At 45.8% G+C, this 45,477-nt stretch carries 35 protein-coding genes (1 of these 35 cut by a window edge); 8 read left to right on the top strand and 27 right to left on the bottom strand.

Annotated elements, in window-relative coordinates:
- Positions 1-221: 221 nt before the first annotated feature.
- The 3 genes from BLQ13_RS25085 to BLQ13_RS25075 form a co-directional block, all read right to left on the bottom strand.
- Positions 222-911, bottom strand: coding sequence for a helix-turn-helix domain-containing protein (locus tag BLQ13_RS25085; RefSeq protein WP_167375842.1), 690 nt, complete (start codon positions 909-911; stop codon positions 222-224).
- Positions 912-1,083: 172 nt separating this feature from the next.
- Complete coding sequence (locus BLQ13_RS25080; RefSeq protein ID WP_244159456.1) at positions 1,084-1,704, bottom strand: TraX family protein; 621 nt, start codon at positions 1,702-1,704, stop codon at positions 1,084-1,086.
- A 53-nt stretch (positions 1,705-1,757) separates the two neighbouring features.
- Complete coding sequence (locus BLQ13_RS25075; RefSeq protein WP_090924440.1) at positions 1,758-2,249, bottom strand: GNAT family N-acetyltransferase; 492 nt, start codon at positions 2,247-2,249, stop codon at positions 1,758-1,760.
- A 267-nt stretch (positions 2,250-2,516) separates the two neighbouring features.
- Between BLQ13_RS25075 and BLQ13_RS25070 the strand changes: the two genes are divergently transcribed.
- The 4 genes from BLQ13_RS25070 to BLQ13_RS25055 are packed head-to-tail and all read left to right on the top strand — an operon-like array spanning position 2,517 to position 6,525.
- Positions 2,517-3,962 (top strand): spore germination protein, encoded by a 1,446-nt coding sequence (locus tag BLQ13_RS25070; RefSeq protein WP_090924430.1) that lies wholly within the window; start codon positions 2,517-2,519, stop codon positions 3,960-3,962.
- The gene (locus BLQ13_RS25065) at positions 3,959-5,134 is read left to right on the top strand and encodes a Ger(x)C family spore germination protein (RefSeq protein ID WP_090924429.1); all 1,176 of its coding nucleotides are present in this window, start codon (positions 3,959-3,961) and stop codon (positions 5,132-5,134) included. Before BLQ13_RS25070 ends, BLQ13_RS25065 begins: the two co-directional genes overlap by 4 nt.
- A gap of 48 nt (positions 5,135-5,182) precedes the next feature.
- A complete protein-coding gene (locus BLQ13_RS25060; protein WP_090924428.1) occupies positions 5,183-5,389 on the top strand; it encodes a hypothetical protein in 207 nt (68 codons plus the stop codon).
- 17 nt (positions 5,390-5,406) lie between these two features.
- Positions 5,407-6,525 carry a GerAB/ArcD/ProY family transporter gene (locus tag BLQ13_RS25055; protein ID WP_090924427.1) on the top strand — a complete coding sequence of 373 codons (1,119 nt, stop codon included), beginning with the start codon at positions 5,407-5,409 and terminating at the stop codon, positions 6,523-6,525.
- Positions 6,526-6,535: 10 nt separating this feature from the next.
- Here the strand turns inward: BLQ13_RS25055 and BLQ13_RS25050 are convergent, their stop codons facing one another.
- Positions 6,536-7,009: an RbsD/FucU family protein gene (locus tag BLQ13_RS25050; protein WP_090924426.1), complete on the bottom strand. Its 474-nt coding sequence runs from the start codon at positions 7,007-7,009 to the stop codon at positions 6,536-6,538.
- Between the two features lie 210 nt (positions 7,010-7,219).
- Here BLQ13_RS25050 and BLQ13_RS25045 point away from each other — a divergent pair, with 210 nt between their 5' ends.
- Together BLQ13_RS25045 and BLQ13_RS25040 are read left to right on the top strand one after the other, a co-directional pair.
- The gene (locus BLQ13_RS25045) at positions 7,220-7,642 is read left to right on the top strand and encodes a MarR family winged helix-turn-helix transcriptional regulator (protein ID WP_090924425.1); all 423 of its coding nucleotides are present in this window, start codon (positions 7,220-7,222) and stop codon (positions 7,640-7,642) included.
- A 29-nt stretch (positions 7,643-7,671) separates the two neighbouring features.
- Complete coding sequence (locus BLQ13_RS25040; protein WP_090924424.1) at positions 7,672-9,018, top strand: MFS transporter; 1,347 nt, start codon at positions 7,672-7,674, stop codon at positions 9,016-9,018.
- A gap of 215 nt (positions 9,019-9,233) precedes the next feature.
- Here BLQ13_RS25040 and BLQ13_RS25035 read toward each other — a convergent pair whose 3' ends face one another.
- The 3 genes from BLQ13_RS25035 to yicI form a co-directional block, all read right to left on the bottom strand.
- Positions 9,234-10,613, bottom strand: a complete 1,380-nt coding sequence (locus BLQ13_RS25035; protein ID WP_090924423.1) for a bacillibactin exporter BcbE — start codon at positions 10,611-10,613, stop codon at positions 9,234-9,236.
- Positions 10,614-10,708: 95 nt separating this feature from the next.
- Positions 10,709-11,809 (bottom strand): phosphotransferase family protein, encoded by a 1,101-nt coding sequence (locus BLQ13_RS25030; protein WP_167375841.1) that lies wholly within the window; start codon positions 11,807-11,809, stop codon positions 10,709-10,711.
- A 117-nt stretch (positions 11,810-11,926) separates the two neighbouring features.
- Positions 11,927-14,245 carry an alpha-xylosidase gene (yicI, locus tag BLQ13_RS25025; protein ID WP_090924421.1) on the bottom strand — a complete coding sequence of 773 codons (2,319 nt, stop codon included), beginning with the start codon at positions 14,243-14,245 and terminating at the stop codon, positions 11,927-11,929.
- Between the two features lie 169 nt (positions 14,246-14,414).
- On the opposite strand from yicI, the gene BLQ13_RS25020 reads away from it, so the two are divergent.
- Positions 14,415-15,350: a helix-turn-helix domain-containing protein gene (locus tag BLQ13_RS25020; RefSeq protein ID WP_338060895.1), complete on the top strand. Its 936-nt coding sequence runs from the start codon at positions 14,415-14,417 to the stop codon at positions 15,348-15,350.
- A gap of 143 nt (positions 15,351-15,493) precedes the next feature.
- On the opposite strand, the gene BLQ13_RS25015 is transcribed toward BLQ13_RS25020, so the two are convergent.
- From BLQ13_RS25015 to BLQ13_RS24995, 5 genes are all read right to left on the bottom strand, one after another.
- Positions 15,494-16,423, bottom strand: a complete 930-nt coding sequence (locus BLQ13_RS25015; RefSeq protein WP_090924419.1) for a hypothetical protein — start codon at positions 16,421-16,423, stop codon at positions 15,494-15,496.
- 413 nt (positions 16,424-16,836) lie between these two features.
- A complete protein-coding gene (locus tag BLQ13_RS25010; protein ID WP_090924439.1) occupies positions 16,837-18,639 on the bottom strand; it encodes an adenine deaminase in 1,803 nt (600 codons plus the stop codon).
- Between the two features lie 386 nt (positions 18,640-19,025).
- Positions 19,026-21,401 (bottom strand): RNA polymerase recycling motor HelD, encoded by a 2,376-nt coding sequence (gene helD / locus BLQ13_RS25005; RefSeq protein WP_090924418.1) that lies wholly within the window; start codon positions 21,399-21,401, stop codon positions 19,026-19,028.
- Positions 21,402-21,672: 271 nt separating this feature from the next.
- Entirely contained in the window at positions 21,673-22,134 is a 462-nt protein-coding gene (locus BLQ13_RS25000; RefSeq protein ID WP_090924417.1) for a hypothetical protein, read from the bottom strand.
- Positions 22,135-22,281: 147 nt separating this feature from the next.
- Positions 22,282-23,349, bottom strand: a complete 1,068-nt coding sequence (locus BLQ13_RS24995; protein ID WP_090924416.1) for an FUSC family protein — start codon at positions 23,347-23,349, stop codon at positions 22,282-22,284.
- 422 nt (positions 23,350-23,771) lie between these two features.
- Between BLQ13_RS24995 and BLQ13_RS24990 the strand changes: the two genes are divergently transcribed.
- A complete protein-coding gene (locus tag BLQ13_RS24990) occupies positions 23,772-24,644 on the top strand; it encodes a hypothetical protein (RefSeq protein ID WP_090924415.1) in 873 nt (290 codons plus the stop codon).
- Positions 24,645-24,702: 58 nt separating this feature from the next.
- Here the strand turns inward: BLQ13_RS24990 and BLQ13_RS24985 are convergent, their stop codons facing one another.
- From BLQ13_RS24985 to BLQ13_RS24915, 15 genes are all read right to left on the bottom strand, one after another.
- On the bottom strand, positions 24,703-25,371 hold the full coding sequence (locus BLQ13_RS24985) for an HD domain-containing protein (RefSeq protein WP_090924414.1): 669 nt from the start codon (positions 25,369-25,371) through the stop codon (positions 24,703-24,705).
- On the bottom strand, positions 25,371-26,810 hold the full coding sequence (locus BLQ13_RS24980) for an NAD-dependent malic enzyme (protein ID WP_090924413.1): 1,440 nt from the start codon (positions 26,808-26,810) through the stop codon (positions 25,371-25,373). Before BLQ13_RS24980 ends, BLQ13_RS24985 begins: the two co-directional genes overlap by 1 nt.
- A gap of 272 nt (positions 26,811-27,082) precedes the next feature.
- On the bottom strand, positions 27,083-29,155 hold the full coding sequence (locus BLQ13_RS24975) for a beta-galactosidase (RefSeq protein ID WP_090924412.1): 2,073 nt from the start codon (positions 29,153-29,155) through the stop codon (positions 27,083-27,085).
- A gap of 52 nt (positions 29,156-29,207) precedes the next feature.
- Complete coding sequence (locus tag BLQ13_RS24970; protein WP_090924411.1) at positions 29,208-30,293, bottom strand: glycoside hydrolase family 53 protein; 1,086 nt, start codon at positions 30,291-30,293, stop codon at positions 29,208-29,210.
- Between the two features lie 32 nt (positions 30,294-30,325).
- Positions 30,326-31,204: a carbohydrate ABC transporter permease gene (locus BLQ13_RS24965; protein ID WP_090924410.1), complete on the bottom strand. Its 879-nt coding sequence runs from the start codon at positions 31,202-31,204 to the stop codon at positions 30,326-30,328.
- Positions 31,205-31,233: 29 nt separating this feature from the next.
- A complete protein-coding gene (locus tag BLQ13_RS24960; protein WP_090924409.1) occupies positions 31,234-32,124 on the bottom strand; it encodes an ABC transporter permease in 891 nt (296 codons plus the stop codon).
- Positions 32,125-32,406: 282 nt separating this feature from the next.
- The gene (locus BLQ13_RS24955; protein WP_090924408.1) at positions 32,407-34,098 is read right to left on the bottom strand and encodes a type 2 periplasmic-binding domain-containing protein; all 1,692 of its coding nucleotides are present in this window, start codon (positions 34,096-34,098) and stop codon (positions 32,407-32,409) included.
- 124 nt (positions 34,099-34,222) lie between these two features.
- Positions 34,223-35,851 (bottom strand): response regulator, encoded by a 1,629-nt coding sequence (locus tag BLQ13_RS24950; RefSeq protein WP_090924407.1) that lies wholly within the window; start codon positions 35,849-35,851, stop codon positions 34,223-34,225.
- Positions 35,852-35,877: 26 nt separating this feature from the next.
- Complete coding sequence (locus tag BLQ13_RS24945) at positions 35,878-37,632, bottom strand: sensor histidine kinase (RefSeq protein WP_090924406.1); 1,755 nt, start codon at positions 37,630-37,632, stop codon at positions 35,878-35,880.
- A 551-nt stretch (positions 37,633-38,183) separates the two neighbouring features.
- Positions 38,184-38,882, bottom strand: coding sequence for a hypothetical protein (locus BLQ13_RS24940; protein ID WP_090924405.1), 699 nt, complete (start codon positions 38,880-38,882; stop codon positions 38,184-38,186).
- Positions 38,883-39,058: 176 nt separating this feature from the next.
- Positions 39,059-40,588 (bottom strand): ABC transporter substrate-binding protein, encoded by a 1,530-nt coding sequence (locus BLQ13_RS24935; RefSeq protein WP_090924404.1) that lies wholly within the window; start codon positions 40,586-40,588, stop codon positions 39,059-39,061.
- Positions 40,589-40,731: 143 nt separating this feature from the next.
- Positions 40,732-41,640 (bottom strand): carbohydrate ABC transporter permease, encoded by a 909-nt coding sequence (locus BLQ13_RS24930; RefSeq protein WP_090924403.1) that lies wholly within the window; start codon positions 41,638-41,640, stop codon positions 40,732-40,734.
- 17 nt (positions 41,641-41,657) lie between these two features.
- A complete protein-coding gene (locus BLQ13_RS24925; RefSeq protein WP_186809556.1) occupies positions 41,658-42,644 on the bottom strand; it encodes an ABC transporter permease in 987 nt (328 codons plus the stop codon).
- A 181-nt stretch (positions 42,645-42,825) separates the two neighbouring features.
- Positions 42,826-44,439 carry a response regulator transcription factor gene (locus BLQ13_RS24920; protein ID WP_090924402.1) on the bottom strand — a complete coding sequence of 538 codons (1,614 nt, stop codon included), beginning with the start codon at positions 44,437-44,439 and terminating at the stop codon, positions 42,826-42,828.
- Positions 44,414-45,477 carry the 3' portion of a sensor histidine kinase gene (locus BLQ13_RS24915; protein WP_090924401.1) on the bottom strand. 730 nt of this gene lie beyond the right edge of the window, so only the last 1,064 of its 1,794 coding nucleotides appear in the window; its start codon lies off the right edge, out of view; it ends in the stop codon at positions 44,414-44,416. Before BLQ13_RS24915 ends, BLQ13_RS24920 begins: the two co-directional genes overlap by 26 nt.

Genomic DNA, 45,477 nt, shown 5'->3' with positions numbered 1-45,477 from the left:
TTGACGATAGCCCAAAATTCCATCTCGCTTGTCATAACGACGCTTCACTTCTTTAGCCAGCATACGCACTTCACGTTCTCTGGCAGAAGGTATCCATTTTAACCATTTGTAATAGGAAGATCGTGCTACATCAGCTAACACACATAATGCCGCAATAGCGTATCCCTTTTCACGGTGTAGTTCTTGTATCGCTTGATACCGTTCTACATGCCTGACCAGGGTTAACGTGGTTTTCGTCGCCCGATCTCTGCCAACTTTTTTGCGAAGGCATTCTCCATCTCCAGGTATTCATTTCGGGCTTCCAGTTCCTTGATCCGCAGTTTAAGTTGTTCCTGCTCGCTCAGTTCTTCTACAGGCTTTTTACGCCCCCGACGATCTTGGAGAGCCTCTTCTTGACCTGCTTGATATTTCCGAACCCATGCATATACTTGCGAATAAGACACATCATACTTCTCAGTCGCTTTCTGATAGTCCAGTTCATGTGAGAGGATATATTTTACAATTTCGATTCGTTCCTCGAATGTGGTTTTACGTCCATTTTTCATGTGAGATCGTCCTTTACCTTGAAGGGTGTTTTTCCATACGATCTCCCCAGTATACTTGGAAATCCATCTCGATAAAACGCTTCGGCTTGAAATATGATAGGTTTGGATTGCCTTTTCTATGGAGGAACGTCCAGATAATACATCCTGCACGGCAGCTTGTTTAAGCTCGTTGGAGTATGCATGCTTTGTTCTTGATTCCACTAATCCGGACAAGCCCTCTTCTTTATATTTCCATATCCATTGCCTGATCGTATACGCACTACATCCTAATTGCTTGGCTTCCTGGTTTGGACTAGACCCCAACCCAAGGCACTGCTTCACTGCACGTAGTTTCGCTTCAAGGGACACCTGACTTCGTTTAGACATTAAAAAAACTCCCATCATAGTAGACGTAGAAAGTTTTGTTTTTTCTACTGTCTACTATGATGGGAGCATATCATTACGGCGATAAGTGGCTTTTTTGCATAAAGATGAGTCAAAAATGGCTAGCCCGTCATCATAACGTTCCCCTTTATACGCTATCTTTGCATCACAAAAACTATAGCCAGCGGATTATTGCAATGATCGCAAGATGAACCGGATAGAAATAACGCCAGATCCACCGGGGTCCTTTCAAACGGAAACCTGACTGGTAGTACTGTGCAATAGCAATCCCCATCGTTGCCAGTATGCTGTACATCTGCAGAAAACTATGGTGCAGCATCAGGTAAAGGGCATTTAATATAACATGTGCCATAAGCAGCACCGGCCCTTTGAAATAACGGAATAACAGCACGAGAAGCAGGCCATACATACCATAATCCATATGTGACCATTCCATTACCCATCCCGCCCCGATCGCAATCGGGATACTAATCAGCTTCGAAGGAAGCTTATCTAGGGCCAGCAGAACAAGCAGTGCCGACCACAGGGTCCAAACCACATTCAGTGAAAAATGATTAAACGCAGCCATAAACGGAACTTGGGAAATTACTGCAATCCAGAATAACCGCCATATGTATTTCTGAACATTACGTGTATGCTTGTAGCCGATAAATACGGCAAAGGCATAGATTGGAAAAGCAATACGACCGATGATTCTCAGTTCAACCACATGTGGAAAAAACACAGCTCCGATATGATCTATCAACATCGTAATCATCGCAATCCACTGCATCATATCTGGTTATCCCTCCTCATCCCGACAATACCAGATGATCTATAGCATTTTAATCAGGATTCATGTTCACGCTCGACGTTACATTCATAATACATGAAGCTCTGATCCTGTGTATATCCTTCGGATTCATATAATGCTTGTGCCTGCCGATTGCTGATCGCCGTAGAAAGTACAATACGAAGAATCTGCTGTTTCTTCGCTTGCTTCATCACGGCCTGCATCAGCTTTCGGGCTATCCCCTGCTGCCGATATGTTGAGTCCACGAACAGGTCGTTGAGAATCCAGATCGGTCCCATCGAGACGGAACTATAACTGGGATAAATCTGTACCAAACCCATGACTGTGTCTGCGACTGAACCTTCTTCTCTCCCTTCGTTACACTCAGCAACAAAAATCATTGATTCTTGCTTACTCATTCGTTCTTTAATGAAAAAGGTCGCTGCCTCTAGATCCGAATGTTGACCATAAAATATGCGGTACTCATTAAAAAGCCTCGATACTTCCGAAATATCATTTAAAGTCGCTTGTCTAATTTTAATTGTCATTCTCTTTGTATTTTCCACGTACTTTTTTCCCTTCTTTCACTTCATTCTTTACTCACAATACATCCCTCGAAACAAATCTTCCTTAAGTTCATTGTAAAAGGAATCCTGCCTTCCCCCCATTCATCAACAGGAGTAAAGTTTGCATTATTGTCCCCTTTCCCGAAACATGCCAGGCATAAAGTATATTTCTACCCAATTGTTGCACACTATAGTGATCGTTGTTCACTGACAGATGCTGTTTCATCTTGCAGTCAGGAGGAAAGCTCTATGAAAGAAAACATGCTCTTGCAAGTACAGTCCAGACTTATCGGTGTATCCGATATGGTGTACCAGCCACTTCAGATTGGGCCCGTTTCCTGTACCGTGCTCTACATTCAATCCATTATTGATAACCAGGTCCTACGGGAAGCGATTGTCAAACCATTGCTTGAAGCGGCTGTACGAACCGAGGTCGACTCCGACTTAATCGGCCAGATCGTAAGCGGGACTTTTTTTTCAATCGAAAATAGGCTCGCGGATACTGCGGAACTTGTTGTGAATGACCTTGTTTCCGGGAATGTTGCACTGTGGCTGGAAGGCATGTCAAGCATGCTTGTTTTTTCTATACCTAGCTATCAAAAACGTTCTGTTCCCGAATCCACCAATGAAGTCGTTGTCGTTGGCCCGCAAGAAGCTTTTATCGAAGATATCCAAGTAAACATGTCGCTGTTACGTCACAAGATCAAACATCCTGATCTCAAGATGATTCAATTCAGCATCGGAAAATATACAAAAACTGAAGTATATGTAATCTACATTCAAGGACTGTGCAAACCTGATATTTTGGAAAATGTATTGACGAGTCTAGGTGAAATCAACATGGATAGTAGTCTGGGCGTGAGTTACCTCTCTGAATTCCTTGAAGATCATCCGCTCTCTCCTTTTCCACAATATCAATATACGGAACGGCCCGACTCGGTTGCGGCCGCTTTGGTTGAAGGACGGATCGCTGTAATGCAGGATGGTACTCCATTCTCCCTGCTTATTCCGGTTACGTTCTTCTCTCTGATGCAATCATCCGAGGACTATTATCAGCGGTTTCATTCCGCTACGTTTATTCGGCTGATTCGTTTATTGTTTGCCATCGTCGCTTTCTTGCTACCCTCAGCCTATGTGGCGGTCACGACTTTTCATCCGGAGATCATCCCCACCAACTTGTTAATTACCATTGCATCGGCTAGAGAGAATATCCCGTTCCCGGCGCTGGTTGAAGCACTTCTGATGGAAATTACGTTTGAAGGGCTGCGGGAGGCCGGAATACGTATTCCAAAACCACTGGGGCAAACGGTGTCCATTATTGGCGGAATCGTGGTGGGACAGGCCGCTGTTCAGGCGGGCATTGTCTCTGCACCTCTAGTCATTATCGTTTCGATTACGGGCATCGCCTCGTTTATCATTCCGCATTTCGAGCTCGGGCTAGCTTTCAGGTTACTGCGTTTTCCAGTGTTGCTTATGGGCGGTACCCTTGGTTTGTTCGGGGTGGTCATCTCTGTCTACCTGATCTACTGGTACATGGTGAGTCTTCGCTCGTTCGGCGTTCCCTATATGCAGCCCTTTGCTCCTTTCGTCTTGCGAGATCTCAAAGATACATTTATTCGTGTCCCTTGGTTCGGCATGAAAAAAAGAACCCAGGCTTACACACCGGATAATGAACCACGGCAGGATACGACATGAGAAACATCAGGGCTGCGAAAGATACGAATATCCAGCAGTGGTCACTAAAACTTGGACTAATCTGCATGTTTTGCATCGTCTGCACCGGATGCTGGTCCAAAGTAGAAATTAATGAGCGCACCTTTATAACCACTCTTTTTGTTGATACCACAGACAATCCAGGGGAGATCGAGGTCACGCTAAGCATGCCCCTGCCCAATCGTCTATCTCCCGAAGGAAGCGGAACAGGTAAAGCTCCTTATGCATCGGTTTCCGCAACTGCGCCCACCATTGCTGATGCTATCGAGAAAATTCAGACAGATTTAACGCGGAAAATTTCATGGGGGCATACTCGTGTAATTGTCTTTGGACAAGATTATGCACGGGAGGGAATTGATGACACGATGGCCTGGATTTCACGCCAGCCACTCTTTCATCTAAGCAGTTACGCCATGGTTGCCCAAGGCAAAGCCAAAGACATCTCCGATTTGACACCTGTTTTTGAGGAAACCCCCAGCGATGTGTTACGGGAGTTTTCCACCGAGGAAAATTTGTTAAAGACACAGATGCTGAACATCCTTGCCGCTGACAAAATGAATCAAGGATTTGCCGCCTCCATGTTAGACTCCCGGATAAAACCTATGGCGAGCGAAGAAGGCGAAACTAAAAAGTGGGTCAGCCAGATTGGTGGCGCTGTTTTCAGGCAGATGCGAATGGTTGATACGCTGACAGAGCAAGAGGCTCGCGGGGTGGCCTGGGCTTCAGAGAAACTGGATACATTGACACTATCCGTGCGTACACGCAAACAAAAGGCTAGTATGTCACTGTTTGATATGAAGTCCAAGATACAAGCTGAGCTCCGGAATGGCGAGCCCTTTTTCACCATTCATCTTACAGGGAAGGCTGAATTGATCTCCGTGATTCCCGTATTAAAAGTAAAAGATGTCCTCAGTGTTAAGGATATCGAACAAGCCGTCAATGAACAGATCACTGCTTCTCTAACCTCTGCGCTGCATAAGGCGAAGCGTCATGGGGCGGATATCCTTTCGCTCGGATATCGGCTTGAATGGAGGCATCCTGCAACTTGGAAAAAACTTCGTCCTGTCTGGAACCAGTATGTTAAGAATGAACTGCAGTTTGATGTGCATACCGCTGTCGACATCCAGTTTGTCGGCTCAGAGTCCAGTTTCTAGAATCTAAAATGTACAGCTGTCTGGGCTCTTTCAAGGAGGTTTGATCTTGTGTTTGCTGTCTTGCTCTTCGCGGGCCTATATTTACTGGATTGGCCTGCTGTTAAAACGAGTAAAAAATCCATAAAACGATCCTATTTTGCCGTACTTACGCTGTTCCTCGCTTGGAACACACTGGCATTGATTTGGCCGACCTGGCCCAATCCCAATCAGGTACTGTTGCTGTTATTCGGATGGGTTGATCATCTCATGTTATAAAGAAAGGGGAAACAGCCGTGAATCACCTTACCTCCGGACAGGCATACCGTTTTATGTTTGTGTACCTGTACTCCGAGCCTGTGGCTTTTCTTCTGCAGCGATTGTTCAAAATGAGCGGATATCAAGGCTGGATTTCAACCATTGGTGGGTTCCTTATTAGTTTGATCCTCCTCATGTTCACGTATCGTTTGGGCTCACTCTACCCTGACCGAGCTTGGCTCTCCTATGGTGAAGAGGTGGTCGGCAAAATGATGCATCGTTTTTTTACCAGCTTAATCGCGCTGTTATGTCTGTATCTGCTCTCCATTGATGTGGAGAACTTCATCATCTTTTTGCAATCCATGTACTTGCCCCAGACACCGATCTGGCTAACGTCCTCCATCACTCTTCTATGTATTTGTTTGACAGCACGTTCAGGACTGGTTGCGATCGTTTTTATATCTGAGGGCATATTTCTGGTTCAGCTTCTCACCTCATCCTTGTTAATGCCCTCTGTGGGAGGCGGAGGTAACCCGGAAATCTTGATAGCTATGGCAACTCATCATGACTGGCCCGAAATTTTAATGGGCTCTATCTCCACTATGCCGTGGTTCTCTGAATGGATGCTATTTCTATTCCTCGCTCCTGCTGTCGCATTCAGGCGTCCCATGTTTACAAGCATGGTATGGGCAGGGTGCACTGTTGTCATCTTTATTCTGTTCTTCTGGGTCTTTATCCTGATGAATTTCGGTCCTTATGTGGCAGCGAGTCTAAGGTATCCTTTACTGGAATTGGTCCGTTTTGCACGATACGGTGATTTTCTGGACAACCTTGATCCTGTTCTGATCGCCATCTGGTCAACAACGATGTTTACACGCAGCTCCTTTCTGTTATACGTCTCCTCGGTCTGTCTATCCAGCATCAGCGGTGTACGGCAACACAAGTCCCTTACGTTTATTATTGCAGGGACGGCTGCCGTCATTGTGATGCAATATGCCAGAGATGCAGCTGCCTACGAGCTTGCAATCCGTTCCTACGCCATACCGGCTTTCACCCTGCTTGTGGAATCCATGCCCATTGTATATGTTGCCGTCTACTGGCTCCGATCAGGTAATCGTAAAAAAGCGACGAAAGCCTCGTCAGCTCCGTCGCCATAACGATATAATTTTAATAGATTTCTGAATTCATCCGCTCTTGAACATGTCCTGGTTCAGGGAAAATAACTCCCTTTTTTAAAATGAGGTTTGCATACTGAGCACGTTCACCCGTTGCAACAATGACATACGCTTTGGCAGCACGATCATAAAAATCAAAACGATCCTCGTATTCGAGTGCTTCGCTCATATCCTCGTATTCCTCGATTAACCGCCGATAATCTTCCCAGATGATCGGAATGACCGGGTCGCCTTTAACCACCTGCATGACAGCGGCTGGTCGCTCTACATAGGTGTCTAGCGGAAATAGCTGTAATATAGCTTCCAATAGCTGCACAGTGCCTATGCCATCACAGCGTACTAAACGTTCAGCATGACTGGCAGCAGGGAAGTTCGCATCCGTTAGCACAAGTTCATCCCCATGTCCCATTTCGGACATCAGTTTAAGCAACTCTGGCGGAAGGATCGCAGGAATATTTTTCAGCATGATTAAACGCTCCTTACATAACAAATTTTTTATTACTTTGGAAGCCGTTTCATCCCTATTCTAGCAGGAATTTTAACGTTTTGCATCGATGTGCTCCGCTCCTGCTTCACTACCATTTCCTTTGACAAAAATACTTGTTCCACATATAGTTGTTATAACAACTATATGAATTTTAGAGACATTTTCTACGGAAGCGAGGTTCATCAATTCATGGATTATTCTCTGGAGCAGTCCGTCGGATTTATGCTCGGACTCACCCACCGCAAAACATCTGCCCTTCTAGCGGCACAATTTAAACCCTACGATATTACCACAGAGCAATTTTCTGTGCTTTTTAATGTGGTACGTAAGGAAGGCGTTAATCAGAAAGAAATGGCAGGATTTGTGTTCAAAGACCAGCCCACCACCGCACGGATTATCGATTTACTGGAGAAAAAAGGCTGGGTCGAGCGCCGCACGAGCGACCAGGACCGTAGAGCCTATCTGCTGTATCCTACCAAAGATGGCAAAGCATTAATTGATGTGCTTGTTCCAATCGAAAGAGAAATGAATAAAAAACTTGCTGAAGGTATACCGGAAGACCAGATGGAAGCATTTAAACATACTCTTTCCCTCATTAATCACAATCTGTAACTATTACAACTCAGGGGGAATGTTTCACCATGAAAGAACAATCTGCACCTGTCCGATTATGGACGACCGATTTTATTTTGCTCATGCTGTGTAATTTTCTATTATTTCTGCAGCTACACATGATCGTTTCACCATTACCTTCCTATGTACAGGATCGATTCCATGCCAATGCATTTCAAGTCAGCCTTTTCACCTGCCTGTTTGCATTAAGTGCCATCGTAGCACGACTCTTTTCTGCGAAAGCGCTTGAGAAAGGTTTTCGTAATGCGATGATCTATATTGGCTTGTCTGTAGCCCTGCTTGCTACGCTTGGCTATTATTTTGCTGCGGGTATCGCTGTTCTGCTTCTGCTCCGCATGGTGTTTGGGGTTGGATTCGGACTAAGCAGCACTGCATTTCCAACCATGGCATCTGATATTGTACCCGTCAAACGAATGGGCGAAGGCATGGGTTACTTTGGATTGTCCACCAGTCTGGCGATGTCCATGGGGCCGATTATCGGTGTCACTTTGCTACAAGGAGCTGGGTTTGTCACCCTTATGCTCAGTACAGCCGGAGTGATTGCTGTGATCTATCCACTCAGTTACAGCCTGACACGTAAAAAAGTAGCCAAAAAAAAGACGCCGCAGGCTATTTCGATGCAACCGTCACATCAAGAGCAAGCTACTCGCGATGTTGCATCTGTTTCAGGAGCAAAACCGGGTTCTAAAGAAAAGGCTCCGTTTAATCGGAAACTGATCCTTCCAAGTGTGCTGAACGGTTTGCTGTCTATTACCTACGGCGGATTGGTTGGATTTATCGTTTTGTATGGCAAAGAAGCGCATCTCGCTAACCCAGCGCTGTTCTTCCTGTTTAATGCACTGGCTGTTCTAATCGTCAGACCGTTCGCAGGTCGAATTTACGATAGTAAGGGTCCTAAAGCTTTATTGATTCCTGGGGCAATATGCATCGCACTTGGACTTGTCACGCTTTCCTGGGCAACGACGATGCCCATCTTGTTTGTTGCTGCTTTTATCTATGGTATTGGATATGGCTCTATGCAGTCATCCATACAGACCTGGATGATTCAAGTCGTCGCCCCTGCTCAAAGGGGGATGGCGAACGGGATGTTTTTGAACACACTTGATTTTGGTATTGCTACGGGTGCACTTCTGCTTGGCGCTATCGCTTCCTTGACAAGTTATACGGAAATGTACCGCTACTCTGTTTTATTTATGGCATTGTTCCTGCTGATCTATCTGATTCAGGGTAAACGAAGTGGCAGTTTCCAGATCGAAACGCATCCGCTGTTATCCCATACACATATCACGGCAACGGATAGCGCTGCTTCACATGATACGAATGATGTGCAGGTAGCACCTGATAAAAGAAACTAATAGATAATTACGTTTTCCTTCATAATATGTATTTACTGAGGTCTTACCTTAACATGGGTGTTCATAAAAATATCCACACTGACAATATCACCTGTGACGTTGTCAGTACAAAAAACGCGTTTACATCTGGCAAGCAGCTACGCTGCTTTCTGAGACGTAAACGCGTTTTCAGGTTCAGGTTTCCCTTTAACGTAAGGGAGCATTCCATTCACCCATCAGTAAGGACTTTTTTTGCGGCGCAGTGGCGAAGGTCTGTATCCTTGGTCGGTTTCACTTTCTTGCACACGCCTTTTGCCTAGCTTGTCTTGACCGTCTTGCTTCTCTTTATAACCGTGCTTGTCTTCTTCGTCCTGCTTCTCCTGATCATCTTGCTTCTCATCACTGCCAGAAGTAGGCTCGCCTTTTTTCTCTGGTTTAACCGCCAGTAATGTGAGCAGACCTCCGACAGCACCTGACGCAGCCAGAATGCCAAAAAGCAAAAAATGGTGAGAACCAATCAACAAAGAAACAACGGGTGGACCGAGCGATACGCCGATAAAACGCATGCTACTGAACAGGGCCGTAATGGTACCACGTTGCTTTTTGTCTACACCTTCTGTAATCAACGTGTCGAGGCATGGCAGTGCAGCACCAATACCCGCACTCCCTAGGGTGAACAATCCCACCACAACGTAAATATTATCGAACATGCCGATGACCCCCAGCGATACCGTTACCAAAGCTAGTCCGGCAAAACCGAGCCATTTCATGCGTGATTTATTTTTACCAATCCACTTGCCTGCCAAAAACGAAGCCAGACATAACGATGCCAAAGGGATGGCCAAAACCAGTCCTTTGACTACACCTTTGAGCGCAAACTCACTCTCCAGCGTCTCAGAAAGATAATATAGGACGCCAAAAATAAGAAACATACAAATTCCACCGATCGCAAACAAAGCGTACAACCAGCGTCCCTTTACTTTGAGAACGTCACGGATAGAAGCAACAAATTCCGAAAATGTAGGCGGTTTTTCCTTCCTCTTCGGTGTTTTCACCAAAAATACTACGAGCACAAGTGAAATGAGGCATAGTACTGGAATCGCTAAAAACGGCGAATACCACAACCACACCGCCAGCGCAGCACCTAGAATCGGACTAAGCACTTTGCCAAAGGTGTTTGAAGTTTCAATAATACCCAGACTTTTGCTAACCTCATCTTCATTCTTGAACATATCTCCAACAAGAGGGATGACAATCGGAAATGCGCCTGCTGCACCCACTCCCTGCAAAAACCTTCCCCCAAGAATCGTCCAATAGGCGATATTACCGCTCATGAACCATGCGGCAATCCCGGCCACTGCACCTCCGGCTGCTGCAATGACAAGACTGGGAATAATCACGGCTTTCCTGCCGAATCGATCCGATAAATATCCTGCCAATGGAATGAGCAAGATGGCCACTACAGCATATACCGTTATTAGCATACTGACCTTGAATGAAGATACCTTCAATTCCCGTTCAATCTGTGGCAAAATCGGTATAAGCATGGAGTTCCCCAGTGTCATAATAACAGGGATGGAAGCAAGTGCGACAAGGTCCCACTTTTTATCAGACATACCCTAACCACCTTCGCAGATTCTACACACAACAGCGTTATTGTTGGTTAATCCGGGGGCGATTATTCAGCATATGTCAAAATGGATAGGTTCCATTAGCGGAATTGTTCGATCTTCCACTTTTCCAACAAATCCAACGTACGCTCCTCAAATATTCGGCCATCTTCCGGTTGGTCTACCTGATGCTGATGAACGTAGGCGTTAAAGTATGAGGACAATAGACGATACGCAAGCCGGCGTGCTTGCCCTTCTGGTGAGGATTCAAGGGAACGGCCGTAACCTGCGTGAAATGCGGCAGAATCCGTGTTGAGGATGGCCTCGTATTCCCGATCGGCGAACATCGAGCGATCTCCATCAATAACAGCGGCAATGCTCATTCCCCCTTGTTTACCGTGCACAAGCACATTTGCTGCCCATAGGTCATTATGGACAAGCACAGGTTGTTTAATTTGATCAAAAAGAGCTTTATTTTGCTTGAAGATTGCCGTAATCTTTTCGCCTATGCCAGGCATAAACCCTACTAGGGCCGCTTTTTTGCTTGTTTCATCAGCGATAGCTATCAACACCTCAGACCAGTGCTCCGATCCGCGAATCGTGCCATCCGCCTGAGGCCAACCGAATAATGCTCCTTCGATCCGATGCATGGTGGCTGTGTACAAGCCTAATTGGGTATACAAATGATTTTTGTCTTTCTCTTCGATAGACGCATCATCAAGCTGCACGCTTGGGATAAACGCCATAAACATATAGGTTCGCGGAACATCCTGAGCGCTGTCATCACAAGCCAGTACTTCCGGTGCAGGAATACCTGCCTTACGGTAATGCTCATAGACGACAGGTTCCGAGGCCATCATTGTGCGTTCAAATGAAAATAACGGATCACGCTCGGTTAGTTGCTCACCCTTTTCGTTTGCCAGTTGCAGTGGTTGTATACCCTCCGGTGCAAGGCGCAAAATGACGTCCGTAATCGCCGTATGCTCCAGTTGGATGCGATACGTCGTGTTAAACAAACCACCCTGCAGCAGTCCGAACTGTTTTACGACAACTTTATCTCCAAAATGTCGATGTACCAGTGCATGCAAAACTTCTGCTGATATTGGGCTATGTAAGCCCGAGTGTTGGTGTTGGTGTTGGTGTTGGTGTTGGTGTTGGTTCTGATTCGGATGCTGTTGGTTATCTGAGTGTTGGTGTGCCATATTGTATTGTCTCCCTCTTTCCGTTCTCTCCTTGAAGGAACTATCCATTTATTTCGTATAAATAAACAAACAGACGGCGCCTTCAGGCACCGTCCCTTTATGGTCTATTCTAACATGTTACAGCTCAATTGTAAGTTGGCTTGCACCTGCTGATGCCGTTACGATGATGCCTTGCTCGCCAGCTTCTTGTGATCCGCCATCCACGTTGGATACGGAATCAATGCCCCGAAGCACGATTTTCCATGGCTTGCCTGCACCTTCAGCACGAACTTCCAGCTTCGAACCTTTACGTGTGACGGTCACTTGCAACTCACGCTCAGCACTTTGATTTACAACAACCGCTTGCGCTGTCTGCCCGTCGGCAAGTTCAAACAAATGCAAAGATACGTTGTCCGCAAAATCATAATCCGGCTTGCTGTCTATCGCACCTACCGCGATCAAACTGTTCGGTCTGATCATCATTGGCAGTGTTTTGAAGTCATGATTTTCACTGATCCAGCGCCCACCTTGAACTTTTACCCCTGTCAGATAATTGGTCCATGTACCTTCTGGCAGGTAATAACGAACGTTACCTTCTTTGTTAAAGATCGGTGCAACCAGGATAGAATCTCCGAACATGTACTGTAAGTCAAGTGTCGCACAAGTCGGATCATCTGGATATTCCAGCACCATCGCCCGCATCATTGGCAATCCTTGTACAGAGGACTCTACCGCGGAATTAAACAGGTACGGCATCAGACTAAGCTTCAGCTTCGTAAAGTCACGCACAACATCGACAGCCTCTTCATCGAACAACCAAGGCACACGATACGATTCGTTACCGTGCAGGCGGCTGTGTGAAGAGAGTAACCCGAACTGTACCCAACGTTTGTATACATCAGGCTCGGCTGTGGCTTCAAAACCGCTGATGTCATGGCTCCAGAAGCCAAACCCGGAAAGACCGAGCGACAATCCACCGCGCAGTGATTCTGCCATGGACGAATAGTTGGACGAGCAATCGCCACCCCAGTGTACGGGGAATTGTTGACCACCTACGGTTGCTGAGCGGGCAAATAGAGCGGCTTCGTTTTTGCCCAGGTTTTCTTCAAGTACATCAAATACCGCTTTGTTGTATAAGAAGGTATAATAGTTGTGCATTTTCACCGGATCGGAACCGTCATAATACACAACATCGGTCGGAATTCTTTCGCCAAAGTCGGTCTTGAAGCAGTCCACGCCCTGGTCAATCAAACCTTTCAGCTTGTCTTTGTACCATGCAGTCGCCTCAGGATTGGTGAAATCTACAAGGCCCATGCCCGCCTGCCATTTATCCCACTGCCATACACTGCCATCGGCTGTCTTGACAAGATAACCTTTTTCCATACCTTCATCGAACAGAATGGATTTCTCGGCAATATACGGGTTAATCCACGCACAGATTTTGAGTCCCTTGTCCTTCAACCGTCTCAACATGCCTTCCGGATCAGGGAACATATCTTTGTCCCATTCAAAATTACACCATTGATATTCCTTCATCCAGAAGCAGTCGAAGTGGAATACGGATAGTGGCAGATCACGATCAGCCATGCCATCAACAAAATGATTAACGGTCGCTTCATCATAATCTGTCGTAAACGATGTCGTCAGCCACAAACCAAATGTCCATGCCGGCGGCAGAGCCGGTTTACCCGTGAGCTTAGTGTAGTTATCCAGCACCTCTTTCGGATTAGCACCGCCGATAATGAAATATTCCAGCGTCTCACCCTGAACACTGAACTGCACTTTCGATACATTCTCGGAAGCGATCTCGTAGGATACCTTCTCAGGATGATTGACGAATACACCGTATCCTTTGTTCGACAGATAAAACGGAATGTTCTTGTACGCCTGTTCACTGCTTGTACCGCCATCCTCATTCCAGATATCCACAACCTGGCCATTTTTCACAAACGGGGTGAATCGTTCACCAAGGCCATAGACATACTCGCCCACACCCAGCTCCAGTTGTTCCCGGAAGAACGTACCTTCTGATGCTGACTCAATGTACGCTGGGCCTCTCCAGCCGCTTCCTGTCAGGCGTTTTTCATTATAATGGAAGCCGATATCCCAGCCTTTTGTTTTGTTCACGGTCACACGAAGGTTTCCGCTTTTCAGCTCTGCACCGTTCTCATCCTGCGCAATTTGCACATCGGTATTTAGCGTGTTCAGTGCAAACTCGGGGCCTGGATTAACTTTGCCCTTATGGTGGTTCAATTGCACACGAATGACATCCGGCATCGGGGAGCTGTAGGTTGCTTTAAGCAACGTTCCGTTCAGTGTATCGCCTTTGCGCTCAATGCGTTTCGTTGCTGCATATACAGTAAAGGAATCACCCTTTTGTACAATATCTCGAATATCCGCCGGATTTTGAACATGATATCCATCACGGATCTGCCAGTAGCCATCGGTAAATTTCATCTTGGATTACCTCCTTCGGTTATACTATAATGATATTGATATTAATGACGATTTTCTTCTTGGATTTTGATCATTTATATCAGTATTTTGATATTTCAAACGTAATTCTGACGAATTCCTATAATAATTTGCAAACGATTACATCTATTTATATGCATAAGGAGGTTCCATGATGGAACGGGAACATTTACGCGAAGATCGAATCCACGGCAATGCCATGTATCCGGTCAGTGTGTACCCCGATATTCAGCAATTAAATGGGGACAGCATTCTCGATTGCCATTGGCATGATGAGATGGAGTTTACGATGGTGACGCAAGGCTCTGCTGTGTTTCAAATTGACATGAACCGGGTTGAGGTGAAGGCCGGAGAGGCTGTTTTTATTCATCGAGGTGAGATTCATGCAGGATATCTGATGGGCGATGAGCCTTGTATATTTTCTTCCATTGTGTTTCATTCGGATCTGCTCGGTAGTCATACGTTTGATGCGGTGCAGGAGAAGTTTATTGGACCTATTTTGCGAAAAAGTATACAGCTCCCCTATCACATCACAGCTGATGAAGCTTGGGGTTCAGAAGTTCTGGCCTATCTGAAACGCATCTTCGCAGATCACGCGAGCGGGACAGACACCTGTGAGATATCCACGAAAGCCTATCTTTATCTCATGCTTGCTCGCATGTTTGAACAGCGGAAGGTGCTTCCGCTCAAAAGCTCAGTTAACGGGGGCACACCGGATAAGATGGAGCGTCTAAAATTAGTGCTCAGCTACATTCATAAGCATTATCCTGAACCGCTGAAGCTGAAAGACCTGGCGGATGAAGCCAATATGAGCGAGGGACATTTCTGTCGTTTTTTCAAAAAGTTGGTGCAGAAGAGCCCTGTCGATTACATCAATTATTATCGGGTTCAGCAGGCCTGCGCACAGCTGGAGAATACGGATCATAAGATTGTTGATATCGCTATGGATGTTGGATTCGAACATCTGAGTTACTTCATTACTACCTTTAAGAAACACAAGAACACAACACCTTCTCAGTATCGTAAAATATTTTCCGAAAATATGACACTGGTGCCTGTTACGTTTACAGAGACTTTGCTGGTATAAAAAAGGAATGAATCACATCGGGCGGTTACCATTGATGAGTTTTTGATAGAATATATGTTTACAAGGTCAACAAAAAGGTGCCTTCAGCACGTAAGCTGCAAGCACCTTTTAGTTACGTTACCTCTATGATTTGGTGGCTTGCTCTACTTTCTTAACGTCTTCCATGAAGAATACTCATGTACGGAAAAACCATTAAAGGAAGTGTGGGCACTCGCCAATTTCTCTACCAGCTTCAACTGTTCTTCCATGTAGGCGTCCCCCTCTTCGTAAAAGGTAATGAAGTCGCCTTCCTTGCTTTGCTTCGTTTCCACCGCAATCGATATTTTCTTACCTACAGAGGCCGCATCGATAAGTTCATCCTTTGCCACATTGTAGATAGCAGCAGCTGTATCCCGATAAGCCATAATCGTAATGGAATCAAATTTGCGGATCATCCAGCTACTCACAGCCATCGTTGAACCCGGAATTTTGTAATTGTCCAGCCAGAACGGCAGATCAGCGGCCACAGGCATCTTCATACGCGCAGCACGGTCTATAATATAATTCACATTTCCCTGCCACTGCGTAATGACGCTGGCTTGATTGATCTTCCACTGCGGATGCACATGAGGTTCAATGTCCAGATGAATACCTGCAAATTTCTCGTTAGCCAGTGCCTGTGCTTGATAAGCTTCAATCCAGTCCATAAAGGAAGCTATCTGTTCCCTGCTTTCAGTCAGTCCCCAAGCGGAACGTCCGTCCATGATATCCACAGCGATATTTTGAGTCCGTGCAAGACGGATAAAGTTCTTATATTCAGGGATTTTAATGTCCCGGTTCATCTGCAGATAGATCGTATTAATGTTGTTGGCCTTAGCAAAACTTAAAATATCCTGCGCATTATTCCGGATTTGAGTCGTATCCCACACCCACGTCCCCCGCACAGGCCGATCCAGCTTGCCATGTATTGTGGCATAACTGTCTACCGGTTCTACCGAACCTACCGCATCCACTCGGGTAGAACAGGCTGTGCTTAAACACAGTACCAGACAACTCATCAGCAGAATAAAACGAAATTCTTTTTTGGTTTTCATATTTGTACACTCCCTTGAAGTTATGGCAGCTCTTACGTATAAATCCGGGTGAAAGGATGTCGTTTAGGATTCATTTTTTGCATCATTACGGAAGTTCCATGAATTTAAACTGCTTTTATACGCAACATCACCTTTAAGACTCACGACGAAAGAATCATATAACTTATTTCGGGAATTCACAGTTCTGAATATATAGTCCAAAAGTCACAAAATTTAATGTTATATGTAAAAAATCAGAATTTCAGTTACGACTTCAGTCTATATTTCCTTTTAATACTTCGATTCTGTAGACCTAGGAAGCGTTTTCTTCTCCAAAACAAAAAACCGCCCGAAGGCGGCGAGGCTTGCAATGAAACATTGATATTTATTACTCGATATACTCTCATTTGATGCTTTTCCTTTGCTTTATCTGCTTAATCCACATTCGTTTCATCAAACAAAGAGACCCGTTCAATGCCCTCTGCAGAGATGCGTACCAGTCCGATGTCAGACAAACGCAGTTCAGGAATAACCACCAGCGCGAGTAGCGATAAGGTCATAAACGCATTGTTCAACGTACATCCTGCCGATTGCAGTGCTTCACTGATTGCTGCCGATTGTTCCGCTACCACTTCGAAGGGCTCCACCGACATCAGTCCCGCGATCCGAAGAGGAAACTCGGTTACACCCGCATCTGTTACAACAGCTACACCACCCTGCATACGAATGACACGATTACCGGCCTCTGCCATAAGTGCATCATCGTTTCCGATGATTAACAGATTGTGGCTGTCATGGGCTACCGTCATGGCTATAGCTGCTGGCGAAGTGAACCCGATCCCGCCAACCAATGCCACAGCGCGATTTCCCGTTTGTTTATGGCGTTCCAGCACGGCAATTTTGCATACCTCACCAGCAGCAGGCAGAACCACCTTGCCGCCTTGCACATTCACTTGCACATGCTTCTCCTTCGTTTCCACATGATTTTCCGTCACATGGATGATGCGTGCGCCTATAGTTCCCTCCACAACAGGTGCAGACAGTTCCAGATCCTGCGGCTGGATGTTTGCTTCCAGCTTCACCGTATTGAGCGCTTCCTCAGGATAAGTGAACGTGTCCCACACGGCTGTCATTTTACCGTTCTCGGCTACGACTTGCCCGGCTGCAATCGTTGTGCTTACACGTACATCCGCAAGGCGTCCGTCTAACAAAATAATATCGGCCATGTTACCCGGAATCACCGCTCCGATATCACGCGCCACACCAAAACGTTCTGCCGTATTAATCGTAGCCATCTGGAATGCTGTTACCGGCTTCACGCCCTGAGAAATGGCAAGTCGAACGACAAAGTCCATGTGACCCTCTTTCAGCAAAGATTCCGAGCTGCGATCATCCGTTACCAGCATCATTCGCCGAGTATCGAGTCCAAGCTCCGTACATGCTTTAATCGTCTCCGCGACATCATGCCATGCAGAACCCTGCCGCATCTTCGCATACATCCCCAGCCGCAAGCGCTCCACTACATCTTCTTTCGTAACACACTCATGATCTCCTGTCACACCGCTCGCCGCATAAGCAGGCAGACGCCAGTCGTCCGAGGCCCAGGTAAAATGTCCATCAGCCACTTTGCCAGCGCGCAGAGTCGCCTGAATCTCCCCAATCATGGTCTCATCCCCGTACACCACTCCCGGGAAGTTCATCACTTCACCAAGGCCGATCATGTCCGGTCCCCATGATAGTGCCTCTGCTACCTCTTTCGGCCCAATATAAGCTCCTGTAGTCTCCAGCCCTGGATGAGTTGAAGGTACACATGAAGCTACTTGCATATAGGCTGCCATCGGTGTGGTACGTGCTTCATCCAGCATGAGCCGCAGTCCTTTAAGCCCAAGCACATTGGAAATTTCATGTGGATCAAAGAATCCACCTGTCGTACCGGAAGGCAGTACAGCTCTTGCGAACTCCGATACTTTCATCTGTGTGCTCTCAATATGGCAATGACCGTCTAATAGTCCCGGAGCAATATACTTTCCATCTGCCTCAATAATGCGGGTATGTTCTCCGATCGTATGGCTTACATCTCTGCCAACATACGCAATTCGTGCCCCTTGCACAGCGACAGACATATCCGGCAAGATTTCCCCTGATATCACGTTAACCAAAGTACCGCCCCGAATCACCAAAGTTGCCTTCATATCTCCTCGGGCTGTAGCGACCAGATCCGGTACACAATCGGCCATCAGCGGCCGCTCAAAAGCTGTTGTTTTCAAATTACCTGCCTCCTTCGTTAGATTCCCTGTTCCGTTGCCTGCGCACAAAATTAAAGTATTTGTTACTCATACAATGAATTTTTTCCCCATCATCATGCAACGCTCGAAAAAATAGATTGTTACGATTATATGAGTCTGAGCTTCGTGTGTAAAGAAAAATTACATCTATTGAATACATGCACAAGGAGATTCACCTTATTTATCAATAACAACTAAGATATGTCTGCTCATGTCACTATTGTTAGCAACTTTCTCTTCATAGCATACACAAAAAAAGGCCAACCAGAACATGTCTGGCTGACCTCATCTTGCAAGAGTATTCACCCCAACATATCGCTCGGAGATTAGTGCTCTTTTTACTCCACACGAGTTGCAGGGATATCTTTCATCTCGTACCACTCTTCTGACTGTGAGGTGATAAATGGACTTGGTTTTCCTAAAGAGTATACATGCAGTAAATGCATTGCCCGGGTACAGGCGGTATAGAATAGCTTACGTTCCTGCTCACGGGAATAGGCATCAGCGGAGCCATTATAGATTAAGACTGCGTCAAACTCCACACCTTTCGCCAAATAAGCAGGAATCACATGAACGCCCTGTTCAAAAGCCAGCGTTGTTTTTTTGATCAGCTTAGGGGCAGTATTCAGCTTTTGACTTAGTAGGTTGTGAACTTCCTGGCTCTCTTCTGCCGTCTTGCAGATGACCGCTACGGATTCATACCCCTCCTGCATCAGATGATGAAGATCTGCCGTAATTTGCTGCACATGCTGCGTTGGATCAGAAGTCACGATGACTTTAGGTTTCTCTCCATTTCGGTTAAACGGGATGATCTCCTCCCCACCAGGAACCATGCCACGCGTAAATTCCACAATCTCCATTGTAGAGCGGTAACTGCGTGTCAGCACAATAACTTCTGTGTTCTCTGGCCCATATAAGTCACTTAATGGTCCAGTGCCGCTGAGTACGGATGAATGGGCGTAAATAGCCTGGTTAAAGTCACCCAGAGCCGTAATTTTCGCGTGTGGAAAGAGTCTTTTCATAAATGCGAGCTGAAAGGCAGAATAATCCTGAGCTTCATCAATAATGACATGGCGAATGTTCGAATTAATATGGAATCCCAGCAACAGTTCGCGCAAATACAGGTACGGCGTAATGTCCTCATAAGCCAACTCCTGGATCTTTAATCTGCGTAACGTCATGGTCGAGATTTCTTCCCAGTGGACAGGCAAAGGTTCTCTGTCAAGCAGACGAACCATCTGCGCCTGATCCTCGAACAGGTTTGCATACAACTGACGGACATCCACAAAACGCAGTGATTTGATCCATTTGCGCAAAGGCTTCAGTCGGTCACTGACCACCATTCTCGCCAGAATCTCTCTTTCTTGCTGAAAATCATCAAACGTATGTGATTTGCCCTTTTGTTTACGTTTCAAGCGTTGGTAAGCGCGCTGCAAATCTTCCGCTTCCATTAGATCAAGCTGCTGATCAACCCACGGTGCACCTAGTTCACCTTTACCAAACGTCGAAAGTTCCTTAAGCAACCAATCGCGTAATAGTTCCAGGCGGCTAACAAGTTTGACAGACGAACCGAAGCTGTAAAATTTCGCTGCCATCGCTTCCGCATCGACAATCGCCTTACCCTGAAAACGAACTGGCTTGAATTTCATGCCTCCGGTTAACATGCTTTCTTTATAACGTGTAATGACTTTCAAAAATGATGCAGAGGACTTGAATCGTATACTGGACATTCGTGCATCGTAACCAGGCTCCTCCGTTCCTGTCAGCACATATTCCAGCTGGATGAATGGGTCTTCAAGCTGATATTCCCGTCCCAAACGGCGTTCCAGATACTCCTGAAACGTCGTCTGCAACATATTCTCTTCCCCAAGCTCTGGAAGTACCGTAGATACATAACTGTTAAACATCGGGTTCGGTGAAAAAAGAACCATCTGATCCGCTTGCAAATGCTCGCGGTATTTATAGAGAAGATAAGCGACTCGCTGGAGAGCGGCAGAGGTTTTGCCACTTCCTGCTGCGCCCTGAACAATCAGCATACGCGTCCGGTCATTACGAATAATCCGGTTCTGTTCCTTCTGGATCGTTGCCACAATGCTCTTCATCTGTGCATCAGACGTTCGGCTCAGCACAGCCTGAAGCAACTGATCTCCGATCGTTACCCCTGTATCAAACATGAAACGGATACGCCCATCCCGAATGACGAATTGACGTTTCATTTCTATCTCTCCACTAATCTCGCCGCTTGGGGTACGGTAAGAGATCGGTCCAGGCGCACCATCATAATACAGGTTGGAGATCGGTGCACGCCAGTCGTAGATCAGGAAGGACTCCTCTTTCTCGTCCAGCAGGGATGCAATACCCAGATAGATACGTTCCGATTCCGGATATCCATCCTCCTTGAAATCGATTCGTCCGAAATAAGGTGAATGATGCAGTCGTTTCATTTTATCCAAAGCCGCAGCTGTATTCAGATGACTTCGTTCACGATCGGACAAAACCTGCGATTGTTGCCGCATACTCGTTGACGTCTCCCCGACATCATCGGCTTCACTAAAGTTCATTGTGACTTCATCCCAGAAATCCTTACGCATCCCGACCACTTCGTCACGGAAGGAGCCTACCTCTTCTTCCAATGTAGCGATTTTGCGCTCAATCTGATCAGTCACGGTATTCACCCGCTCCTGTTCCTGGTTCCACTGTTGCTCATTACTCATATGTTATGCGCCTCTCTTTCCCCGGATTGTGTCTTCGAATATCCATTTGACAAGCCCGAAAAGGCAATGGTATAATTATTAGAAAGTAAACATTTTAACTTTATGTTAATTAATTCTAATTTTCTGAAAACCATTTTATATTGTACCAGTGACAACGTCCCGATGCAAGCGGAGACGTTATTTGTTATTTTTGCTTGTGGTCTTGTCGCTTTGTTCATTGATCTAGGAGCTTTACCGCGTCACACAGTATTACCCACATGTGCCTGTCCCTCTACTTCCTCAAGTCCTCAATGGTTGCATTCCAGCGTGCTAATGCCCCCGTTTGATCTTTTAATTGAAACGTAATACCAGACGTAATTTCTGCATATGGTGCCTGATCGATCCGAATATGAAGGATGTTACACTCATACCGATCTCGCGGGTGAATCGTGTCCCCGAGTTCAGGAAGTAAACGGACTTCAAGCCGAATATGCAATATACGCTGACCATGCACTGCAATTAACGTAGCCTTACCCGTTTCCATCATATTCATACTCGTTTGTGTCCCTTGCCAGAGCGCCAAACGAAGGCAATCAGGGCTTATAGCGATAACTTCTCCCATGCTGATCATCGCCAGATGAGGCCACTGTCCACCAGTGACGGTTAATAACTGCATCGCTTCATGCTGTTTGCTCTCCAGATCGCTTCCGCCTAACCATTCCAAGAGTTCTGCATCCAACTGCTTGATCTCCATTTCTACCCCTCAGTTCATTCATAATGGTTACCATTGATTCCTATCGATTTTCATCGATTCAGGTCACTTGCATTCACCGATAGAACAAACAACCCGGACGCTACTGTCCGGGCTTTATATTGCCTATATTGTATCTTATTTTGCCATCTAAGGCCATTTCAGCCAGTTTAGCATGTGGTCATGCGACTCTTTATCTTCACTTGAAGTGCGCACATGGTCCGCAAGTCGATTCAACCGCTCCAGCTGATATCCGTAATCGTATATCGCTGCAGCCACAATAGATAACCTTAACATGCCGTCCTTATCGACATCAAACTGGGTAATGGCCTGTTCCATGAAATGATCATTCTCGGTTACAAACAGTGCGGCCTCTTCGCCATTTGGTTTGAGTTTGTCTTCAAATTTGAGCAAGGCATGCTCATGAAATTTAATAACCCGTTCGAGATGGGTATCAAAAAACAGATCCATTTCCGGTGTTCGCTGTGCCTGAAAGTAATGGCGTTCTACCGAATCCAGTACATCATATCCTTTTTGCAAACTTAACAGCATTTGTTTATATACAACCATCTGACGGGTTTCACTGAACTTGGCACGTTTCATCTTCTTCTGCTCTTCTTCAAACAAATGATACTTGTCAGATAAAGACTTGATCGATCCGCCTAGATTGCTTTTCTCTTCCCGAAAAACAACCTCTTTGATCTCATCGGAGATCGATGTACGAAGTAGCAGTGACATCCCATTAAACACACTCTGAATCTGCTTCACAAACTGCACCTTCGGTTTAGGAGGGAACACCGAGATATTAATCAGGAAGGCGGATATAATGCCCACAAGGGTTAACAAGAAGCGATTCAGCGCAAAGTGCCAATCTCCTGAAGCTTCCATAATCGATACCACCGTGACCAGTGTTAGCCCAACCGTTTCACCCATATTTAATTTAAGACAAATCATAATAACCAGCACAATAATCAAGCCCACGGCAATGGGCTCGTTGGACAGCACCATCCCACCCAGTAGCGCTACAATTGCGCCCAGCGTGGTCGTCTGCAACTGATCAAGGAAATACTTCCATGAACGATAGATGGAAGGTTGCATGGCAAATATCGCTGCGATCGCGGCAGGCACAGGAGATTGCGGGTTCAAGAACAAACTGCTCAGATATAAAGCCAGCGTGACCGCTATACCTGTCTTAAGTACACGTGCTCCAAATGACATGGCATCTCCCTCCTCTTTCCCGACCTGTTCGTTTACGTTTGATGATAATCATGTTCATTATTACCCCATATTTCTTATTTTGCCCGAATGAGTTCAGGAGAACGATTTATTGTACCATGAGAGCTTATGGCTTTGCATCTTCATTCTCATAAGTCTTAGACACGATATCAAATAAGTAAATTATTTATACCGCCACTACGAAGACAGAAGAACCTTCCAATCGCTGTTATCCCCAGATTTTTTTGTTTCCCTTTCCTAAAGGGAAAATCCGGTGATAAAGGCGAGCGCTTCGCTTTTTCAGGTTTTTTCTGTCTTCTTCGTTTTTGTATAAATGATGAGTTGAACTAATTTTAAAGTAATATTTAAAGTTTCGTATTAAGACCCGATATATTATGTATAAATTAACAAGGAGAGACTAGATAATGAATTTAAAAGATTATATTCCACTTGTTTCAGCTTTGGTTATCGTGCTCGGATGGGCAGTCACTTATTTTTTCAATTTAAAACTTAAAGCAAAAGAGACCTTCCTGAGCCGAACAGAAAATGACATTAGAAATTTGTTACTACATATGATTGCAGACTTAAGAGGTATACGAGAAGAAAAACATCATCCAACTCATCTTAGAAAGATAAAGTCATTCTTTGAAAAATATCGTTCTCCCTCATCTCATTTATACCTATCAACTAGCTCTCTGATCATTAAACAATTTAATCATTTCGAAGAACATTATGTCCTTTATCAAAATAACAATTCCTCCGAGCAGCTTGATAACTTATACACTTCGTTATCAATACTTGAGGACTCTGTCAACATGAAACTAAATGATTACAGACAGGTGCTGTTTAAACAATACAACTGGTTTTACAGAGTAGAAAAGTCACCCTTCATTGTTAGAATTTACGCTGAGTTATTAAAAATAGTGTTACAGGCCTTCTCAGCACTAACTTTAACAGCTTTAATAATTGTATTTGCAACATTAATTGAGGGTGGTCTTTACTATAGTCTGTTTACAATGATTCAATTGAACGTTGAACTTTATTTCTGGCCTTTTAGGAATCAAATATATGGATATACACTCGCTATAGGATTTCTGTGGACACTTCTCCATCTACTAGACTGGCTTATGTATTCTTTTAAGGAATCTCCAGGATCAAAAAATTACACGAACAAACAAATTGATTACCATAAGAAGAATAAATCATTTCTCTCTCTTCAAATCACCCCATTACCCGCTAATAAAGAAAAAGAAGAAGCCGTTGAAAATTCGGCCAACACTAATCCAATTATTAATTAATATCCAAGTAATAAGGTCACCACGTAGCCTTTAAGACTCATGGTGACCCTCTATACGTTTATCTGTCCATGCCTTCCCATTCCTGCTTGAACTGCTCCACAAACTGCACCATATACTCATGACGCCGCTGCGCCAGTTCCTTGCCGTAGGATGTATTCATCAGATCTTTAAGCTTGAATAACTTTTCGTAAAAATGATTGATCGTCGTGCTGCGCCCATTGCGATATTCCTCACGGGTCATCTGTTCCCGAGGCGGTAAGGATGGATCATACATTTCACGCCCACGGGCTCCTGAAAAGGCAAACGTACGGGCAATTCCAATCGCCCCCAGCGCATCAAGCCGGTCTGCGTCCTGCACCACTTGTGCTTCCAACGAGTCGACTGCAGCCCCTTGCCCACCCGCATAGGATATCGTACTGATTATGTTTACTACCACTTCCCGTGTGGAAGGCTCTAGTAGTGGCTGGTTGTCCAGCCAAGTGTTCAGCTTTGCCATACCGGCCTCCAAGCTGTCATTGAGCTTCTCATCCGGTACATCATGCAATAGCGCAGCCAGCTCGCATACAAACGGATCTGCACCCATGTGCCGTGCTAGCCTGACCGCCAGGGCAGTGACACGCTGAATATGTGTCCAGTCATGTCCGTCGGAATGTTTGGAAGCCTCTTCTTGCACAAAGATACGAGCCGCTTCCAAAATGCTTTCATTAGTGGATGAATCTAATGTCATCAGGATTCTCCACCTTCACGCGCCTGCTCACGAGGTACACGTCTCGCCACACCTGTCCGAATTGCCGCCTCGATAACAAGGCTGCGCATGGATTTGACTACTTTATCGTTAAATACACTAGGGATAATGTAATAACGTGTACGCTCTTCATCCGAGATGGAAGAGGCGATCGCCTGGGCAGCAGCCAGTTTCATCTCTTCGTTAATTTCCGTTGCCCGGCAATCGAGAACAGCTCTGAACATGCCTGGGAAACAAAGCACGTTATTAATCTGGTTCGGATAATCCGAACGTCCTGTCGCCATGACTGCAACAATATCTTCCACTAGAGCAGGCATGATCTCAGGTACAGGGTTTGCCATCGCAAATACAATGGGATTGTCTTCCATCGTCTGTACATCCTCACGCGTTAACAGATTGCCGCGCGATAAACCAATAAATACATCAGCATCTCGAATAACTTCACGCAGAGAACCTGTCTCCAGATCAGGATTAGTACGTGCCGCATATTCGGTCCATACCTCGTTCTCATACGTATTCGTGCGCACGATTGCTCCGTCACGATCCACACCGATAAGCCGCTTAGCACCTGCAGATAACAAAATATTGCTGCAAGCTACACCTGCAGCTCCGATGCCACACACGACAATTTTCACCTCGTCGATAGACTTGCCAACCAATTTGAGCGCATTGATCAGACCTGCATACAATACAACGGCTGTACCATGCTGATCATCATGAAATACCGGAATATCAAGCTCTTCATTTAACCGGCGTTCGATCTCGAAACAGCGCGGAGAAGAAATATCCTCGAGGTTAATGCCGCCAAATGCAGGTGATATCGCTTTCACAGTGCGAATGATCTCTTCGGTATCCTGTGTATCCAGGCAGATCGGGAACGCATCCACACCTGCGAATTGTTTGAACAGCATCGCCTTTCCTTCCATTACCGGCATGGCTGCACGCGGGCCAATATTACCAAGTCCAAGCACTGCACTACCATCAGAAACCACCGCTACGGTATTCCGTTTAATCGTTAATGAAAAAGCTTTACCGGGCTCTTCTGATATAGCCGAACATACCCGAGCCACATCCGGTGTGTACACACGGGACAGATCTTCCCGGTTGTGAATCGGTGTCTTCGGTGTAACTTCAATCTTGCCGCCCAGATGCAGCAGGAATGTACGATCTGATACGTTAACGATGGACACGCCTTTAAGCTGGCGTACTGCTTCTATAATTTTGCTGTTATCCTGTGAATCGGTGACCGCGACAGTCAAGTCACGCACACTGACATCCTGATTGGTCGAAATGACGTCGATGGCAATAATGTCTCCTCCAGCTTCCGAGATGGCCGAGGCCACTTCGCCAAACTTGATATCTTTCGTTGTCATTTCCAGCCGTATAATAATGCTGTTGCCGTCCAGATTTCTCTGATTCATTTCAATTCCTCCCAGACAATGAAAGTCTTAAGTTGACAAGTTACGTGTTTGTCTTCGCTACGTGGACACGATTATCCTTTATCTTGTCCAAAAAAAGCGCTCAAGTCCCATAAGAGACAAAATAAAATGGATTGTCCTGGCACCTGTTGAAGGCTCAAGACAATCCATTTTAATATCTCTCTAGGTGTAACATTCGTTCATTTATCGGAGTGCATTCCTAAGGCTCATGTTTCCGATAAACTCCAATGCCCTATTCATATCTCCCGTTAAACTTACTTACGATTCGCCGCTCTGCGCAATACACGAATGTCGTATGGCTGTAAGTCCAGACTTGATTCAACCGCTTCTCCACTAAGTACATCTGTATACGACGGACCGTCTAACTGAACCTGTTTCTCGTGCTCGGTGTAGTTCTGAATGAACACATAATCGGAATTACCGTCGGTACGAACATGTGCAGTAGTCCCTGCAGCCAAGTCTGATTTCAGACCACGCTCCAGATCCAGTTCAGCAATCAGCTTGCCGTAAAAGTCATCATAGAACGGCTCTTTCATCCGTGCAGCCATATAATAAGCTTTCCCTGAACCAAGCTCGTTCACCGTCAAAGCTGGACGGCCAGCGTAGAAATCAGAACGATATACCGCAAGTGACCTCGCACCTTCTGGATGGATTAGATCGCAAAGCTCAATTGCATCATACTCCGAAGTGAGTCCCAATTCATTCCCCTGCGCTGGAATAATTCCATTGAGTTCACGATCATGCAATCCGTCGATCTCTTCTGACCAGATGCCGAGCGTTTTACGAAGCGGTCCCGGGAATCCACCCAGGAAACACAGATCATTTTCGTTCACAATGCCAGACCAGTAGGTTGCGACAAATGTACCGCCCTGCTCTACAAACTTCTCGATCCGTTCGCCTACTCCTTCACGAACGAGGTAAAGCATCGGCGCCACTAACACTTTGTACTTGGATAGATCAGCTTCCATATCGATGACATCAACCGCTACGCCCTTTTTCCAGAACGCTTCGTAGTGAGCTTCTACTGTCTGCTCGTATTTCACCCCGATGTTGCGTGGACCTTGGGAGTCATTGACAGCCCAGCGGTTCTCCCAATCAAAGATAATTGCAACTTCAGCAGGAACCGTAGTTCCTACAATATCCTCCATGCTCTGCAGTGCTGTACCTACATCGGTCACATCCTGAAACACACGGGTATGCTCTGTGCCTACATGGTCTACTACCGCACCGTGTAACTTCTCGCTTGATCCGCGGCTTTTTCTCCACTGGAAGTACTGAACACTATCTGATCCATGAGCTACCGCCTGCAAGGAGGACAACAGGTGCATGCCAGGACGCTTCAACTTGCTTACATCCTGCCAGTTCGTAGAACTAGGTGTGCTCTCCATGAGCAGGAAAGGCTGTCCGCCTTTGATTGAACGAACAATATCATGCATCATCGCAATCCGGGATGCCTGTTTCGCATCGTCCTCTGCATCATGCCATGTCGGATAACTGTCCCAAGAGAGGAAATCCAGAATGTCTGCGAACTTCCAATAGTTCAAACCACCGTAAAACTCCATCAGATTCGTCGTTACCGGCAGATTTGGATTTTTCGCCTTGAGTGGCTTCGTTTCATGAACAATGAAATCCGCTGTCTGATCCGTTACGAAACGACGCCAGTCCAGATTCATCGCATGAACCTGAGTTTCGCCGTGTGGTGCTGGAGACTCGACTTGACTCCAATCCGTTACCGTATGGCTCCAAAATGTTGTCCACCACGCGTGATTCAATTCATCTAGTGTTTTGTACTTGTTTTGAACCCATCCGCGGAAGGCTTGCTGACAATAGTCACAGTGACAATCCCCACCAAACTCATTTGAAATATGCCAGCCGATGACAGCCGGGTGATCCGAGTAACGTTCCGCCAGCTTGCTGTTCATCGCCGTTACTTTTTCCCGGTACACCGGAGAGGTATAACAGTGGTTATGGCGGAAACCATGCAGATTACGAACCCGATTTTCCGAGACACGCAACACTTCAGGATATTTTGCCGACATCCAGGCTGGTCTGGCACCGCTTGGTGTTGCGAGGAACGCATAGATCCCGTTCGCGGCAAAACGGTCCAGCACCTGATCCAGCCATTCAAACGTATACACGCCTTCTTCCGGCTCTAGGGATACCCAGGAGAAAATACCGATGGACATCACATTACACTTCGCCAGTTTCATTAAACGAATGTCCTCTTCAAGTATCTCTGGATAACGAAGCCACTGCTCCGGGTTGTAATCAGCACCATGAAGCATGTGCGGGGCTTTGGAACTTACGGGTGGAAATTTGTACGTCATTTATGAAAACTCCCTTGCTGTTGAATTACGATAATTTACCTATGCATATCTTTTAAACAAAAGTTGTAACATTCAATTCTTGCGCCGCAGTTAATGCTTTAAATGATTCAAGCTTGCGCCCTTTAAAATCAAACATCGTCAGATTACCCCAGTTGTTCGGGTGTCCTACAGACCACTCTTCTTTGCTAGGAATCCAGGCAGGTTCCCAATAATAGAATCCATGGCCCAGGCCCCCTGGGACTTCACGAATAATCTGTAGCATATCCTTCAAATATCGGGTTTGCCCTTCTACCGTTGCAGGATATCCGGGTAGCAGCATGTCTTCCTGATTCATAATCCACTCTATGCCTTCTGGCTGTTCCAACGTCCACGGGTATGCCGTTTCAACCACGTTGATCGGTTTGCCGTAGCGTTTGGCCAGATCATTCAAGTTATCACGCAACGCGTCCAGTGTCCCATGCCACCAAGGATAATAAGACAGACCGATGACATCAAACTCTACACCTAACGCCTCGAAACGATCGTAGAACTTACGGCTTTCGGCATTGTCGCCGCCGCGGTCAATATGAATCATGATTTGAATGGAGGGATCAACGGATTTAACCGCTGCAATACCATACTTCACAAGCCCTGCAAAACGTTGCCACTGTTCGTCTGTATCATGCTCTTCACCACCGACACGTCCATCATCCCATAACATGCCAGGCGTAATTTCATTACCAACCTGAACCATATCCGGCAAGGCATCGTGTTCTTTCAATGTGCGAAGCACATCCGCCGTATATGTACATACAGCCAGTTTAAGCTGTTCATAGGACAAGTTCTCCCATGCTTTCGGTTTCCACTGATTCGCGGGATCAGCCCAGCGATCAGAGTAATGGAAATCGAGCAGAAACTGTAATCCCAGTGCCTTGATTCGTTTGGCTACTTCTACCGTGCGCTCCAGATTACAGTATCCGCCGACGGGATCATTCCAGATGCGAAGCCGGATCGCGTTAGTATCATTTAATTTGAGAATGGTCAGCAGATCTTCTTCTTTGCCATCCACATCACGATATGTTCCCCCATGCTGTTCGATCTCGTCCATAAATGACACATCCATGCCGAGAACAAATGGTTGATTGGTTGATGAATTCAAAATATCAGCCTCCAGTGATTAGGGATTGAGGCTCAGCCTTTTACTGAGCCCAGTGTCATACCTTTTACAAAGAAACGTTGCAGGAATGGATACACAATGAGAATCGGCGCACTTCCGATAAAGATTTGGGCTGCACGCACCGTCGTTTGCGAGATCGTTGCCATTTCCTGCGGATTCATCGCCATCGTGCTCATGTCACGTTTGATAATGACCGTCTGCATGAAGGTTGCCAAAGGATAATCTTTCGCATTGTTCATGTACAAGAGACCGTCAAACCACGAATTCCAGTGAAACACCATGCTGAACAGTGCAATCGTTGCAATGGAAGGCATGGAGATCGGCAGGAAGATGCTGAACAAGGTTCTGAAATGGTTCGCTCCGTCAATCAGTGCCGCCTCTTCCAGCTCTTTTGGAATGCCGCGGAAGAAGTTAAGCATCAGGATGACCAGGAACGTATTAACTGCACCCGGAAGCACCAGCACCCAGAAGGAATCCATTAGACCAATCTTTTGAATAACCATGTAGAACGGTACCAAACCGCCGTTGAAAATCATGCTGAAGACGAAAATCCAGGAGTATACCGTTCTGCCTTTGAACTCACTATTTTCCTTGGATAGCGGATATGCCGCCAGGAAAGTAATCAGGAGTGTAATACCTGTACCAATGACGGTACGAAGCAGTGAAATCCAGAGTGAGTTCAGGAAAATCGGATTATTCATTGTTTTTTTATAGGCTTCGAGGGAAAACCCTACCGGCCAGAGACTGACCAGATTTGCATCTGCCGCAGCCTTGTTACTGAACGATACAGCCAGTACGTGAATCATTGGCACAATACACATGATAGCAATCAGAATAAGAAAACTGATATTGATGACATTGAAAATGCGATATGATGGTGATTTATGATACATCGTAGTCCCTTCCTTCTCTGTTCATTCGATTAGAATATGCGGTATCCGGCGTATTTCTTAGCCAGGCTGTAGGATACGAGGATCAGAACCATACTGATCACGGATTTGAACAATCCGATCGCAGTTGCGAAGCCCATCTCTCCATTTTCCAGCGCCGAGCGATATACGAATGTATCGATGATGTCTCCTGATTGATATACGAGCGGATTGTACAAGTTGAAAATCTGATCGAATCCAGCGTTGAGTACGTTACCCAAAGCCAACGTTCCAACGACCATCAACATCGGTACAAGTGACGGAATCGTAATGTGAAGTGTTTGCTTCCAGCGGTTTGCTCCGTCGATCTCTGCCGCTTCATACAGCGCCGGGTTAATACCCGCGAGGGCTGCCAGGAAAACAATCATGTTATACCCGAATTCCTTCCACACATCCGTCAAAATGATCGTTGGTCGGAACAAACTGTTATCTCCAAGGAAGAAGTAGGGTCCGAGGCCAAATGTGCCGAGCACCCGGTTCACAAGTCCTCCCGTCGACAACAGATCAAGCAGAATTCCGCCCAGGATAACCCAGGACAAGAAGTGAGGCAGATATACGAGCGTCTGGATCGTACGCTGAATGGCCATCTTGCGAACTTCATTGAGCAGAATGGCAAACACAAACGGGACGAACAAATTAAAAATCAGTTTGAGTACCGCGATGATGAGGGTATTCCAGATAACCTGCAAACTATCATCACGTTCAAATAAATATCTAAAGTTATCAAGCCCGACCCAATCCGAGCCGCTGATACCCATCCATGGTTTGTAGTCTTGGAATGCCATAACGATTCCGCCCATAGGCACATAACTGAAAATAATCAGAAAGATGATGGCTGGCAGCAGCATTACGTGGAATGGCCAAGTTCGTTTTAAAGTTCTCATGATTGCTCCCCCTGTAATTCTTCCTACTCAAGTACTCCTGAGTGGCTCTATAGGCAAATTATATCAACCTACCAGCACCCCAAAACAGCGCATAAAAGCAATATAAATGGCACAAAAGCAACTACTTTGGACACGTACTGGAAAGAGGGCGCCATGACGCATTTCGGCCACGTTTTCACAGGGTTTTTGACACATTCTGTAACGTTAAAAAAACGAAAAAACGCACAGACTCCTATCGTCTGTGCGTCGCGTTTGGCTTTACATTTCATATCGTATAGCTGATTATTTTTTCACACCGTCATACCACTCGTTCACTTCTTGAGTGATCTGATCGCCGCCACCGGATTTCCATGTTTGAACAAAGGTATCAAACGCATCGACCGGACTCTTGCCATAGATAATCTCATTAAAGGTCTGGTTCTCAATTTTGTTGAGATAATCCAGTTTGGACTTCATTGTTTTCGTCGTAGGTCCTGTGAACATGTTTTTGAAAGAAATATCTTTCTGTTCAAGTAACACTTTTGCCGCTGCAGGCGTCTCAGGTCCATAGTTCACTGCTACGTCTTTTTCCAGCTTCGTTTGCGGCTCTTTCCCGTCTGCAAGATTCATCAGTGCTTTCATCTGAGCATCTGGGATACGTGCGCCGTCACGAACAAGCAGGTAACGTACGACATTGACATATCCACCATCGATTTCATCCGGTTTTTTCTGTTTACCGCTCGCATCCAATTGATAGTCATATCCATCGAATAAACCGTTATCATACGGGCTTCCTGGAGCCGGATCAGCATAGTTGTCAAACAGGTAGTTCTGATATGTGAAGAATGCTTCTGGATGTGCCATATCTTTTTTGATCAATGTCACACCGTTAACAAACTGTGTTCCGTGACGCATCGCTTTACCATCTGGTCCAGCAGGGATAGCAATTGGCTTCCACACAGCACTTGGTACGTTTTTCACGGTATCGATCAACGGCCATCCACTCATCCAGTAAGGGCCAGGGATAATTCCTGCTGTACCTGCCACTGCCGGCTCAGCCGTTTTGTTCTCATCCCACAGCGCTGCTTCCTGAGGAATATAACCTTTTGTCAGCCATTCATTCAGCTTGGTCAGACCTTGTTTCATACCTGAATTAATGGAGCCATACTCCAGCTTGCCATCTGCACCTACATTCCATTGAGAAGGCAATGTTCCGTAAGCGCCGAATACCCAAGAAGGGTCACCCATCCATGTGTTCATGGATGTTTTGAAACCAATGCTCAGAGGTGTTACTTTATCTGGTGCAAGACCATCCGGATTTTTGTTTTTGAATGCATCCATAACCACTTCCAGCTCGTCAATGGTTGTTGGTGCTTTCAGATTCAACTTATCAAGCCAGTCTTGGCGAATCCAGAGCAGGTAATCATTGTTGTACGCGTAATCCAGGACTGGAATACCCATTCTTTTGCCATCGCGGCTGTATTGATTCCATACGTTCGGATCTTGTTCCATTGCTTTTTTCCATGTGTCTGAAGCATATTTATCGAACAACGGTCCAACTTCCTGATACATACCCGAGTCAATCAAATCTTGAGCAACCAGATTGTCCGGTTGTCCAATCGTAACGATATCAGGCATTTCCTGACCGGAAGACATTGCCAAACGCAATTTTGTTGCGAATGCACTGTTCGTATCCGTCACAGACCACAGGGATTTGATATCAATACCAAATTTGTCCTTCGCCCATTTGGTAGCCACGTTATTTTCCATGGATTCGCCGTTTTTAAATTTCAGTTCCGGGTCAATCCCCCATGCCGTCGTGATCGTTACTGCCGGGTCATACTTTTCCTTGTATTCATTTTGAGCTCCTGTGGAGCTTGGTGTTGCACTCTCTTTGCTTTCATTGCCACCTGAACATCCTGCAAGCACGACAGTCAGACACAGCGTTGTAGCGAGAAGCGACAAGAATCTCTTTTTCGTTGATTGCGCTCTCATGTTGTTCCCCCTTAAATCGTTTTGGTTACCCTTTCATTATAGGACGGGTCAGGTACATCAGCCTATGATACGAAATCAAGATTTCTGCACCTTTGCCAACCTATATGCTCGAATGATGTTGTATTTATGTCTGATCCCGGAATTCATTCGGTGTTAACCCATAATGTTTTTTGAACATTTTGCTGAAATATTGCGGATTTTGATATCCGAGTTCACTCGTTATCTCATATATTTTTTTATTCGTATTTTTAAGCAAATACAGTGCCCGTTCCATACGCATGCGAATCATATAATCTCCCAGGCCCTCGCCTGTCTCTGCTTTATATATTTTCGAAAGGTATACCGGATGTAAATAGACTTTATCCGCAATCATCTTCACGGAGAGGTCTTGCCCGGTGTCTCTGGTCACCAGTTCCTGCACCTGTTTAATGACATGTCTACGACTCTGTGCTCCCTCCTGATCGGACAATTCTTCCTGCAGCTTCGCCAGCATATCCATGGCCCAGCGCCTTAGCTTCTCCGGAGATTGGATCAATTGATGAGCCAGCAACAAGTCAAACCCCGCATGGTCGATCTCATGCACCAAGTGACCCTGTTTGTGGGCGATGTACATAAAAGCATTGGTAACCGACAAGTACATCTCATACACATACTCTCTGGACAAGCAAACCTGATCCGCCGCATCAAAAACGGCATTTAACTTGGCGGCTGCTGTCTCCCATTGTTTGGTCTCCAGTAGCTGCGGCAGTACCGGTGGCTTGTACAACTCTTCAAGAGCCTGAGCCGCATCATTTTCGGGGCGCTTGTTGATGGTATTTTCCATATCCATATAGATGATCTTGTGTTCTTCCGGTCCAGAAAGAACAAGAGAACCCAGGCTTTTTCGATAAACGTTGGTGAGTTCTTTAAAAGGAAACGGAGGGGTCACAACGATGGATAAATCTCCTTGAAGATAACGCACCACATGCTCCCGGAAGGTCTCGGCGACATTACGTAATGGACTGTTAACCAACAGGGATTCTTCCGCCTGTTCCCTGTTCTGCAGGAACATCACCAAGCAATCATGTGGCCCGCGGCTGAACCAGACATGATAGGTCTCCCCGAGCACTTCCTCGGCGATATTTCCAACAGCAAAATCCATCAAATCAATGGACTGCTGATCCATGGATGCAAAACGTCCAGCAAGACGAATCAGCATCATCGCAGCAGGGTGTTCCGGCTCTATATGAAGCTCATATTGCTCTAATTGCTCGCGCAGCGCTTTCGACGAAACCTCTCGGCCAAGCAGCAAATCATGCATAAGATTCTCTCTCAGAATCTTGTAATCGGATTTACGACTGTACAGGAGACGATGATATTTGTCGAACTCATCCCACTCATCCCGCAGAGAGGTAATCGCCGCTGATACCGAATTCATAAACTCATCATCATTAACAGGTTTTAAAATATAGTCAGCCGCCTGCAATTGAATTGCCTTTTTAGCATAATCAAAATCACTGTGACCTGTCAGCAGGATACAGCGCACATGAGGCCAGCGCCGGTTTACTTCCGCAATCAGATCAAGGCCTGTCATACCTGGCATGCGAATATCAGTCACGACGATGTCCACTGCATTTTCTTCCATAATCTCCAGCGCTTCCTTGCCCGATGCTGCACGCAACACCGTTGTGACTCCAAGTTCCCCCCAAGGAATCGTTAACTCCAAACTTTCTGTTACATATGTTTCATCATCCACAAGCAATATATCAATCAATGTGGTCACTCCCTAGTCCCTTATATTCACTCTTTGTCTTTCAGCAGAGGTTGTTGTTCCACTGGCCATGACAAGGTCACACGAATTCCCCCGAGCTCTGATTCCGCCAGCTCAATGCCACCCTTCCCTCCATACCTGAGTTGTAACCTCTGATTCACGTTCCACAATCCGCAGCCCATCTCCTGATCCATCGTACCTGCAAGTTTGATCAGCATCGCTTCTCGCTCTTCTTGCGTCATTCCTTGACCATCATCTTCGACAATCAAAAAAAGTGTACCGTCTCGTTGCTCACCGGACACCCGGATCTCTCCGGCTTCTGCATCCGCTTCGATACCATGGATGACCGCATTTTCAACCAGAGGTTGTACGATTAGCGGAGGCACTTCAATCCGCAACATATCTTCTGGCAGGTCCAGCGTGTAGTGGATACGTTCCATACGCATACGTTGAATTTCAAGATAGTTGGTCACAAATTCAATCTCTTCAGATAACGGAACAACATCCCGCTCCTGTCTTGTGGTGTACCTGTAATACCTCGACAGATTATGCGACATAGCCACAACGGCATCGACTCGCTTCAGCTTCGCCATACTCGTAATGAACGAAAAGCAATTATAGAAGAAATGCGGGTTAATCTGTGACTGCAATTGCTTTAAACGTGCTTCCCGGACATGGATTTGCTCAAGGTATACATGCTCAAACAACTGCTGAATCTTTTCCACCATGGAATTAAAACGTTCAGACAAAAAACTGAACTCATTACGGCCTTTGGGCTCAATACGAACCGAATAATCTTCTTGCTTCAATCGCTGGAAACCGCGAATCAGTTGCTTTACTGGTACTTGAACTTGCACATATAACAAGTACGCCGCAATACAACTCATCAGTAACAGGCAGATCATAGCAGAATAAAACAGCTGATTCGACTGGTGAATCGGTTTCAAAATATCTGAAAGCGGCATGTAATCGACCAAATACCAGCCGGTTGTACTCGATTTCACAGAATTGACCATGTATGGCTCATTTCCAATGACGATCGTGCGATTTTCTACGTCTTGCAGTGTATGGCTAGATAATTCTTTGATTAATTGATTAGTTAACGTACGGTCCGATGTCCGGTTATAGATCACCCCTGTCCCTTCGCGAAAATAGAACGGGTCATGCCTGCCGTCGCCTTTGAATTTATCGAGCATGTCGCGGATATTATCGCTGTCGAACTCCAGCTTGATAATCGTTTCTGCATTCTCCGCAGGATTCTCGATGCCATAAGGTGACACCGTAATCCAGCTGAATTTGAACCGATCATTCTGCCCATCCTCGATTTTGTGCACATCCCAGCCAGAGATGAGGCTTTCTTTTAAAGCCTGCTTGTCATAAGTACGGGCATCCCGTTCCGAGATCACCCTGCCAAGCGATGGAGAGTACAGGTATAATTTGGTCTCCCAGTTAGAAGAGCTTTCCTGGATACTCAGCTTGTTCTGGATTCGCTTGACGAGATTGATGGCATCCAGATCAAAATAACGGCTCTCCGCAAATATGCGCCGAAAGCTCGCAATATCGGGGTCATGAATGAGCAGGTTCGGCCAAGACGATAGCAATTCAATATGGGTATTGACCTGATTCTGGAAAAATTCAAGCTGATTGCTGTTCGAACGATTAAGCTCAGTCCTTAGTACGGCTGTTGTTTTATGATTGGAATACCAGTACAGGAGCACAACGGGAATAAGCATGATCAGAATTAAAATGACCATCTTGGAAAACAGATTTGTCCGGTATGACATGGAAGTTTCATCTCGCTTTATTTGTTTTTCTACTTTTACTATAGAAGTGGAACTAACGATTTTACACAATCCACTCCGATGACAGAATAACCTTCCATTCGCTGTTATCCCCAGATTTTTTGATTCCTTTTATAAAAGGGGAAATCTGGTGATAAAGGCGAAGGTTATGCTTACGATGTAGCTTTCTTTCAGAAAGCTTTTAGCTTCGCTTTTCCAGGTTTTTTCTGTCCTCTCCGTTAACGTGTAAAAAAGAGTTAACTTATATCGTGACATTAATTGTAATCAAATTGGTTGTAAATACAATCTATTTCTTGAACGAGGGCAAACCAAATCAATAGAGTGCCCCACTATCCATTTTAAGCGTTAAAGCCCCTATGAAAAAGGAGATAAAACCAATTTATCAGCACTAAATTCAACTTCTGTTCACGAAAAAAACCGGCATATCTGCCGGTTCCGTCCGTATAAGCAAAGCTTGTTTTTTTATGTTTTCCTTCTGCAAGTGATTCATTATATATGTTATGTACTTGAAACTAGAGTCTGTTTATCACGAACTAAGGAATGTCATAATCAAAAACCGTATTTCTCCCATCGACTGCCACATCTAATACAATATCCTTCAATCTGCCCCTAACTTCGAGCGGGCTTTCCGCTACACCTGAAAATTCAAGTGTCCCCGTGAATGTCTTCCTCGGTTCAATCCGAATCGGTCTCGCCTCTAGATGAACCGACTGTAATGATTCGGACAGCGGATCATCCTGATTTGAATAGCTTCCATACAAATCAGGTTTAACCATTACAGCAACCGCAGAGTTACTGTAATTTTTCAGCGTCAATTCACAGGTTGCCAAGGCATATCCATTAGATGACACATCATAGGTGCATGAGCTGTCATTCTGCATGTAAGATATGCTATTCATACCTGTTGCTCCCCATTTCACCACGTACATCAACTTGTCTGTCATAAATGAATAACAGAGTATGATAGTCAGAACAGCAATCCATAACGTTTTTGCCACAAGTGGAAACGTACACATGATCTCTTTACGCGTAAGATAATATCCACAGGCAAGCATTCCAAGTCCAAAGTACATCGTGATATGTACACCACTTAAATAGGATGTGGTATACGGAGAAATACCAATGAATAATAACAGCGAATCCCCTACTGAGAAACCGAGATGATGTTTAAAGGTAAAGATGATGGCAAACAGCAATAATCCCCCTGAGAACACAAGCCTGGTTCTCGACACGAAAACACCTCCTAATCAACCACCTGATTATATCATATTTTTCCTATTTTTGATTAACGATCCAGACACAAAAAAAGGAGTTATCGGTTTTTACCGATAACATCCCTTTTTGGAGTCCTGCCTGATGAGATGCATTGGATGATGGAATCATGCGATCTCTCAGGACAGCTCTTTTATTATTTTTGAGCCAAAAATGCATCCAGTTGCTCTTGTTTGGCTGCGATAATCTTATCGATGCCTGCTGCTTTCAATTTTTCCAAATACTTCGGAATCATTTCATTCGGATCAACGGCACCCGAAGTCATTCCCGGCTTAAATTGTTTGTTGACGTTATTTACAGCCGCAATTTCGTTTTTAACCGACTGACTGTTAAACGTGAAACCAAGGGCAGGAGATTTTACACCTTTTGCGTTAAACTCTTTGAACTTTTCCCATTTCTGTGGATCTTCGTTATCCCACAGATAGTTCAGGAACTGGTTACCCAGTTGCCATTGTGCACCTGGATTGTAGGTACGGCTGTTTGCATCTACGCCGTCAGGCAACTTAATGATGTTCTCTTGACCTTCTACTTTTACATAGTGTTTGCCTTCAATACCGAAGTTGAGCAAATTGTTAATTTCTTTGTCAGAGTGTAACAAGTTAATGACTTGCATTGCTTTCTCCGGTTGTTCGGAAGAACGGGAGATCGCAAGCATTGCACCAGAGGCATCCCCAGTTGTAATCGTTGGACTGGTCATCTCAATTTGCGTGAGCGGATGACCTACATAACCTTCCTCTTCCTTGTCTTTACCTGGCTTCATACCATCCGTCCACATGAAGGCTTTACCGGCTTTCGCCTGATCTTTCGGGAATACATTGGACGTAGCTGCATCACTGTTGATGTAACCCGCTTGATACCATTTACGTGCAAGTTCGGCTGCTTCTTTGAATTCCGGTGTTTCCACCTCGTTCAAAACGGTAGTCTCTCCTGCGGTCTTAGAGATTACGCCAGGTACAGATGCATCACCGAGGTAATCCCAATCCAGATTTTCCAAAAGTCCATTACCATTCGTATTGGACATGTAGAACGGAGTAACAGACGGTTCGTTCTCTTTAATTGTTTTGAGCAGTGGTTCCAGATCAGCCCATGTTTTAACTGCTGTCAGGTCCAGTTTGTATTTATCAGCCAGATCCTTGCGCACCAGCACGCCACGTGTGGCAGCAAGCTCCTTGTTCGTTGGTACACCATAGTTCACGCCATCTACCTGGGAACCTTCCAGGAAAGCAGGGTCCAGATTTTTCTTGATATCCTGACCGTATTTATCAAGCAGTTCATTCAGCGGCAAGAATGCGCCCTTCGCCACGTTTACCGTGTAATTCTGCCAAGCAGCGGTAAAGATAATGTCTGCTTTTTCCCCTGATGAGATCATCAGGTTCAGCTTGTTATCCCACTGTCCCCAGTCCACAGCATTAATTTTGATCGTTGCTCCGATCTTGGGCTCCATCTTTTTATTAATTTCCGCTTCCACAAGAGCGACATCTTTCTGAGGTGTGCCCGGATAGAACAAGGAAACCTCATAAGGCTTTTCATTGTTTGTGTTCGGCGTACTGCCCTCAGCACCAGGTGTTGCAGAGTTTCCCTTGTCTGACGAACAGCCTGCAAGCACCAGTGCCAGTGCCATGGCCGCCGCCGTCATACGTGACCATACTTTTAACGATTGAACCAATTGAACCCCTCCTGTTCATATAATGGACCATTGTCTTCCACACGTTTACCGTTCTTCCCCAATTCCTCATAAACGGCAAGCTTTCTGTATATGCCCTTTCGTCTATCTTCGATTGACCATACTCCCTCCCTAACCGGCCGGAGTTATCCTTTCACAGCACCTACTGTCAGACCTTTGATGAAGTAACGCTGAAAGAACGGGTACGCCAGTACGATTGGACCGATACCGACGACAGCCATCGCCATTTGCAACGTTTTGTTTGGCAGATTGAGAAGTCCGCCCTGCGATGAGATCTGTGAAGAAACGTTAGAGTTGGTTGTTAAATATTGAATATCGAGCAGCGTCCGGTACATAAGGTACTGAAGGCTGATCGTCCGGTTATCCGAAATAAAAATCATACTAAGATACCAGTCATTCCAATAGTTCAGCGTACTGAACAGCGCCACGGTTGCCATAACCGGCAATGAAAGCGGCAGTACGATTCGCAAAAACGTTTTCAATTCACCTGCTCCATCGATACGTGCTGATTCCAGAATCGAAACGGGAATGGAGTTCGCGAAGAAAGTACGCATGACAAGTACAAAGAACGGTGATAAGAGCAACGGCAAGATCAAAGCGAGAATCGAGTTTTTCAAATCCAGCACGTTGACGTAAACCAGATACCAGGGAACAAGTCCACCGTTAAATAACATCGTGAAGAAGATGAAAAAGGCGAACCAGCCTCGGTATGGCAGATCTCTTCGTGATAGTGGATAAGCATATAATGCGGTCAGCGCAACACTCGTAATCGTACCAACAACCGTTACAATGATAGAAATTCCATACGAGTGAATGATCTGATCCATATCTTTAAAGAGGAATTCATAGGCCGTGAGGCTGAATTGCTCCGGTATAAGCTTGTAGCCATTCGCAATAACCGTTGTTTCGTCCGAGAAAGAGATGGCGAAGACCAGTATGATCGGCACGATACAGGCAATGGCATAGAATAAAAACATGAAATGAATAACAGCAGCAGAACGCTTGGATACAGCTAATGGATCACGTGTTTTCACAACTGACTTGCCTCCTCTCAAAATAGTGCATTATCTTTGTCAATCCGTCTGACGATGGTGTTGGACACCAGCACCAGTACAAATCCGACAATCGCTTGATATAGACCTGCCGCAGATGACATCCCGATGTCTCCACCAATGAGGAATGTCCGATATACATACGTATCAAGAACGTTGGTTACAGGGAACAACGCACCTGATTCCAGCGGAACCTGATAGAACAAGCTGAAGTCTGCATAGAAGATCCGGCCAATCTGAAGCAATGTCATAATGACAATCAGCGGGATCAAAAACGGAATGGTGATAAAACGAATCTGATGCCACTTCGATGCACCATCCAGCACAGCCGCTTCATAATATTCTTCATCAATGCCCACAACAGCGGCCAGATAAATGACGGCATAATAACCGATATTTTTCCACGTATTCACAAGCGGCAAGATGTACGGCCAATACTTCGGTTCCGAGTACCAGTCAATTGGCTGTCCTCCGAACATTTGCAGTATGGTTGAGTTCATGAATCCCGAGTCCTTGCCGAGGAAAGCCAAAACGAGATAACTAACCACAATCATCGATAGAAAATAAGGTAACAACATCAGCGACTGATACAGTTTGGACATCGCTTTGTTTTTAACTTCGTTAAGCAAAATGGCGAGACCTACACCGACAGTAAGATTGAGTGCAATAAACACGGTGTTGTATGCAAGGGTGTTTCGCGTAATTTCCCATGCATCGCTGGTCGAGAACAGGTATTTAAAATTGTCCCACCCGCTCCACGGGCTTCCCCAGATTCCATCCGCGTAGTTTACATTTTTGAATGCGATCAGAACGCCGAACATCGGCATATAATTGTTTACCAGCAGAAACAGAATACCTGGCAAAAACATCAGGTAAAGCACCTTGTACTTGCCAAGATTGTACAACACGGACTTGCGCTTTCGAACCGTGCCTTCCGGTATCTCCGATATCCGTACGCCCTTACCCGCTTGGGGTTGTGTCTTCATAACGTGTTCTCCCTCACTCCTCTTGAATTCTTCCTCAGGATGAAGCTCCGTGCGCCTCCTGTGGTTCAAGTATACGGCGGGGCGATCAAGTCCTCTATCTGCTGTGGTGACCTATTCAGTTATCAAATTATGACTTTGATGCCATAAAAAACAAACAAAAAGCGCAGCATGCTGCGCCTGATTACATGGTTCTGGATTGTTTGCGAAACTCCTGTGGTGTAATGCCGGTACATTTTTTGAACATTTTCGTAAAATGAGAGTAATTATAGTATCCGACCTTACCCGCAATATCCGTTACCTTGACGGTGGATTGAGATAACAACGTTTTCGCCATGGCCACTCTGCGCTGAAGAATGAATTCGGACAGGGACATTCCCTTCTCTTTACGGAACAACCGGGACAGATAAGCCGGGTTAAATCCGGCAAAAGCAGCCAGTTCCTCCCGCATCAGTTCTTCTCCAATATGGTTTTCAATGTAGATACATAACTGATCCACAATCGACATCGGATTCTGATCGTCCGGGTACAATATTGGAATGACGCGATCAATGAGATCAAGTGTCCACTGTTTTAACTGCGGCAATGACCTTGTAACCACCGTTTCTTCCGGCTCCCGTTCTCCGGGGTACAAGCTGCGGATGGATACATTTTTCTGGTGCAGAAGCGGATAGACAACGTGCAACATCGCATGATAATAGAGCCGTAACATCTCTGGAGATAACCCGTCCTGGGCAGCAAGTAAATCAAAAATTTCATCCACCCGTTCACGCAAATCTTCTACCTTGCCGGTTTCAAAAAGGATAGACAGCTCTGAGAACCACGGGATAGGCAAAAACCGATCCTCCTGATCTCGATCCCGCTCATCATACACAAAAACCTCTTCGAGCTCTTTAATGTTGCGGCGCTCCATGTCCATGAGTTCATTCAACATGCCTTGCAATTCGGTTACAGCTACCGGTGCACCTACATAACAGGATAGCCGGCAGTAGAAGTATGTACCGCACTCCTGAATGTAACGCTGACAACGTTGCTCCGCTTCACTAGCTGCAAGGATGACATCATCTTGCTCATAGGCTAGCACTATATTTAAGCCACTGTGATCCTGGAACACTTCACCCGGTTTCTCTCCGAGTAATATTTCTCTCGCTGCATTGCGTAGAGCATATTCCAGTACCTCTTCATCGCGCAGATTAAATTCACGTACCCACTCTTCAACGGAGATCACGATGGGCAGTACACGCACCTCGGGATCAATCTCTGCACCGTACAGTTCGGCAAGTTTTTGCAGCCGTTGTGGAGTAAGTGCACTTCGCTGAGATACTGCGTCCTTCCAGAAACGTTCCGTCAGGAGTGGTTTATGGGTTTTCCAGCGTTTGTATACGGTTTCGTAAACTTCGTTCGTTCGTGTGCGTTGCTCTCCGTCTCTAATCTTCTCCAATGCTCTTGTAACTACTTTGAGCAGTTGGTCTGCGGGAGCAGGTTTCAACAGATAATCAAAACTATTCAGTTTGATGGCGGTCTGGGCATAATCGAAGAGCGCATGACCTGTCAGAAAAATCGTCAGAATGCCAGGGTCATGCTTCAATACCCAGCTCTGCAGGTCGAGCCCGGTTTCCCCGGGCATCTCGATGTCGCAAATCAGAATGTCGATAGCATGGGTTCGGATGACCTGCCGAGCTTCCTCCACATCACATGCACCGAATACCTGGTCAATTCCGGCTGCATTCCAGTCCACTCCCTCCAGCATGGCTTGCAGGGCATACACTTCATCATCCACGATCAACAGGTTCCGCATGATTTCCTCCTTCTTGCTCCTCGGTCTGAGCAGGCAAATAAATGCTTACTGCAGCGCCTCCGTCTATCCTATTTTCAAACGTTAACCCGGCCTCCGGACCATACTTCACCAGTAACCGATGTGCAACATTCCATATCCCGATGTGTTGCCCCCCCGGATCTTTGGCATATTCTCCCCGTTGTAGTTGTTCTAGTAGCACGGGCTTGAACCCGACCCCGTTGTCCACAATCTGTAGCAGGAGCATACCATCTTCGGCCTGACTACTGGACGTTTCCGTCAGACGTGCGGTAATCCGAATCACAAACGACTGCATTCTGCGTTGAAAACCATGGATAATTGCATTTTCGACAAAAGGCTGAATTGTCAGCGGCGGAAGCACAACATGTCCCACCTCTGGATCGATATCCAGTTCAAAATCCAGCTTGCTCGGGAACCTTAACTTCTGAATTTCAAGATAATGTCGAATGTGCTCCATCTCTTCGTTTAGCGTGATCACTCGTTTGCCAGCCCTTAAGCTGGATCTGAAATAATCAGCCAGATGACCAGCCATCTGTTGCACCAGTTCATGTTTTTGCAAGGAAGCGAGGCTATGAATAATATTCAGGGAATTCAGATAAAAGTGAGGATTAATCTGCATCTGCAATTGCTTGAACTCCGCCTCTCGCGTACGCAGTTGCTCTTCATATACATCAATCTTCAAATGTTGAATTTCCTGAATCATCTGATTGAAGCTACGTGTCACAAACTCCAGTTCAGACGAAGACGGTGCCTCCAGCGTTACATCGAGTTCCCCTCGGCTAACCCTTCTCATTCCCCGAATAAGCGCATTCATTGGACGGAACAGAAGCTGTCTTAGGAAGAAAAGTGCTGTGATCAAAATAACGGCCGCCCCGATCGGAAGTAGCCTGATGATCTGTTGGAAAAACGGCAGGTTACGCATCATATCTTCCTCCGGCAACAAGACGATATAATTCATATCCGACATGGCTGAGGGAATGCCCACCATTAAATACTGACGAGCAGTACTATCCGGCTCCG

Source organism: Paenibacillus polysaccharolyticus, assembly GCF_900102085.1.
Lineage (GTDB): Bacteria > Bacillota > Bacilli > Paenibacillales > Paenibacillaceae > Paenibacillus > Paenibacillus polysaccharolyticus.
This window is presented reverse-complemented; position numbering and strand designations above follow the sequence as displayed.

Excerpts from the sequence above, each read along its gene's own strand:
- BLQ13_RS25085 (WP_167375842.1), bottom strand. The coding sequence starts at position 911 with ATGTCTAAACGAAGTCAGGTGTCCCTTGAAGCGAAACTACGTGCAGTG.
- BLQ13_RS25080 (WP_244159456.1), bottom strand. The coding sequence starts at position 1,704 with ATGATGCAGTGGATTGCGATGATTACGATGTTGATAGATCATATCGGA.
- BLQ13_RS25075 (WP_090924440.1), bottom strand. The coding sequence starts at position 2,249 with ATGACAATTAAAATTAGACAAGCGACTTTAAATGATATTTCGGAAGTA.
- BLQ13_RS25070 (WP_090924430.1), top strand. The coding sequence starts at position 2,517 with ATGAAAGAAAACATGCTCTTGCAAGTACAGTCCAGACTTATCGGTGTA.
- BLQ13_RS25065 (WP_090924429.1), top strand. The coding sequence starts at position 3,959 with ATGAGAAACATCAGGGCTGCGAAAGATACGAATATCCAGCAGTGGTCA.
- BLQ13_RS25050 (WP_090924426.1), bottom strand. The coding sequence starts at position 7,009 with ATGCTGAAAAATATTCCTGCGATCCTTCCGCCAGAGTTGCTTAAACTG.
- BLQ13_RS25045 (WP_090924425.1), top strand. The coding sequence starts at position 7,220 with ATGGATTATTCTCTGGAGCAGTCCGTCGGATTTATGCTCGGACTCACC.
- BLQ13_RS25040 (WP_090924424.1), top strand. The coding sequence starts at position 7,672 with ATGAAAGAACAATCTGCACCTGTCCGATTATGGACGACCGATTTTATT.
- BLQ13_RS25035 (WP_090924423.1), bottom strand. The coding sequence starts at position 10,613 with ATGTCTGATAAAAAGTGGGACCTTGTCGCACTTGCTTCCATCCCTGTT.
- BLQ13_RS25030 (WP_167375841.1), bottom strand. The coding sequence starts at position 11,809 with ATGGCACACCAACACTCAGATAACCAACAGCATCCGAATCAGAACCAA.
- yicI (WP_090924421.1), bottom strand. The coding sequence starts at position 14,245 with ATGAAATTTACCGATGGCTACTGGCAGATCCGTGATGGATATCATGTT.
- BLQ13_RS25020 (WP_338060895.1), top strand. The coding sequence starts at position 14,415 with ATGATGGAACGGGAACATTTACGCGAAGATCGAATCCACGGCAATGCC.
- BLQ13_RS25015 (WP_090924419.1), bottom strand. The coding sequence starts at position 16,423 with ATGAAAACCAAAAAAGAATTTCGTTTTATTCTGCTGATGAGTTGTCTG.
- BLQ13_RS25010 (WP_090924439.1), bottom strand. The coding sequence starts at position 18,639 with ATGGCCGATTGTGTACCGGATCTGGTCGCTACAGCCCGAGGAGATATG.
- helD (WP_090924418.1), bottom strand. The coding sequence starts at position 21,401 with ATGAGTAATGAGCAACAGTGGAACCAGGAACAGGAGCGGGTGAATACC.
- BLQ13_RS25000 (WP_090924417.1), bottom strand. The coding sequence starts at position 22,134 with ATGGAGATCAAGCAGTTGGATGCAGAACTCTTGGAATGGTTAGGCGGA.
- BLQ13_RS24995 (WP_090924416.1), bottom strand. The coding sequence starts at position 23,349 with ATGTCATTTGGAGCACGTGTACTTAAGACAGGTATAGCGGTCACGCTG.
- BLQ13_RS24990 (WP_090924415.1), top strand. The coding sequence starts at position 23,772 with ATGAATTTAAAAGATTATATTCCACTTGTTTCAGCTTTGGTTATCGTG.
- BLQ13_RS24985 (WP_090924414.1), bottom strand. The coding sequence starts at position 25,371 with ATGACATTAGATTCATCCACTAATGAAAGCATTTTGGAAGCGGCTCGT.
- BLQ13_RS24980 (WP_090924413.1), bottom strand. The coding sequence starts at position 26,810 with ATGAATCAGAGAAATCTGGACGGCAACAGCATTATTATACGGCTGGAA.
- BLQ13_RS24975 (WP_090924412.1), bottom strand. The coding sequence starts at position 29,155 with ATGACGTACAAATTTCCACCCGTAAGTTCCAAAGCCCCGCACATGCTT.
- BLQ13_RS24965 (WP_090924410.1), bottom strand. The coding sequence starts at position 31,204 with ATGTATCATAAATCACCATCATATCGCATTTTCAATGTCATCAATATC.
- BLQ13_RS24960 (WP_090924409.1), bottom strand. The coding sequence starts at position 32,124 with ATGAGAACTTTAAAACGAACTTGGCCATTCCACGTAATGCTGCTGCCA.
- BLQ13_RS24955 (WP_090924408.1), bottom strand. The coding sequence starts at position 34,098 with ATGAGAGCGCAATCAACGAAAAAGAGATTCTTGTCGCTTCTCGCTACA.
- BLQ13_RS24945 (WP_090924406.1), bottom strand. The coding sequence starts at position 37,632 with ATGTCATACCGGACAAATCTGTTTTCCAAGATGGTCATTTTAATTCTG.
- BLQ13_RS24925 (WP_186809556.1), bottom strand. The coding sequence starts at position 42,644 with ATGAAGACACAACCCCAAGCGGGTAAGGGCGTACGGATATCGGAGATA.
- BLQ13_RS24920 (WP_090924402.1), bottom strand. The coding sequence starts at position 44,439 with ATGCGGAACCTGTTGATCGTGGATGATGAAGTGTATGCCCTGCAAGCC.